The 57,552-nt window shown below is 70.3% G+C and carries 52 protein-coding genes and 1 riboswitch (1 of these 53 only partly in view); of the genes, 40 read left to right on the top strand and 12 right to left on the bottom strand.

The window, feature by feature from the left end; translation table 11 throughout:
• Nucleotides 1–478, bottom strand: the 5' portion of a protein-coding gene (bldD, locus tag ABZS64_RS31340) for a transcriptional regulator BldD (protein WP_266489365.1). Its footprint begins 23 nt before the window's first position; the window shows 478 of its 501 coding nt (coding positions 1–478); its start codon is at nt 476–478; its stop codon lies beyond the left edge, outside the window.
• Between the two features lie 222 nt (nt 479–700).
• Between bldD and pyrR the strand changes: the two genes are divergently transcribed.
• The 14 genes from pyrR to ABZS64_RS31270 all read left to right on the top strand — a co-directional run bounded on the left by pyrR (nt 701) and on the right by ABZS64_RS31270 (nt 17,180).
• A complete protein-coding gene (pyrR, locus tag ABZS64_RS31335) occupies nt 701–1,279 on the top strand; it encodes a bifunctional pyr operon transcriptional regulator/uracil phosphoribosyltransferase PyrR (RefSeq protein WP_355837048.1) in 579 nt (192 codons plus the stop codon).
• A gap of 118 nt (nt 1,280–1,397) precedes the next feature.
• Nucleotides 1,398–2,384, top strand: a complete 987-nt coding sequence (locus tag ABZS64_RS31330; RefSeq protein WP_355837046.1) for an aspartate carbamoyltransferase catalytic subunit — start codon at nt 1,398–1,400, stop codon at nt 2,382–2,384.
• Nucleotides 2,385–2,386: 2 nt separating this feature from the next.
• Entirely contained in the window at nt 2,387–3,673 is a 1,287-nt protein-coding gene (locus ABZS64_RS31325) for a dihydroorotase (protein ID WP_355837044.1), read from the top strand.
• Nucleotides 3,670–4,236: a hypothetical protein gene (locus ABZS64_RS31320; protein WP_355837042.1), complete on the top strand. Its 567-nt coding sequence runs from the start codon at nt 3,670–3,672 to the stop codon at nt 4,234–4,236. Before ABZS64_RS31325 ends, ABZS64_RS31320 begins: the two co-directional genes overlap by 4 nt.
• Nucleotides 4,233–5,369, top strand: coding sequence for a glutamine-hydrolyzing carbamoyl-phosphate synthase small subunit (gene carA / locus ABZS64_RS31315; RefSeq protein ID WP_355837040.1), 1,137 nt, complete (start codon nt 4,233–4,235; stop codon nt 5,367–5,369). The genes ABZS64_RS31320 and carA overlap by 4 nt, the downstream gene beginning before the upstream one ends.
• Nucleotides 5,362–8,670: a carbamoyl-phosphate synthase large subunit gene (gene carB, locus ABZS64_RS31310; RefSeq protein WP_355837039.1), complete on the top strand. Its 3,309-nt coding sequence runs from the start codon at nt 5,362–5,364 to the stop codon at nt 8,668–8,670. The genes carA and carB overlap by 8 nt, the downstream gene beginning before the upstream one ends.
• 63 nt (nt 8,671–8,733) lie before the next feature.
• The gene (locus ABZS64_RS31305) at nt 8,734–9,843 is read left to right on the top strand and encodes a quinone-dependent dihydroorotate dehydrogenase (protein ID WP_355837037.1); all 1,110 of its coding nucleotides are present in this window, start codon (nt 8,734–8,736) and stop codon (nt 9,841–9,843) included.
• On the top strand, nt 9,840–10,691 hold the full coding sequence (gene pyrF, locus ABZS64_RS31300) for an orotidine-5'-phosphate decarboxylase (RefSeq protein ID WP_355837036.1): 852 nt from the start codon (nt 9,840–9,842) through the stop codon (nt 10,689–10,691). The genes ABZS64_RS31305 and pyrF overlap by 4 nt, the downstream gene beginning before the upstream one ends.
• 278 nt (nt 10,692–10,969) lie before the next feature.
• Complete coding sequence (locus ABZS64_RS31295; RefSeq protein WP_307664661.1) at nt 10,970–11,293, top strand: integration host factor; 324 nt, start codon at nt 10,970–10,972, stop codon at nt 11,291–11,293.
• A gap of 38 nt (nt 11,294–11,331) precedes the next feature.
• The gene (gene gmk / locus ABZS64_RS31290) at nt 11,332–11,895 is read left to right on the top strand and encodes a guanylate kinase (protein ID WP_355837034.1); all 564 of its coding nucleotides are present in this window, start codon (nt 11,332–11,334) and stop codon (nt 11,893–11,895) included.
• A gap of 42 nt (nt 11,896–11,937) precedes the next feature.
• Nucleotides 11,938–12,210: a DNA-directed RNA polymerase subunit omega gene (gene rpoZ, locus ABZS64_RS31285; protein ID WP_005319902.1), complete on the top strand. Its 273-nt coding sequence runs from the start codon at nt 11,938–11,940 to the stop codon at nt 12,208–12,210.
• Nucleotides 12,211–12,300: 90 nt separating this feature from the next.
• A complete protein-coding gene (gene coaBC, locus ABZS64_RS31280; protein ID WP_355837032.1) occupies nt 12,301–13,503 on the top strand; it encodes a bifunctional phosphopantothenoylcysteine decarboxylase/phosphopantothenate--cysteine ligase CoaBC in 1,203 nt (400 codons plus the stop codon).
• A 242-nt stretch (nt 13,504–13,745) separates the two neighbouring features.
• Nucleotides 13,746–14,954 (top strand): methionine adenosyltransferase, encoded by a 1,209-nt coding sequence (gene metK / locus ABZS64_RS31275; protein WP_355837030.1) that lies wholly within the window; start codon nt 13,746–13,748, stop codon nt 14,952–14,954.
• Between the two features lie 81 nt (nt 14,955–15,035).
• Nucleotides 15,036–17,180, top strand: coding sequence for a primosomal protein N' (locus ABZS64_RS31270; RefSeq protein ID WP_355837028.1), 2,145 nt, complete (start codon nt 15,036–15,038; stop codon nt 17,178–17,180).
• A gap of 254 nt (nt 17,181–17,434) precedes the next feature.
• Here the strand turns inward: ABZS64_RS31270 and ABZS64_RS31265 are convergent, their stop codons facing one another.
• The gene (locus ABZS64_RS31265; RefSeq protein WP_355837026.1) at nt 17,435–17,971 is read right to left on the bottom strand and encodes a hypothetical protein; all 537 of its coding nucleotides are present in this window, start codon (nt 17,969–17,971) and stop codon (nt 17,435–17,437) included.
• A gap of 276 nt (nt 17,972–18,247) precedes the next feature.
• On the opposite strand from ABZS64_RS31265, the gene fmt reads away from it, so the two are divergent.
• Together fmt and ABZS64_RS31255 are read left to right on the top strand one after the other, a co-directional pair.
• Nucleotides 18,248–19,192, top strand: a complete 945-nt coding sequence (gene fmt / locus ABZS64_RS31260) for a methionyl-tRNA formyltransferase (RefSeq protein ID WP_355837024.1) — start codon at nt 18,248–18,250, stop codon at nt 19,190–19,192.
• Nucleotides 19,193–19,224: 32 nt separating this feature from the next.
• Nucleotides 19,225–20,658: a transcription antitermination factor NusB gene (locus tag ABZS64_RS31255; RefSeq protein ID WP_355837022.1), complete on the top strand. Its 1,434-nt coding sequence runs from the start codon at nt 19,225–19,227 to the stop codon at nt 20,656–20,658.
• Between the two features lie 12 nt (nt 20,659–20,670).
• Here the strand turns inward: ABZS64_RS31255 and ABZS64_RS31250 are convergent, their stop codons facing one another.
• Together ABZS64_RS31250 and ABZS64_RS31245 are read right to left on the bottom strand one after the other, a co-directional pair.
• Complete coding sequence (locus tag ABZS64_RS31250; RefSeq protein WP_355837020.1) at nt 20,671–21,798, bottom strand: CapA family protein; 1,128 nt, start codon at nt 21,796–21,798, stop codon at nt 20,671–20,673.
• A 104-nt stretch (nt 21,799–21,902) separates the two neighbouring features.
• The gene (locus tag ABZS64_RS31245; RefSeq protein ID WP_355837018.1) at nt 21,903–24,104 is read right to left on the bottom strand and encodes an MMPL family transporter; all 2,202 of its coding nucleotides are present in this window, start codon (nt 24,102–24,104) and stop codon (nt 21,903–21,905) included.
• 157 nt (nt 24,105–24,261) lie between these two features.
• Here ABZS64_RS31245 and rpe point away from each other — a divergent pair, with 157 nt between their 5' ends.
• The 4 genes from rpe (at nt 24,262) to ABZS64_RS31225 (ending at nt 28,682) form a co-directional block, all read left to right on the top strand.
• Nucleotides 24,262–24,948 carry a ribulose-phosphate 3-epimerase gene (gene rpe, locus ABZS64_RS31240; protein ID WP_355837016.1) on the top strand — a complete coding sequence of 229 codons (687 nt, stop codon included), beginning with the start codon at nt 24,262–24,264 and terminating at the stop codon, nt 24,946–24,948.
• A 75-nt stretch (nt 24,949–25,023) separates the two neighbouring features.
• Entirely contained in the window at nt 25,024–26,058 is a 1,035-nt protein-coding gene (locus ABZS64_RS31235; protein ID WP_355837014.1) for a sugar-binding domain-containing protein, read from the top strand.
• A 164-nt stretch (nt 26,059–26,222) separates the two neighbouring features.
• Nucleotides 26,223–27,665 (top strand): GuaB1 family IMP dehydrogenase-related protein, encoded by a 1,443-nt coding sequence (locus tag ABZS64_RS31230; RefSeq protein WP_355837012.1) that lies wholly within the window; start codon nt 26,223–26,225, stop codon nt 27,663–27,665.
• A 201-nt stretch (nt 27,666–27,866) separates the two neighbouring features.
• The gene (locus tag ABZS64_RS31225; protein ID WP_355837010.1) at nt 27,867–28,682 is read left to right on the top strand and encodes an RNA polymerase sigma factor SigF; all 816 of its coding nucleotides are present in this window, start codon (nt 27,867–27,869) and stop codon (nt 28,680–28,682) included.
• Between the two features lie 104 nt (nt 28,683–28,786).
• Here ABZS64_RS31225 and ABZS64_RS31220 read toward each other — a convergent pair whose 3' ends face one another.
• Together ABZS64_RS31220 and ABZS64_RS31215 are read right to left on the bottom strand one after the other, a co-directional pair.
• Entirely contained in the window at nt 28,787–29,170 is a 384-nt protein-coding gene (locus ABZS64_RS31220) for an ATP-binding protein (protein WP_355837008.1), read from the bottom strand.
• Between the two features lie 46 nt (nt 29,171–29,216).
• Nucleotides 29,217–30,260, bottom strand: coding sequence for a GDSL-type esterase/lipase family protein (locus ABZS64_RS31215; protein ID WP_355837006.1), 1,044 nt, complete (start codon nt 30,258–30,260; stop codon nt 29,217–29,219).
• A gap of 119 nt (nt 30,261–30,379) precedes the next feature.
• Between ABZS64_RS31215 and ABZS64_RS31210 the strand changes: the two genes are divergently transcribed.
• From ABZS64_RS31210 to ABZS64_RS31190, 5 genes are all read left to right on the top strand, one after another.
• The gene (locus tag ABZS64_RS31210; RefSeq protein ID WP_355837004.1) at nt 30,380–32,644 is read left to right on the top strand and encodes an ATP-binding protein; all 2,265 of its coding nucleotides are present in this window, start codon (nt 30,380–30,382) and stop codon (nt 32,642–32,644) included.
• On the top strand, nt 32,637–33,059 hold the full coding sequence (locus ABZS64_RS31205; protein WP_355837002.1) for a roadblock/LC7 domain-containing protein: 423 nt from the start codon (nt 32,637–32,639) through the stop codon (nt 33,057–33,059). Before ABZS64_RS31210 ends, ABZS64_RS31205 begins: the two co-directional genes overlap by 8 nt.
• 3 nt (nt 33,060–33,062) lie before the next feature.
• Nucleotides 33,063–33,431, top strand: a complete 369-nt coding sequence (locus ABZS64_RS31200; RefSeq protein ID WP_355837000.1) for a DUF742 domain-containing protein — start codon at nt 33,063–33,065, stop codon at nt 33,429–33,431.
• 245 nt (nt 33,432–33,676) lie between these two features.
• Complete coding sequence (locus ABZS64_RS31195) at nt 33,677–35,143, top strand: amino acid permease (RefSeq protein WP_355836998.1); 1,467 nt, start codon at nt 33,677–33,679, stop codon at nt 35,141–35,143.
• 10 nt (nt 35,144–35,153) lie between these two features.
• Nucleotides 35,154–35,609 (top strand): Lrp/AsnC family transcriptional regulator, encoded by a 456-nt coding sequence (locus ABZS64_RS31190; protein ID WP_355836996.1) that lies wholly within the window; start codon nt 35,154–35,156, stop codon nt 35,607–35,609.
• Between the two features lie 17 nt (nt 35,610–35,626).
• Here the strand turns inward: ABZS64_RS31190 and ABZS64_RS31185 are convergent, their stop codons facing one another.
• A complete protein-coding gene (locus ABZS64_RS31185) occupies nt 35,627–36,181 on the bottom strand; it encodes a Repetin (protein ID WP_355836994.1) in 555 nt (184 codons plus the stop codon).
• Nucleotides 36,182–36,470: 289 nt separating this feature from the next.
• Here ABZS64_RS31185 and ABZS64_RS31180 point away from each other — a divergent pair, with 289 nt between their 5' ends.
• Nucleotides 36,471–37,268: a carbon-nitrogen hydrolase family protein gene (locus ABZS64_RS31180; RefSeq protein ID WP_355836993.1), complete on the top strand. Its 798-nt coding sequence runs from the start codon at nt 36,471–36,473 to the stop codon at nt 37,266–37,268.
• Between the two features lie 47 nt (nt 37,269–37,315).
• The gene (locus ABZS64_RS31175) at nt 37,316–39,013 is read left to right on the top strand and encodes an NAD(P)/FAD-dependent oxidoreductase (RefSeq protein WP_355836991.1); all 1,698 of its coding nucleotides are present in this window, start codon (nt 37,316–37,318) and stop codon (nt 39,011–39,013) included.
• Between the two features lie 56 nt (nt 39,014–39,069).
• On the opposite strand, the gene ABZS64_RS31170 is transcribed toward ABZS64_RS31175, so the two are convergent.
• The 3 genes from ABZS64_RS31170 to ABZS64_RS31160 form a co-directional block, all read right to left on the bottom strand.
• Complete coding sequence (locus ABZS64_RS31170) at nt 39,070–39,999, bottom strand: LLM class F420-dependent oxidoreductase (RefSeq protein ID WP_355836989.1); 930 nt, start codon at nt 39,997–39,999, stop codon at nt 39,070–39,072.
• Between the two features lie 48 nt (nt 40,000–40,047).
• Nucleotides 40,048–40,752, bottom strand: coding sequence for a DUF5995 family protein (locus ABZS64_RS31165; RefSeq protein WP_355836986.1), 705 nt, complete (start codon nt 40,750–40,752; stop codon nt 40,048–40,050).
• A gap of 68 nt (nt 40,753–40,820) precedes the next feature.
• Nucleotides 40,821–42,197, bottom strand: a complete 1,377-nt coding sequence (locus ABZS64_RS31160) for a solute carrier family 23 protein (protein ID WP_355836984.1) — start codon at nt 42,195–42,197, stop codon at nt 40,821–40,823.
• A gap of 171 nt (nt 42,198–42,368) precedes the next feature.
• Between ABZS64_RS31160 and ABZS64_RS31155 the strand changes: the two genes are divergently transcribed.
• Together ABZS64_RS31155 and ABZS64_RS31150 are read left to right on the top strand one after the other, a co-directional pair.
• Entirely contained in the window at nt 42,369–43,655 is a 1,287-nt protein-coding gene (locus ABZS64_RS31155; protein ID WP_355836982.1) for an alginate lyase family protein, read from the top strand.
• 138 nt (nt 43,656–43,793) lie between these two features.
• Nucleotides 43,794–45,077: an alginate lyase family protein gene (locus ABZS64_RS31150; protein ID WP_355836980.1), complete on the top strand. Its 1,284-nt coding sequence runs from the start codon at nt 43,794–43,796 to the stop codon at nt 45,075–45,077.
• 38 nt (nt 45,078–45,115) lie between these two features.
• On the opposite strand, the gene ABZS64_RS31145 is transcribed toward ABZS64_RS31150, so the two are convergent.
• On the bottom strand, nt 45,116–46,327 hold the full coding sequence (locus ABZS64_RS31145; RefSeq protein WP_355836978.1) for an MFS transporter: 1,212 nt from the start codon (nt 46,325–46,327) through the stop codon (nt 45,116–45,118).
• Between the two features lie 89 nt (nt 46,328–46,416).
• On the opposite strand from ABZS64_RS31145, the gene ABZS64_RS31140 reads away from it, so the two are divergent.
• Nucleotides 46,417–47,586, top strand: a complete 1,170-nt coding sequence (locus tag ABZS64_RS31140) for an ROK family transcriptional regulator (protein WP_355836976.1) — start codon at nt 46,417–46,419, stop codon at nt 47,584–47,586.
• Nucleotides 47,587–47,612: 26 nt separating this feature from the next.
• Here ABZS64_RS31140 and ABZS64_RS31135 read toward each other — a convergent pair whose 3' ends face one another.
• Complete coding sequence (locus tag ABZS64_RS31135) at nt 47,613–48,374, bottom strand: SDR family oxidoreductase (protein ID WP_355836974.1); 762 nt, start codon at nt 48,372–48,374, stop codon at nt 47,613–47,615.
• A 237-nt stretch (nt 48,375–48,611) separates the two neighbouring features.
• Nucleotides 48,612–48,742, top strand: a riboswitch (FMN riboswitch).
• Between the two features lie 154 nt (nt 48,743–48,896).
• On the opposite strand from ABZS64_RS31135, the gene ribD reads away from it, so the two are divergent.
• The 10 genes from ribD (at nt 48,897) to ABZS64_RS31085 (ending at nt 57,395) form a co-directional block, all read left to right on the top strand.
• Nucleotides 48,897–49,970 (top strand): bifunctional diaminohydroxyphosphoribosylaminopyrimidine deaminase/5-amino-6-(5-phosphoribosylamino)uracil reductase RibD, encoded by a 1,074-nt coding sequence (ribD, locus tag ABZS64_RS31130; RefSeq protein ID WP_355836972.1) that lies wholly within the window; start codon nt 48,897–48,899, stop codon nt 49,968–49,970.
• A 2-nt stretch (nt 49,971–49,972) separates the two neighbouring features.
• The gene (locus ABZS64_RS31125) at nt 49,973–50,581 is read left to right on the top strand and encodes a riboflavin synthase (RefSeq protein WP_355836970.1); all 609 of its coding nucleotides are present in this window, start codon (nt 49,973–49,975) and stop codon (nt 50,579–50,581) included.
• Nucleotides 50,578–51,231 carry a nicotinamide mononucleotide transporter family protein gene (locus ABZS64_RS31120; protein WP_355836968.1) on the top strand — a complete coding sequence of 218 codons (654 nt, stop codon included), beginning with the start codon at nt 50,578–50,580 and terminating at the stop codon, nt 51,229–51,231. Before ABZS64_RS31125 ends, ABZS64_RS31120 begins: the two co-directional genes overlap by 4 nt.
• On the top strand, nt 51,228–52,517 hold the full coding sequence (locus ABZS64_RS31115) for a bifunctional 3,4-dihydroxy-2-butanone-4-phosphate synthase/GTP cyclohydrolase II (RefSeq protein WP_355836966.1): 1,290 nt from the start codon (nt 51,228–51,230) through the stop codon (nt 52,515–52,517). The genes ABZS64_RS31120 and ABZS64_RS31115 overlap by 4 nt, the downstream gene beginning before the upstream one ends.
• A 41-nt stretch (nt 52,518–52,558) precedes the next feature.
• Complete coding sequence (ribH, locus tag ABZS64_RS31110) at nt 52,559–53,044, top strand: 6,7-dimethyl-8-ribityllumazine synthase (protein WP_355836964.1); 486 nt, start codon at nt 52,559–52,561, stop codon at nt 53,042–53,044.
• A gap of 34 nt (nt 53,045–53,078) precedes the next feature.
• A complete protein-coding gene (locus ABZS64_RS31105; protein WP_173311201.1) occupies nt 53,079–53,351 on the top strand; it encodes a phosphoribosyl-ATP diphosphatase in 273 nt (90 codons plus the stop codon).
• 44 nt (nt 53,352–53,395) lie between these two features.
• Nucleotides 53,396–54,244: an ATP phosphoribosyltransferase gene (gene hisG, locus ABZS64_RS31100; RefSeq protein ID WP_355836961.1), complete on the top strand. Its 849-nt coding sequence runs from the start codon at nt 53,396–53,398 to the stop codon at nt 54,242–54,244.
• 3 nt (nt 54,245–54,247) lie between these two features.
• Complete coding sequence (locus ABZS64_RS31095; protein ID WP_355836959.1) at nt 54,248–54,718, top strand: PH domain-containing protein; 471 nt, start codon at nt 54,248–54,250, stop codon at nt 54,716–54,718.
• 257 nt (nt 54,719–54,975) lie between these two features.
• Nucleotides 54,976–56,316, top strand: coding sequence for a hemolysin family protein (locus ABZS64_RS31090; protein WP_355836957.1), 1,341 nt, complete (start codon nt 54,976–54,978; stop codon nt 56,314–56,316).
• Nucleotides 56,313–57,395 (top strand): hemolysin family protein, encoded by a 1,083-nt coding sequence (locus ABZS64_RS31085; RefSeq protein WP_355836955.1) that lies wholly within the window; start codon nt 56,313–56,315, stop codon nt 57,393–57,395. Before ABZS64_RS31090 ends, ABZS64_RS31085 begins: the two co-directional genes overlap by 4 nt.
• The last annotated feature ends 157 nt before the right edge of the window (nt 57,396–57,552 follow it).

Raw genomic sequence — 57,552 nt, 5'->3', positions numbered from 1 at the left:
CGCGCCGCGCGTCCGCGTCGAGCACGCCCCAGCTGATGAGCTGCTCGGTCAGGACCGACGGTGACTGGTCATAGATCACGGCCAGGGTGCGCAGGTCGTCCTGACGGATCGACAGCACCTTGCCGTTGTAGTCGCCGCGCTGGGACTGGATCGTGGCGGCGTAGCGCTGCAGCGGGCCGGCCTTCTCCTGCGGCACGTGGGCCAGCCGCTCCAGGTCAAGGACAAGCTTCGGCGGCGGCTCGGCGGCCCCGCCCGGCGTGGTGCCGGGAAGCAGCTCCTGCACCGGGACGCCGTAGAAGTCCGCAAGCTCGGCAAGACGCTGTACGGTCACGGCACGGTCGCCGCGCTCGTACGAACCGACCACTACGGCCTTCCAGCGGCCCTGGGACTTCTCTTCCACGCCGTGGAGGGAAAGTCCCTGCTGGGTGCGGATGGCGCGGAGCTTGGCCCCGAGCTGTTTTGCGTATTCGCTGGACATATAGCTCCCCGGACGCTGTGACAACGTGCGGCTCCGCCGCGCGGCTGGTAACTCACTGTGAGGTTACGCAGCGTTACTTGGATGCGTCAAGCCGAAATGGTCCACACCGGTCTTCAGCAGGGCCGGGACCCGCAGCCCGGCAAGGCCCTGGTACCGTGGGTGGCGCAATTCCGACGTCCTTTAACGTCCGTCCCGTGAGGCGGAGAAGGAGGTCCGTTTCATATGGACACGCAAGGCAGTTCCGATGCCGCACGCCCCGTTCTCGAGGCCCCCGACATCGCGCGGGTACTGACCCGCATCGCCCACGAGATCGTCGAACGCGCCAAGGGCGCCGACGACGTGGTGCTTCTCGGCATTCCGACCCGCGGTGTGTACCTCGCCCGCCGGCTGGCCGACAAGCTCGAAGAGATCACCGGCCGCAAGATCCCGGTCGGCTCGCTCGACATCACCATGTACCGCGACGACCTGCGTCTGCGGCCCGCCCGCACGCTGGCCCGCACCGACATCCCCGGTGACGGCGTCGACGGCAGGCTGGTCGTCCTGGTCGACGACGTGCTCTTCTCCGGCCGCACCATCCGCGCAGCGCTCGACGCGCTCGGCGACATCGGCCGCCCCCGCGCGGTACAGCTCGCGGTCCTCGTCGACCGCGGCCACCGCGAACTCCCGATCCGAGCCGACTACGTCGGCAAGAACCTCCCCACGTCGCTGCGGGAGACGGTCAAGGTCCAGCTCGCCGAGGAGGACGGTCGCGACACCGTGCTCCTCGGTGTGCACGAGACCGCCCCGGCCGGCGAGCAGTAGCGCCCTCTCCGTACGCCCACCAGTCCCGTACGGACGTGCCACCTGCGCGCCCGCATGCCGCTGTGCTTGTCCGGGCCACCCCCGGACCCACGACCTTCAGACAACGGAGCACACCCAGATGAAGCGCCACCTCATCTCGGCCGCCGACCTCACCCGCGACGACGCCGTGCTGATCCTCGACACCGCCGAGGAGATGGCCCGGGTAGCCGACAGGCCGATCAAGAAGCTGCCGACCCTGCGCGGCCGCACCGTCGTCAACCTCTTCTTCGAGGACTCGACCCGGACCCGGATCTCCTTCGAGGCCGCCGCCAAGCGGCTCTCCGCCGATGTCATCAACTTCTCCGCCAAAGGGTCCTCGGTCTCCAAGGGCGAGTCGCTCAAGGACACCGCGCTGACCCTGGAGGCGATGGGCGCGGACGCCGTCGTCATCCGGCACGGCGCCTCCGGAGCCCCGTACCGCCTCGCCACCTCCGGCTGGATCGACGGCGCCGTCGTCAACGCCGGTGACGGCACCCACGAGCACCCCACGCAGGCGCTGCTCGACGCCTTCACCATGCGCCGCCGCCTGGTCGGCGCCGACGCCGGAACAGGGCGTGGCCTGGACGGGCGCCGGATCACGATCGTCGGCGACGTCCTGCACAGCCGGGTGGCCCGCTCCAACGTCCTGCTGCTCAACACTCTCGGCGCCGAGGTCACCCTGGTCGCCCCGCCGACCCTGGTCCCGATCGGCGTCGAGAACTGGCCGTGCGAGGTGTCGTACGACCTCGACGAGGTGCTGCCGAAGTCCGACGCGGTGATGATGCTGCGTGTGCAGCGCGAGCGGATGAACGCCGCCTTCTTCCCCACTGAGCGCGAGTACTCGCGCCGCTACGGCCTGGACGGCGACCGCATGGCGCGGATGCCGGAGCACGCCATCGTCATGCACCCCGGCCCGATGAACCGCGGCATGGAGATCACCGCCGAGGTCGCCGACTCCGACCGCTGCACGGCCGTCGAGCAGGTCGCCAACGGCGTCTCGACCCGTATGGCCGTCCTGTATCTGCTTCTGGGCGGCAACGAGCCCGCCGTCAGCCCCACCCACTCCCGCACCGAGGAGACCAAGTAACCATGAGCAAGATCCTTATTCGCGGCGCGAAGGTGCTGGGCGGCGAGGCACAGGACGTCCTGATCGACGGCGAGACCATCGCGGCCGTCGGCACCGGGCTCGAAGCCGCTGACGCGACGGTCGTCGAGGCCGAGGGCAAGATCCTGCTGCCCGGTCTCGTCGACCTGCACACCCATCTGCGCGAGCCCGGCCGCGAGGACTCGGAGACCGTCCTGACCGGCACCAAGGCGGCTGCCGTCGGCGGCTTCACCGCCGTCCACGCCATGGCAAACACCTTCCCGGTCGCCGACACGGCCGGTGTGGTCGAGCAGGTCTGGCGGCTCGGCAAGGAGTCGGGCTACTGCGACGTGCAGCCCATCGGCGCCGTCACGGTCGGCCTCGAGGGCAAGAAGCTCGCCGAACTCGGCGCCATGCACGACTCCGCCGCGGGCGTGAAGGTCTTCTCCGACGACGGCAAGTGCGTCGACGACGCGGTGATCATGCGCCGCGCCCTGGAGTACGTGAAGGCCTTCGACGGCGTCGTCGCCCAGCACGCCCAGGAGCCCCGCCTCACCGAGGGCGCCCAGATGAACGAGGGCGTCGTCTCCGCCGAGCTCGGCCTCGGCGGCTGGCCCGCCGTCGCCGAGGAGTCGATCATCGCCCGCGATGTCCTCCTCGCCGCCCACGTCGGCTCGCGCGTCCACATCTGCCACCTCTCCACCGCGGGCTCGGTCGAGATCGTCCGCTGGGCCAAGTCCAAGGGCTGGAACGTCACCGCCGAGGTCACCCCGCACCACCTGCTCCTCACCGACGAGCTGGTGCGCACGTACAACCCCGTCTACAAGGTGAACCCGCCGCTGCGCACCGAGGCCGACGTCCTGGCCCTGCGCGAGGCCCTCGCCGACGGCACCATCGACTGCGTCGCCACCGACCACGCCCCGCACCCGCACGAGGACAAGGACTGCGAGTGGGCCGCCGCCGCCATGGGCATGGTGGGCCTGGAAACCGCCCTGTCGGTCGTCCAGCAGACGATGGTCGACACCGGCCTGATCGACTGGGCGGGCGTCGCCGACCGGATGTCCTTCCGCCCGGCCGCCATCGGCCGCCTGGATGGCCACGGCCGCCCCGTCTCGGCTGGTGAGCCCGCGAACCTCACGCTCGTCGATCCGACATACCGTGGACCCGTGGACCCCGCGGGCTTCGCCTCTCGCAGCCGCAACACCCCCTACGAGGGCCGTGAGCTGCCGGGTCGCGTGACCCACACATTCCTGCGGGGCCGTGCCACGGTCGTCGACGGGAAGCTCGCGTGACAACTCTCATCATCCTGGCCGCCGACGAGAAGTCGGCGGAGGTGACCAACTGGGCCGGACGCATCGGCTGGGTGGTCGGACTGCTGCTCTTCATCGCGTTCGTCTACTGGCTGATGCGCCAGGGGTGGAAGTGGCGTGGCAGCCTCCAGTCCGACCTGCCCGAGCTGCCCACCGCGCCCGAGGCGCCGGGCGAGGCGACACTGAGCATGAGCGGCCGCTACCACGGCTCCACGACCGCAGGGCAGTGGCTGGACCGGATCGTGGCCCACGGCCTGGGCACCCGCAGCCGCGTCGAGCTCACGCTCACCGACGCGGGCCTGGACGTCGTACGCCCCGGGGCGCAGGACTTCTTCGTCCCCAGGGCAGCACTGCGCGAGGCCAGGCTCGACAAGGGCATCGCGGGCAAGGTCCTCACCGAGGGCGGACTGCTGATCGTCACCTGGGCGCACGGCGACAAGCTGATCGACTCCGGCTTCCGCTCCGACCATGCGGCCGAGCACGCCGCGTGGGTCGAGGCGATCAACAACCTGAACCAGAACAGCACGACGGAAGGCGCACGATGACGACCTCCACCTGGGGAGCCGCCAAGGTTCCCGCCGTACTCGTCCTGGAGGACGGCCGCACCTTCCGCGGCCGTGCCTACGGGGCCGTGGGGGAGACCTTCGGCGAGGCGGTGTTCAACACCGGCATGACCGGTTACCAGGAGACGCTCACAGACCCCTCCTACCACCGCCAGGTCGTCGTGATGACCGCCCCGCACGTCGGCAACACCGGCGTCAACGACGAGGACGACGAGTCCCAGCAGATCTGGGTCGCCGGCTATGTCGTACGCGACCCCGCGCGCGTGCACTCCAACTGGCGCTCCCGGCGCTCCCTCGACGAGCAGCTCGTCGCCCAGGGCGTCGTCGGCATCAGCGACATCGACACCCGTGCGCTCACCCGCCATCTGCGCGAGCGCGGCGCGATGCGCGTCGGCATCTTCTCCGGCGCGGCGGTCATGGATGACGCCACGCTGCTCGCCAAGGTGCAGTCCAGCCCGCAGATGAAGGGCGCGAACCTCTCCGCCGAGGTCGCCACCACCCAGGCGTACGTCGTTCCCGCGATCGGCACCAAGAAGTTCACCGTCGCCGCCATCGACCTCGGCATCAAGGGCATGACCCCGCACCGGATGGCCGAGCGCGGCATCGAGGTGCACGTCCTGCCCGCCACCGCCACGGTCGAGCAGGTGTACGCGGTCAACCCCGACGGCGTCTTCCTCTCCAACGGCCCTGGCGACCCGGCCACCGCCGATCTGACCGTCGTCAAGGCGGTCCTGGAGCGCAAGACCCCACTCTTCGGCATCTGTTTCGGCAACCAGCTGCTCGGCCGCTCGCTCGGCTTCGGCACGTACAAGCTGAAGTACGGCCACCGCGGCATCAACCAGCCCGTGCAGGACCGCTCGACCGGCAAGGTCGAGGTCACCGCGCACAACCACGGATTCGCCGTCGACGCACCGCTCGACAAGGTTTCCGACACCCCCTACGGCCGCGCCGAGGTCTCCCACGTCTGCCTCAACGACAACGTGGTCGAGGGCCTCCAACTGCTCGACCAGCCGGCCTTCAGCGTCCAGTACCACCCCGAGGCGGCCGCGGGCCCGCACGACGCCGCGTACCTCTTCGACCGCTTCGTATCCCTGATGGAGGGCCAGCGTGCCTAAGCGCTCCGATATCCAGTCCGTCCTGGTCATCGGCTCCGGCCCGATCGTCATCGGTCAGGCCGCCGAGTTCGACTACTCCGGCACCCAGGCCTGCCGTGTCCTCAAGTCCGAGGGCCTGCGGGTCATCCTGGTGAACTCCAACCCGGCGACGATCATGACCGACCCGGAGATCGCCGACGCCACGTACGTCGAGCCGATCACCCCCGAGTTCGTCGAGAAGATCATCGCCAAGGAGCGCCCCGACGCGCTGCTGCCCACCCTCGGCGGCCAGACCGCGCTCAACACCGCGATCTCCATGCACGAGCAGGGTGTGCTCGAGAAGTACGGCGTCGAGCTCATCGGCGCCAATGTCGAGGCGATCAACAAGGGCGAGGACCGCGACCTGTTCAAGGGTGTCGTCGAGGCCGTCAAGGCCAAGATCGGCCACGGCGAGTCCGCACGCTCGGTCATCTGCCACTCCATGGACGACGTCCTCAAGGGCGTCGACGAGCTCGGCGGCTACCCGGTCGTCGTCCGCCCCTCCTTCACCATGGGCGGTGCCGGATCCGGCTTCGCCCACAACGAGGACGAGCTGCGCCGGATCGCCGGACAGGGCCTCACGCTCTCGCCGACCACCGAGGTGCTCCTCGAGGAGTCCATCCTCGGCTGGAAGGAGTACGAGCTGGAGCTGATGCGCGACAAGCACGACAATGTCGTGGTCGTCTGCTCCATCGAGAACTTCGACCCCATGGGCGTGCACACCGGCGATTCGATCACCGTCGCCCCCGCGATGACGCTGACCGACCGCGAGTACCAGCGGCTGCGCGACGTCGGCATCGCGATCATCCGCGAGGTCGGCGTGGACACCGGCGGCTGCAACATCCAGTTCGCCGTCAACCCCGACGACGGCCGGATCATCGTCATCGAGATGAACCCGCGCGTCTCGCGGTCCTCCGCGCTCGCGTCGAAGGCCACCGGCTTCCCGATCGCCAAGATCGCCGCCCGGCTCGCCGTCGGCTACACCCTCGACGAGATCCCCAACGACATCACCGAGAAGACCCCGGCGTCCTTCGAGCCCACGCTCGACTACGTCGTGGTCAAGGTGCCGCGGTTCGCCTTCGAGAAGTTCCCCTCCGCCGACGCCACCCTCACCACCACCATGAAGTCGGTGGGCGAGGCCATGGCGATCGGCCGGAACTTCACCGAGGCGCTGCAAAAGGCGCTGCGCTCGCTGGAGAAGAAGGGCTCGCAGTTCTCCTTCACCGGAGAGCCCGGCGACAAGCCGGAGCTGCTGCTGACCGCCAAGGTCCCCACCGACGGCCGGATCAACACCGTCATGCAGGCCATCCGCGCGGGCGCCACGCCCGAAGAGGTCTTCGATGCGACCAAGATCGACCCGTGGTTCGTGGACCAGCTCTTCCTGATCAAGGAGCACGCGGACGAGCTCGCCGCCGCCGAGAAGCTCTACCCCGAGCTGCTCGCGGACGCCAAGCGCCACGGCTTCTCCGACGCCCAGATCGCCGAGATCCGCGGGCTGCGCGAGGACGTCGTACGCGAGGTCCGGCACGCGCTGGGCATCCGCCCGGTCTACAAGACGGTCGACACCTGCGCCGCCGAATTCGCCGCCAAGACCCCGTACTTCTACTCCTCCTACGACGAGGAGAGCGAGGTCGCGCCGCGCGAGAAGCCCGCCGTGATCATCCTCGGCTCGGGCCCGAACCGCATCGGCCAGGGCATCGAGTTCGACTACTCCTGTGTCCACGCCTCCTTCGCGCTCAGCGACGCGGGCTACGAGACCGTGATGGTCAACTGCAACCCCGAGACCGTCTCCACCGACTACGACACCTCCGACCGGCTCTACTTCGAGCCGCTCACGCTGGAGGACGTCCTGGAGATCGTCCACGCCGAGTCGCTGGCGGGACCGATCGCCGGAGTGGTCGTACAGCTCGGCGGCCAGACCCCGCTGGGTCTCGCACAGGCGCTCAAGGACAACGGCGTGCCGGTCGTGGGCACCCCGCCCGAGGCCATCCACGCCGCCGAGGACCGCGGCGCGTTCGGCCAGGTGCTCGCCGACGCCGGTCTCCCGGCCCCCAAGCACGGCACCGCGACCACCTTCGCCGGGGCCAAGGCGATCGCCGACGAGATCGGCTACCCGGTCCTCGTACGCCCGTCGTACGTGCTCGGCGGACGCGGCATGGAGATCGTGTACGACGAGTCGCGCCTCGAGAAGTACATCGCCGAGTCCACCGAGATCAGCCCCACCCGGCCTGTCCTGGTCGACCGCTTCCTCGACGACGCGATCGAGATCGACGTCGACGCGCTCTACGACGGCACGGAGCTCTACCTCGGCGGCGTCATGGAGCACATCGAGGAGGCCGGTATCCACTCCGGCGACTCGGCCTGCGCGCTGCCCCCGATCACGCTCGGCGGCTTCGACATCAAGCGGCTGCGGGCCTCGACCGAGGCCATCGCGAGGGGCGTCGGCGTCCGCGGACTGATCAACATCCAGTTCGCGATGGCGGGCGACATCCTCTACGTCCTCGAAGCCAACCCGCGTGCCTCGCGGACCGTCCCCTTCACCTCGAAGGCGACCGCGGTGCCGCTGGCCAAGGCCGCAGCCCGTATCTCGCTGGGGGCGACCATCGCCGAGCTGCGCGCCGAGGGCCTGCTCCCGGCGAACGGCGACGGCGGCACGCTCCCGATGGACGCGCCGATCTCCGTCAAGGAGGCCGTGATGCCGTGGTCGCGCTTCCGCGACATCCACGGGCGCGGCGTCGACACCGTCCTCGGCCCGGAGATGCGCTCCACGGGCGAGGTCATGGGCATCGACTCGGTCTTCGGGACGGCGTACGCCAAGTCGCAGGCGGGTGCGTACGGACCGCTGCCGACCAAGGGCCGCGCGTTCATCTCGGTCGCCAACCGCGACAAGCGCTCGATGATCTTCCCGGCGCGTGAGCTGGTCGCCCACGGCTTCGAGCTGCTCGCCACCTCCGGCACGGCCGAGGTGCTCAAGCGCAACGGCATCAACGCCACCATCGTGCGCAAGCAGAGCGAGGGCCAGGGCCCGAACGGCGAGCGGACCATCGTCCAGCTCATCCACGACGGAGACATCGACCTCATCGTCAACACCCCGTACGGAACGGGTGGCCGTCTCGACGGCTACGAGATCCGTACGGCGGCTGTGGCGCGCTCCGTGCCGTGCCTGACGACGGTCCAGGCCCTCGCCGCCGCCGTCCAGGGCATCGACGCGCTCAACCGCGGTGATGTGGGCGTCCGTTCACTCCAGGAACACGCGGAACACCTGACCGCGGCCCGCGACTAGCAAACGGCGAGGGGGACACCGGAAACGGTGTCCCCCTCTTCATGAGGACACCTGGACACCACCATGTACAAGCTCTTCTTCAACCTCGTCTTCAAGCGCATGGATCCGGAGCAGGCCCACTACCTGGCCTTCCGCTGGATCCGCCTCGCGGTCCGCACCCCCGTCCTGCGTACGTTCGTCGCCGCGGCTCTCGCGCCGCGCTACAAGGAGCTGCGTACCGAGGCATTCGGCCTGCGTATGCACGGCCCCTTCGGCCTCGCCGCCGGCTTCGACAAGAACGCCGTCGCCATCGACGGCATGTCGATGCTCGGCTTCGACCACATCGAGATCGGCACGGTCACGGGCGAGGCGCAGCCCGGCAACCCGAAGAAGCGCCTCTTCCGCCTCGTACCGGACCGCGCGCTGATCAACCGCATGGGCTTCAACAACGAGGGCTCGGCGGCGGTCGCGGAGCGCCTCCACGCGCGCGTGCCGGTCTTCAAGACCGTCGTCGGCGTCAACATCGGCAAGACGAAGGCCGTCCCGGAGGCCGAGGCCGCCGCCGACTACGTGATGTCGACCGAGCGGCTGGCCGAGCACGCCGACTACCTCGTCGTGAACGTCTCCTCGCCGAACACCCCCGGCCTGCGCAACCTCCAGGCCACCGAGTCGCTGCGCCCGCTGCTGACCGCGGTTCGCGAGGCCGCCGACCGCACGGTCACCGACCGCCGCGTCCCGCTCCTGGTCAAGATCGCCCCCGACCTCGCGGACGAGGACGTCGACGCGGTCGCCGACCTCGCCCTCGAACTGGGCCTGGACGGCATCATCGCCACCAACACGACCATCGCCCGCGAGGGTCTCGGCCTGAAGTCCGACCCGGCGCTGGTGAAGGAGACCGGCGGACTGTCCGGCGCGCCGGTCAAGGAACGCTCCCTGGAGGTCCTGAGCCGCCTCTACGCGCGCGTGGGCGACCGGATCACCCTGGTGGGCGTCGGCGGCATCGAGAACGCCGAGGACGCCTGGCAGCGCATCCTGGCGGGCGCCACGCTCGTCCAGGGCTACAGCGCCTTCATCTACGAGGGCCCCTTCTACGCCCGCGCGATCCACAAGGGCCTGGCCGCCCGCCTGGCAGCCAGCCCGTACGCCACCCTCGCCGACGCGGTCGGCGCCGAGACGCGAAAGGCCACCGCATGAGTCCCCTGGAGACCACTGCGCCCTTCGGCGCGCGCCTGCGCCACGCCATGGACACCCGCGGCCCGCTCTGCGTCGGGATCGACCCGCACGCGTCGCTGCTGACCGCCTGGGGCCTGGGTGACGACATCGCGGGCCTGGAGCGCTTCACGCGTACGACGGTGGAGGCGCTGGCCGACCGGGTCGCCGTCCTGAAGCCGCAGTCGGCGTTCTTCGAGCGCTTCGGCTCGCGCGGCATTGCCGTACTGGAGAAGGCGGTCGAGGAGGCGCGGGCCGCGGGCGCGCTGGTGATCATGGACGCCAAGCGGGGCGACATCGGCTCGACGATGGCCGCGTACGCCGCGACCTACCTCGACAAGGACTCGCCGCTGTTCTCGGACGCGGTGACGGTTTCTCCGTATCTGGGCTTCGGCTCGCTGCGTCCGGCGCTGGACGCGGCCGCGGTCTCGGGTGCGGGCGTCTTCGTGCTGGCTCTCACCTCGAATCCGGAGGGCGCGGAGGTGCAGCGCTCCACGGCCGCGGACGGGCGGTCGCTGGCGCAGGTGATGCTCGACCACATGGCGGTGGAGAACGCCGGCGCCGAACCGATGGGGTCGGTCGGCGCGGTCGTCGGCGCGACGCTGGGCGACGCGGGCGTGAATCTCGACATCAACGGGCCGCTTCTGGCACCCGGTATCGGCGCGCAGGGCGCGACCCCCGCGGACCTTCCCGGAGTCTTCGGCCCGGCGGTCGGAAACGTCGTACCGAGTGTCAGCCGGGGCGTTCTGCGCCACGGTCCGGACGTGGCGGCGCTGAGGGAGTCGGCGACGCGCTTCGCGGACGAGGTACGAGCGGCGGTCTCGGGCGTTTAGCCCCTTGTCGGGGGCCTCGAACACCTCCGCGAAAATTGCTGCATCGACCACGTTGACGAAATCTTGGCCCAAAACTTGGTCGATATGTCGCAAATGTCCTGGTCGGTCGATGCTGACCAGGACTTTTCGTCTGTTCTCGCTGACTGGAGCGGCCTTGGCCGCTAGTCTCCGTCGAAGAGCGAACGTGCACTTCGTTGCTCGTTGCTCGCCCTGGTGAGGCGCGCCTAGGTTCCTCACCGGTCCGTATCCGACAGTTCGACATCCGAGGTGACGTAGGCGTGGCTCTTCCGCCCCTTACCCCTGAACAGCGCGCAGCCGCGCTCGAAAAGGCCGCCGCGGCTCGCCGGGAGCGGGCCGAGGTCAAGAATCGACTCAAGCACTCCGGCGCCTCGCTCCACGAGGTCATCAAGCAGGGTCAGGAGAACGACGTCATCGGCAAGATGAAGGTCTCCGCTCTCCTTGAGTCCCTGCCGGGCGTGGGCAAGGTCCGCGCCAAGCAGCTCATGGAGCGGCTCGGCATCTCCGAGAGCCGTCGTGTGCGGGGTCTCGGCTCCAACCAGATCGCCTCTCTTGAGCGCGAGTTCGGCGGCGGCGCCGCCTGACGTTCTCGGGCACTCCCGGGAACCTGGATAATCGCTGCATGGCAGCAGAGGTACGTCCGCGGCTGACCGTGCTCTCCGGCCCCTCCGGGGTCGGCAAGAGCACGGTCGTCGCCCATATGCGCAAGGTCCACCCCGAGGTATGGCTCTCGGTGTCGGCCACCACAAGAAAGCCGCGCCCCGGCGAACGTCACGGCGTTCAGTATTTCTTCGTCACCGACGAGGAATTCGACAAGCTGATCGCCAATGGCGAGCTGCTGGAATGGGCCGAGTTCGCGGGCAATCGCTACGGCACGCCGCGCCGTGCGGTGCTCGACCGCCTGGAGGCGGGCGAGCCGGTGCTGCTGGAGATCGATCTCCAGGGCGCGCGGCAGGTCAAGGAATCCATGCCGGATTCGCAGCTTGTCTTCCTGGCCCCGCCGAGCTGGGAAGAGCTGGTCCGTCGGCTCACCGGCCGCGGAACCGAGTCCCCCGAGGTCATCGAGCGTCGGCTTGCGGTCGCGAAGGTAGAGCTGGCCGCCGAGTCGGAGTTCGATGTCACCCTGGTCAATACCTCCGTCGAGGACGTGGCGCGTGAGCTGCTAGCCTTGATGGCAGTTGTTTGATCTTTGTCCGATCATTTTGCAAGTTCTTCGGAAGGCTAGAGAGTGTCCTCTTCCATCACTGCGCCCGAGGGCATCATCAACCCGCCGATCGACGAGCTGCTCGAGGCCACCGACTCGAAGTACAGCCTTGTGATCTACGCGGCCAAGCGCGCGCGCCAGATCAACGCGTACTACTCGCAGCTCGGCGAGGGTCTCCTCGAGTACGTCGGTCCGCTGGTGGACACCCACGTCCACGAGAAGCCGCTCTCGATCGCCCTGCGTGAGATCAACGCGGGTCTGCTGACCTCGGAGGCCATTGAGGGCCCGGCTCAGTAGCGTTTTACGCTCTTCACCACAGGCCCGGCGGCGCGTCCGCCGGGCCTGTGGTGTGTGATTGGGGTACGCATCCGAGTGCGGGGAGACGCAGTGGACAAGCCGAAGGTCGTTCTGGGGGTCAGCGGAGGCATCGCCGCGTACAAGGCGTGCGAGCTGCTGCGGAGGCTGACGGAGTCGGGTCACGACGTACGCGTGGTGCCGACCGGGTCTGCGCTGAACTTCGTCGGCGCAGCGACCTGGTCCGCGCTCTCCGGCCACCCCGTGTCGACCGAGGTCTGGTCCGACGTCCACGAGGTTCCGCACGTACGGATCGGGCAGGGCGCCGATCTGGTCGTCGTCGCCCCGGCCACCGCCGACATGCTCGCCAAGGCGGCGCACGGCCTCGCCGACGACCTGCTCACCAATACGCTCCTCACGGCGCGCTGTCCCGTGATCTTCGCGCCCGCCATGCACACCGAGATGTGGGAGCACCCCGCAACCCAGGAAAACGTTGAGACGCTGCGCCGCCGGGGAGCCGTGGTCATCGAGCCCGCGGTCGGCCGGCTCACCGGCGTCGACACCGGCAAGGGACGGCTGCCCGAACCTGGCGAGATCTTCGAGGTCTGCCGCAGGGTGCTCGCCCGCGGCGTGGCGGCGCCGGACCTGGCGGGCCGCCATGTGGTCGTCAGCGCGGGCGGCACGCGCGAGCCGCTGGACCCGGTGCGCTACCTGGGGAACCGATCGTCGGGCAAGCAGGGGTACGCCCTCGCCCGCACCGCCGCGGCCCGTGGCGCGCGCGTCACGCTCATCGAGGCCAACACCGGCATCGCGGACCCGGCGGGCGTCGACGTCGTCCATGTGGGAACGGCGGTCCAGCTGCGCGAGGCCGTGCTGAAGGCCGCGTCGGACGCCGACGCCGTGGTGATGGCCGCGGCCGTGGCGGACTTCCGCCCCGCCGCGTACGCCGCGGGCAAGATCAAGAAGAAGGACGGCCAGGAGCCCGCGCCCATCGGGCTGGTCCGCAACCCCGACATCCTCGCCGAGATCTCCGCCGAACGGGCCCGTTCCGGCCAGGTGATCGTCGGCTTCGCCGCCGAGACGGACGACGTTCTCAGCAACGGCCGCGAGAAGCTGCGCCGCAAAGGCTGCGATCTGCTCGTGGTGAACGAGGTGGGGGAGCGCAAGACCTTCGGCTCCGAGGAGAACGAGGCCGTCGTCCTCGCGGCGGACGGCGGCGAGACGCCGGTCCCGTACGGGCCCAAGGAGTCCCTGGCGGACACCGTGTGGGACCTGGTCGTGCCGCGGCTTGGGTGAATTCTTGGGTTCGCCTCAGCGGCCGGATGAAACTGGGTGAAATCTGGCATATCGACCCCTGATTGGGGTCTATCGTTCTAGAGTCCTGCGCCCGAGCACAGGTCAAAGAGCTCCCACGGAGCGAGACGGGTGGACCGGTGGCGGAGGGCGCCAGATAAACTGGTCATGGAACGTCGCGGGGCGCAGCCCCCGGCCGGTCCGCCAATGATCAGCCAGCAGCCGCTGCAACCCCAGGGAGCATTGTGTCCCGTCGTCTGTTCACCTCGGAGTCCGTGACCGAGGGTCACCCCGACAAGATCGCTGACCAAATCAGCGACACGATTCTCGACGCCCTTCTGCGGGAGGACCCGACCTCCCGGGTCGCCGTGGAGACCTTGATCACCACGGGTCTGGTGCATGTCGCCGGCGAGGTGACCACCAAGGCGTACGCCGACATCCCCACGCTGGTGCGCAACAAGATCCTCGAGATCGGCTACGACTCCTCGAAGAAGGGCTTCGACGGCGCGTCCTGCGGCGTCTCGGTCTCCATCGGTGCGCAGTCGCCGGACATCGCGCAGGGCGTCGACACCGCGTACGAGAAGCGGGTCGAGGGCGACGAGGACGAGCTCGACAAGCAGGGCGCCGGCGACCAGGGCCTGATGTTCGGCTACGCCTGCGACGAGACCCCCGAGCTGATGCCGCTGCCGATCCACCTGGCGCACCGGCTCTCCCGCCGGCTGTCCGAGGTCCGCAAGAACGGGACCATCCCGTACCTGCGCCCCGACGGCAAGACCCAGGTCACCATCGAGTACGACGGCGACAAGGCCGTGCGCCTGGACACCGTGGTCGTCTCCTCGCAGCACGCGTCCGACATCGACCTGGACTCGCTGCTCGCGCCCGACATCCGTGAGTTCGTCGTCGAGCACGTGCTCAAGCAGCTCATCGACGACGGCATCAAGCTGGACACCGACGGCTACCGGCTGCTGGTCAACCCGACCGGCCGCTTCGAGATCGGCGGCCCGATGGGCGACGCCGGCCTGACCGGCCGCAAGATCATCATCGACACCTACGGCGGCATGGCCCGCCACGGCGGCGGTGCCTTCTCCGGCAAGGACCCGTCGAAGGTGGACCGCTCGGCGGCGTACGCGATGCGCTGGGTCGCGAAGAACGTCGTGGCCGCCGGCCTCGCCGCCCGCTGCGAGGTCCAGGTCGCGTACGCGATCGGCAAGGCCGAGCCGGTCGGCCTCTTCGTCGAGACCTTCGGCACGGCGTCGGTCGACGTCGACAAGATCGAGCAGGCCATCGCGGAGGTCTTCGACCTGCGCCCGGCGGCGATCATCCGCGACCTCGACCTGCTGCGCCCGATCTACGCGCAGACGGCGGCGTACGGCCACTTCGGCCGCGAGCTGCCGGACTTCACATGGGAGCGCACGGACCGCGTGGACGCGCTGCGCAAGGCCGCGGGTCTGTAAGCACGGCACGCTCACGGCGGCCCCGGACCGACAAGGTCCGGGGCCGTTCGGCTGTCAGTGGCATCTGGTAGGAATTTGGCTGTGAGCAGCGACAACAAGCAGCCCGAAGAGCCCGCCGCCGACGGGCCCGAGCAGCTTGCGCTCATTCGGGAGACGGTGCGCAAGGCCAAGGTGCCCAAGGCCAAACCGCGGACCTGGCGGGGGGCCGCGCTGGCCAAGGAGCTGCCCGTGGCGCGGGTGATGGTCAACAAGGGCGTGCTGCATCTCGATCAGTACTTCGACTACGCCGTGCCCGAGGAGTTGGACGCGGACGCGCAGCCGGGGGTGCGGGTGCGCGTGCGCTTCGGGGCCGGGGAGCATCGGGTTCGGGCGGGGCGGCGCGAAGGGGGCGGGCTGATCGACGGGTTTCTCATCGAGCGGCGTGCCGAGACGGACTATGCGGGAGCGCTCGCAGCGCTCGCCTATGTTGTCTCGCCCGAGCCGGTGCTCAGCCCGGAGACGCTTGCCCTCGCGCGTGCGGTCGCCGATCGGTATGCGGGGAGCCTGGCGGATGTGCTGCAGCTCGCCGTTCCGCCGAGGAACGGACGGGCCGAGGCGAAGCCATCCCCGGAGCCGCTGCCGCCGCCCGTGGCACCGGAGGCCGGGAGCTGGGGGAGGTACGGCCGGGGGGCGGCGTTCCTGGAGGCGCTTGCGAGTGGGGGCGCGCCGCGAGCCGTGTGGACCGCGTTGCCCGGGCCGCAGTGGCCGGACGAGCTGGCGCGGGCCGTCGCGGCGACACTCGCCTCGGGGCGGGGCGCGCTGGTCGTCGTGCCCGACGGGCGGCGGGCCGCGCGGGTGGATGCCGCGCTCACAGCCCTGCTCGGGGAGGGTCGGCATGCGCTGCTGACCGCCGAATCCGGGCCCGAGAAGCGGTACCGGCAGTGGCTCGCCGTGCGACGGGGGTCGGTGCGGGCCGTCGTCGGGACCCGGGCCGCGATGTTCGCCCCCGTACAGAATCTCGGCCTTGTCGCGATCTGGGACGACGGCGACTCCAGCCACAGCGACGAGAACGCACCGTTCCCGCATGTGCGTGAAGTGCTCGAACTGCGGGCCAAGCACGACACGTGCGGCTTCCTGCTGGGCAGTACGAGCTGCACGGTCGAGGCGGCGCAGCTGGTGGAGAGCGGCTGGGCGCTGCCGCTGATCGCCGACCGCGAGCGGGTGCGCAAGGCCGCGCCCCTGGTGCGTACGGTCGGGGACGGCGAGCTGGCTCGCGACGGGGCCGCGCGGGCGGCACGGCTGCCCAGTCTGGCCTGGCAGACCGTGCGAGACGGACTCAAGAGCGGTCCGGTGCTGGTCCAGGTGCCCAGGCGCGGCTATGTGCCCAGGCTCGCCTGCGAGCGGTGCCGTACGCCCGCCCGGTGCCGGCACTGCTCGGGCCCGCTGGAGGCGCCGGACGAGCGGGATCTGAAGTGCGGCTGGTGCGGGCGCGGTGCGCCCGACTGGCACTGCGTCGAGTGCGGCAGTAATCGACTGCGCGCCCAGATCGTGGGTGCTCGGCGTACGGCCGAGGAGCTGGGCCGGGCCTTCCCGGCCGTTCAGGTCCGCACGTCGGGGCGGGACCATGTGCTGGACACCGTGCCCGGACGGCCCGCGCTGGTGGTGAGCACGCCCGGCGCGGAGCCCGTGGCCGAGGGCGGGTACGCGGCGGCGCTGCTGCTGGACGGCTGGGCGATGCTGGGGCGGCCCGATCTGCGCGCGGGCGAGGACGCGCTGCGGCGCTGGATGGACGCCGCCGCGCTGGTACGCGGTCAGGGCGAGGGCGGCACCGTGGTGGTCGTCGCCGAGCCGACGCTGCGTCCTGTGCAGGCGCTCGTGCGCTGGGACCCGGTCGGGCACGCACAGCGCGAGCTGGCCGAGCGGGCAGAGCTCGGGTTCCCGCCGGTGTCGCGGATGGCGGCGGTCTCGGGCCGGGCGGAGGCGGTCGCCGCGTTTGTGGCGAGTGCCGAACTACCGGGTGACACAGAGGTGCTGGGCCCGGTTCCGCTGCGGATCACGGACCCGGGCAGGCCCCGAAGACCGGGTGATCCCCCGGTGGGCGAGGCATGGGAGCGGGTGCTGCTGAGGGTGCGGCCGGGCAGTGGAGCGGCGCTGGCCGCCGCGCTGAAGTCGGCGCAGGCCGCCCGGATGGCCCGAGGGGGCACCGAGCAGGTCCGGATCAGGGTCGACCCGCCGGACATCGGCTGAGGGGCGCGTCGGCGGACCGCGAACGCCGCGGGTGCGGCCGGCGGGTGCGGCCGACGCGGGCCGTAGCCGCGGGGTGCGCCCCGAGCGACCGCCTGCGGGACCGCTCACGCGTCCGCCTGCGCGTCCTCGTGCGGGGCCGCCCAGGCGTCCTCCCACACCTCCACCTACGGGTCCGCCCTCGCGACCGCCTGCGGGAGTCTCGTACAGCAAACGGCTGCCCCCACCCGTCAGGGCAGGGGCAGCCGGGCGGAAGGTCAGCCGTTGCGCGGGCCGGGGAAGGCGCTCGGGCGGGCCTCCTCGCGGAGGGATTGGCTGCTGGCCGTCGGCTGCGGCGGCATCGCGCGGGCGGCGGGGACGCCCGGCAGGCTCGGGCCCACCGGCAGTGTGCGGGTCGTCGCCGTGTCCGCGCCGTGGTCCACATCCGCGGTGCCCGCCTGCTGGGCGGCCCGCCGCGCGCCGTAACGGCGGTGGACCGCCTGCTTGGTGACCCCGAGAGCCGAGCCCACCGCGTCCCACGAGAAACCCAGCGAACGGTCGAAGTCCACCGCCGCGGTCACCAGTGTCTCGACGCTGTCCCGCAGCTCCTGCGCCAGACGGACGGTCGGGGCCGGGGCCCTGCCGTAGACGACGAAGCCCGTGGAGGGGCCTGAGCGGCGCGGGCGGTAGACATTGCCCAGCTGGGCGGTCAGCGTGCGCAATGCGTCCACCTGACGGCGGACCCGCTCGATGTCCCGCACCAACAGGTGCAGACTTGCCCTGGCTTGGGCGTCGTGGGTTGCGTGGTCGGCCATTGACAAGCCTCTCGAACCGGCGTTGAAAAAGGGGCCGGGCCGCATCCGGGGCGGCCCGCTTCGGTCAATCTCTCTTGACCAACGCTCTACCCGGCGATGTGGTCACGGTGCGGGGGCGTATGCGCATATGCGCGGGGCGCACGGCCGTCCGTACGCCCCCTGCCGCCCGGCCCCATAGACTGGTGTGCTGCTCGTCACCGCACGCAGCGCACCGAATCGCGCCGCACGCAGCAGCAGCTGTCCGCACGTACCAGCCTGAGAGGCAGTCAGCCACCGATGAAGCTCGTCTTCGCAGGCACCCCCGAGGTCGCCGTACCGTCCCTGGACGCCCTGATCGCCTCCGACCGGCATGAAGTGGCCGCCGTCGTCACCCGGCCCGACGCACCCGCCGGGCGCGGCCGCCATCTGGTGGCCAGCCCGGTCGCGCAGCGTGCCGAGGAGGCCGGGATCGAGGTGCTGAAGCCGGCCAGCCCGCGTGACGAGGCGTTCCTGGAGCGGCTGCGCGAGATCGCGCCGGACTGCTGCCCGGTCGTCGCCTACGGCGCGTTGCTGCCCAAGGCTGCCCTCGATGTGCCCGCACGTGGCTGGGTCAATCTGCACTTCTCGCTGCTGCCCGCCTGGCGCGGTGCCGCACCCGTCCAGCACGCGATCCTCGCCGGGGACGAGATGACGGGCGCGTCGACCTTCCTGATCGAGGAGGGTCTCGACTCCGGGCCGGTCTACGGCGTGATCACCGAGCATGTACGGTCCACCGACACCAGCGGCGACCTGCTCACCCGGCTCGCCTTCGCCGGTGCAGGCCTGCTCGCCGCGACCATGGACGGCATCGAGGACGGCACGCTCAAGGCCGTGCCGCAGCCTGCCGAGGGCATCACGCTCGCGCCGAAGATCACCGTCGAGGACGCCCATGTGGACTGGAAGGCCCCGGCGCTCCGCGTCGACCGCCTCGTCCGCGGCTGCACCCCCGCGCCCGGCGCGTGGACGGTCTTCCGCGGCGAGCGGCTCAAGCTGATCCAGGTGGCGCTGGTGCCCGACCGTACGGACCTCGCGCCCGGCGAGCTCTCGGCAGGCAAGAACAATGTGTACGTCGGTACCGGATCGCACGCCGTCGAGCTGCTCTGGGTCCAGCCGCAGGGCAAGAAGCCGATGCGTGCGGCCGACTGGGCGCGGGGGGTGCGCATTGCCCCGGGCGAGCGAGTGGGCGCCGCGGACGTAGGCTGAGAGCGTTCGACCCTTTCAATCGCGGAGCACCTTTGAACGAGCAGGCACATCGCCGTCCCCCGAAGCCGTACCGCCGCCCCAAGAAGGATCCCGTGCGGATCCTCGCCTATGAGGCGCTCAGGGCCGTCGACGAGAGGGACGCGTACGCCAACCTCGTCCTGCCGCCCCTGCTGAAGAAGGCCCGCGAGAAAGACGACTTCGACGGGCGTGACGCGGCGCTCGCCACCGAGCTGGTGTACGGGACGCTGCGCCGCCAGGGCACGTACGACGCGATCATCTCGGCGTGCATCGACCGGCCGCTGCGCGAGGTCGACCCGCCGGTGCTCGACGTGCTGGCGCTCGGCGCGCACCAGCTGCTCGGGACCCGGATCCCCACGCACGCGGCGGTCTCGGCGAGCGTGGAGTTGGCACGGGTGGTTCTCGGCGACGGGCGGGCGAAGTTCGTCAACGCCGTTCTGCGCAAGATCTCGCAGGACGACCTGGACACCTGGCTGGAGCGGGTCGCGCCGCCGTACGACGATGACGCCGAGGACCATCTGGCCGTGGTGCACTCGCATCCGCGGTGGGTCGTCTCCGCGCTGTGGGACTCGCTGGGCGGCGGGCGCGCCGGGATCGAGGACCTGCTGGAGGCCGACAACGAGCGGCCCGAGGTGACTCTCGTCGCCAGGCCCGGACGCTCCACGACCGACGAACTGCTCGATGTGCTGGGCGAGGAGTCCGGGCAGCCGGGGCGCTGGTCGCCGTACGCCGTGCGGCTCGCCGAGGGCGGCGAACCCGGCGCCATCGAGGCCGTACGGGAGGGCCGGGCCGGGGTCCAGGACGAGGGCAGTCAGCTCGTCGCGATCGCCCTGGCCGACGCGCCGCTGGAAGGACCTGACGAGCGCTGGCTCGACGGCTGCGCAGGCCCCGGCGGCAAGGCCGCACTGCTGGCCGCGCTCGCCGCGCAACGGGGCGCGTCGCTGCTTGCATCCGAGAAGCAGCCGCACCGTGCCCGGCTGGTCGAGCGTGCGCTGGCCGGCAACCCGGGCCCCTACCAGGTCATCGCTGCCGACGGCACGCGCCCGCCGTGGCGTGAGGGCTCCTTCGACCGCGTACTCGTCGACGTCCCCTGCACCGGGCTCGGCGCACTGCGTCGCCGCCCCGAGGCCCGCTGGCGTCGCCGCCCCGAGGACCTGGAGGGCTTCGCGCCGCTCCAACGCGCCCTGCTGCGCGAGGCGTTGAAGGCGGTACGGGTCGGGGGAGTGGTCGGGTACGCGACCTGCTCGCCGCATCTCGCCGAGACCAGGGTGGTCGTGGATGACGTGCTCAAGGGCCGCGGCGGTGAGGCCGCGGAGGCAGAGCTGCTGGACGCCAGGCCCCTGATGCCGGGTGTTCCCGCGCTGGGCGAAGGGCCCGATGTGCAGCTGTGGCCGCATCTGCACGGCACGGACGCGATGTACCTCGCGCTGCTGCGTCGTACGGCCTGAGACGAGGGCGCGTCACATCGCCCCACCCCGGGCCGGACGGACCGTGATGGTCCCGTCCGGCCCGGATTCGATGCGTGAGCTGAAGCCGCGGCTGATCCGGTCGAGGAGGCCCAGAAGCCACCGGGTGTCTTCGTCCGAGGCGTGCTCCAGCCGCATCCGCCGGGACTGCAGCGGTGTGATGCGTACGTCGAGGAGCTTGCCGGTCCCCGGCGCCAGCGAGACGAGGTACAGCAGCCGCAGGTCGTCGCGGTACTGCTTGTAGCTGCCGATCCCCTCGTAGTCGTCGATCAGGTCGCCGCAGCCGTAGGCGATGAGCTTTCCGCCGTACACCTCAAGCGGCCTGGCATGGTGCGAGGAGTGCCCGTGCACGACATCCACGCCGCCGTCGACGAGCGCGTGGGCGAAGCGGATCTGGTCGCGCGAGACGTCGTAGCCCCAGTTGGAACCCCAGTGGATCGAGGCGACCGTGATGTCGCCCGGTCGTTTGGACTGCCGTACCCGCGTGGCCAGTTGGGCCGCGGCGGTGAGCGACGGTCCGGACACGAAGTCGACCCCGCTCCGGTCTTCCGTGGCGGCCCAGTTCCGCGGGATGCCGCTGGATGCCATTCCGAAGGAGAAGACCAGGAACCTGATGTCGCCGCCGACGGGGACGATCGCGGGACGGCGGGCCTCGACGGCGTTCCGGCCCGCCCCTGCCGTCTGCAGCCCGGCGCCGAGCAGGGCGTCGAGTGTCTCTTCCAGCCCGCGGCGGCCGTAGTCCAGGACATGGTTGTTGGCCAGTGCGCAGACGTCAGGACGGGCGGCGGCCAAGCAGGGCAGGTTGGCGGGGTGCATCCGGTAGCGGACCTCTTTGCCGGGTGCGATCTCGTCGCTCTGCGTGACGCTGGTCTCCAGATTGAGGATCCGTGCGTCGGGTGCGGCCTCGTCGAGCACCCGCAGGGCATCGCCCCAGGGCCAGGCGAAGCCGGCAGGCCGGGGAATCGGGCCGTTCGCCGCCTCCGCCAGTTCGACATAGGCGCGGGCGTCCTTCAGCCAGGTCTCCTGCAGCACTGGATTACCGGGGTGCGGAAGGATCTGGTCGACACCACGGCCGAGCATGACGTCGCCGCCGAGGAACAGCGTGGCCGGTTCACCGCGCATGCCCTCAGGCTAGGACCTCCGACCCGGTTCGCGTCGGGCCGGACCCCGGCAGACGCCCTCGGCACGCGCCCCGGCGGCGTCCGCGTTGACAGCCCGGCAACGGCTCAGTCGTCGGTCGAGGGCCCGCTCGGCGCGGAACCTCCGCCCGACGCACCACTGCCGGCCACCACGCGCTCCGGCACCCGCGGCTCGTCCTCGCGGGCCTGCCGGTGTGGCCACCACACCTTCGGCCCCACGTCCAGGAACAGACCTGTGACCAGCACGGACCGTACGACGAGGGTGTCCAGCAGCACGCCGAGCGCCACCGCGAAGCCGATCTCCGCGAAGGCGACCATCGGCAGCGTGCCCAGCGCGGCGAAGGTGCCCGCGAGGACCAGGCCCGCCGAGGTGATGACCGCGCCCGTCGTCGCCAGGCCGGTCAGCACACCCTGTCTGGTGCCCTGACGGCGCGCTTCCTCGCGGATACGGGTGGTCAGGAAGATGTTGTAGTCGATGCCCAGGGCCACCAGGAAGACGAAGACGAACAGCGGGAAGTCCGTCGCCTCACCGGCGTAGTCGAAGATGTACAGGAACGCCAGCGCGCTCAGGCCCAGCGCCGCCGCGAAGGACAGGACCACCGTCCCGATCAGCAGCAGCGGGGCGATCAGGGCGCGCAGCAGCAACATGAGCACCAGCAGCACCACGACCAGAACCAGCGGAATGATCAGGTAGTTGTCGTGCGTGGTGGCGTTCTCCGCGTCCAGCAGGGCTGCCGTGCCGCCGCCCACCTGGGCATCGGCGTCCGGGACAGCGTGCACCGCGTCCCGTACTCGGTCGACCGTGACCTTGGCCGCCTGGCTGTCGGCGGGATTCGTCATGGTCGCCTCGAACAGCACGCGGCCGTCGTTCAGCGGTTTTGTGCCGGGCGGGATTGTGATCGACCGGGGGACCACGCCGGGCGTCGTGGCGACGGTCGCGCCGACCTGGCGGGCCTGTGGCGCATTGCTGATGATCACCAGTGGGTCGCCGCTGCCCGCGGGGAAGTACGTGGCCTGGACCGTCTGCCCGACAATCGAATCCGGTTTGCCGGTGAAGGCGTCGGCGTTGCTGATGCCCTCGGCCCGCAGCTGGGTCAGGCCCAGGGCGAACGCCGCGAGAATGACGGCGGTGATGCCCCACGTCGCCCGCGGGCGGCCGGCGATACGCCGTCCCGTACGGGCCCAGAAGCCCCGCTCGGTGGGCTCGGGCGAGCCCAAGTGCGGGATCGCGGGCCAGAAGATCCAGCGGCCGAAGATCACCAGCAGGGCGGGGAAGAGCGTCAGCATGGACACCATGGCGACCGCGACACCGATCGCGGCGACCGGGCCGAGACCGCTGGTGGAATTCATCTCGGCGAACAGCAGGACCAGCATGCCGAGCACCACGGTCGCGCCGCTGGCCAGCACCGCGGGCCCGGCGCGGTGCATCGCCAGAGCCATCGCCTCGTGCCGGTCCTCGTGACGGCGCAGCTCCTCGCGGTAGCGGGCGACCAGCAACAGGGCATAGTCCGTCCCCGCGCCGAAGACGAGGACGGTCAGGATGCCTGCGCTCTGCCCGTTGACGGTCAGATCGGCATGCGTGGCCAGGAGATAGATCAGCGCCTGCGCAGCGGAGAGCGCGACGATCACCGAGATCACCGGGACCAGCAGCAGCGTCGGACTGCGGAAGGTGATCAGCAGCATGACGATCACGACGCCGAGCGCCGCGAACAGCAGGGTCGAGTCGATGCCCTCGAAGGCCTTGGAGAAGTCGGCGGCCGTGCCACCGGGGCCGGTGATGTGCACGCTCAGTCCGGCGCTGCTCTTGCCCGTCTCGTCGCGGATGGAGTCGACGGCGGGCGCGATCCGGTCCCAGCCCTTCTCGTCCATGGTGATCGGTACGTAGACCTGGGCGGCCCGCGGGTCGACCGGCCGGTCCAGGATCGGTCCGCGGACCTCGTTGCCGCGTACGCCGTGGTCCCGCAGCTGCCTGATCGCCGCGATGTCCTCGTTGATGGTCTGCCGGTCGGCCGGGGTCAGGCCGCTGTCGCGCGCGTAGATGACGACAGCCGGGATGACCTCGGGCCTGAACCCGTTGGATTCCTGGAGCACTTGGGTGGATTCGGCACTGCCGGGCAGCCAGGACGCGGCGTCGTTGTCCTGGGCGTCGCCGAGCTTCGACGCCAGGGGGAAGGCGAGCACCATCACGGCCAGCCAGAGCACCACGACGACCCATTTGCTGCGCCGACCGCAGACAAAGTGGGCGACACCCTTCTTGGGCCGCTCTTGTCCCTTGTGCGCGTCCGGCATGACGCCCCCAATTGCCCCTCGTGGCGGGCCATATCGCCCTGAGCAGTGGGCCGAATCGCCAGGATTGCACGGAGTGTGCTGATCCCGGGAGCCTTTGGTCCGTACCGGGAGTCGTACCGAGGAGGGGAAGAGGCCCGGAACATGGCAGGCTTGGCCCATGGCCGTACAGATCAGCCCCAGTATCCTCTCCGCCGACTTCTCTCGCCTGGCGGAGGAGGCGAAGGCAGTCGAAGGCGCCGACTGGCTCCATGTCGATGTCATGGACAACCACTTCGTGCCCAACCTCACGCTGGGCGTGCCGGTCGTGGAATCTCTCAGCCGGGCTGCGGACACCCCGCTGGACTGCCATCTGATGATCGATGACCCCGATCGATGGGCTCCGCAGTACGTCGAAGCAGGGGCCGGATCCGTCACCTTCCATGTCGAGGCGGCGGCCGCGCCCGTACGCCTCGCACGGGAGATCAGGGCGAAGGGCGCCCGCGCCTCGATGGCGCTCAAGCCCGCCACGCCCATCGAGCCGTACGAGGACCTGCTCCCCGAGCTCGACATGCTGCTGATCATGACCGTGGAGCCGGGCTTCGGCGGCCAGGCATTCCTCGACATCATGCTGCCCAAGATCCGCCGTACCAGGGAGCTGATCTCCAAGCACGGCCTTGAGCTCTGGCTCCAGGTCGACGGTGGCGTATCGGACGCGACCATCGAACGGTGTGCCGAGGCCGGCGCTGATGTGTTCGTCGCCGGCTCGGCCGTCTACGGGGCCAAGGACCCGGCGCAGGCCGTGCGCTCGCTGCGTGCCAAGGCCGAGGAAGCCATCTCCTCGGCCGCATGGGCGTGCAACCACTGAGCCACAAGCAAGTGAACTCAACCCAACAGGGCTGATCAAGAACCAGCGGATCTGACAGGATGACGGATCCGGAGTGTGTACAGCAGTGAGGAGATCGCGGTGTCGACGGGCCGGTCAGCCATGCGGATGGGACCCGCGGAGCTGGTGCAGGCGGCGGCCATGGCCCGCCGCTTCTATCTCGAGGGCAAATCCAAGATCCAGATCGCTGAGGAGTTCGGCGTCAGCCGCTTCAAGGTCGCCCGGGTCCTGGAGACCGCACTCGAACGTGATCTCGTACGGATCGAGATCCGCGTCCCCGCAGAGCTGGACGCCGAGCGCTCCGACGCGCTCCGCGCCCGCTACGGACTGCGGCACGCGGTCGTCGTCGAATCCCCGGCGGAGGGCGAAGAGGAATCGCCCGACCCGGAGAACCTCGGCGAAGTCGCCGCCGACCTCCTCGGCGAGCTGGTGAACGAGGGCGATGTGCTGGGGCTGGCCTGGGGCCGCTCCACCATCCACATGGCCGCAGCGCTCGACCGGCTGCCGCCGTGCACGGTCGTGCAGCTCACGGGCGTGTACGACGCGGGGACCGCCGAGCGCGGCTCGGTCGAGGCCGTGCGCCGCGCCGCGCAGGTCTCCGGCGGCGAGGCCCACCCCATCTACGCCCCGATGCTGCTGCCGGACCCGGCAACCGCCGCGGCGCTGCGCAACCAGACCGGCATCGCCCGCGCCTTCGAGTACTTCGACAAGGTCACCGTCGCGGCCGTCTCCATCGGTTCGTGGGAGCCGGGTATCTCGACCGTGCACGACATGCTCACCGACGAGGAGCGCGCGCACTACGCCTCGCTCGGCGTCGCCGCCGAGATGTCCGCGCACCTCTTCGACGCCGAGGGCCGCCGGGTCGGCCGTGACCTGGGCGAACGCTGCATCACGGTCGAGGCCGACCGGCTCCGGCGTATCCCCGAGGTGGTCGCGATCGCGGGCGGCCAGCGCAAGGCGGAGGCGATCGCGGCCGTCCTGCGCTCCGGGCTCGTCACCAGCCTGGTGACGGACACGGCGGCCGCGGACCATCTGCTGTCGGCGCCCCCGGGACCGCGCCCCGCGCTGGACCGGGCGGACCCGGACGACTGACGCCCGTCGGGAAACTGTTTGGAGGATCTGCCGGGGACCATGCCCGTGAGCTGGAGTTTTCTCCCGGGCATGGCATTCGCACGGTCGTGGGAGAATGAAGTACGTGCGATTTCCCCGGCTGAAATGCCCGGGGGCCGACTCCGATCGACTGGGATGTTCTGCACGTGCGTTTCCTCAATGACCTGAAGCCGCCGTACGACCTGACGTACGACGACGTGTTCATGGTGCCGAGCCGCTCCGCCGTGGGCTCCCGACAGGGCGTCGACCTGTCCTCCCCCGACGGCTCCGGCACCACCATTCCGCTGGTCGTCGCGAACATGACCGCCATCGCGGGACGCCGGATGGCCGAGACGCTCGCCCGCCGCGGCGGCCTCGTCGTCATTCCCCAGGACATCCCGATCGACGTCGTCACCGACGTCATCTCCTGGGTCAAGACGCGCCATCTCGTTCTTGACACGCCGATCGTGCTCGCCCCCGGCCAGACCGTCGCCGACGCGCTGTCCCTGCTGCCGAAGCGCGCCCACGACGCGGGCGTCGTCGTCGACGCCGACCACCGGCCCGTCGGTGTCGTCACCGACGCGGACCTCTCCGGCGTCGACCGCTTCACGCAGCTGTCCGAGGTCATGTCCCGGGACCTGCTGCTGCTCGACGCGGACATCGACCCGCGCGACGCGTTCAACAAGCTCGACCACGCCAACCGCCGGTACGCCCCCGCCGTGGACAAGGACGGTCGGCTCGCCGGCATTCTCACCCGCAAGGGCGCGCTGCGCGCGACCCTCTACACCCCGGCCGTCGACGCCAGCGGCAAGCTGCGCATCGCCGCTGCCGTGGGCATCAACGGCGACTTCGCGGCCAAGGCCAAGCAGCTGCTCGACGCGGGCGTGGACACGCTCGTCATCGACACCGCGCACGGCCACCAGGAGTCGATGATCAACGCGATCAAGCAGGTGCGTGCGCTCGACCCGCACGTGCCGATCGTCGCGGGCAACATCGTCGCCGCCGAGGGTGTGCGCGACCTCATCGAGGCCGGCGCGGACATCATCAAGGTCGGTGTCGGCCCCGGCGCCATGTGCACCACCCGGATGATGACCGGTGTGGGCCGCCCGCAGTTCTCCGCGGTCCTCGAATGCGCCGCCGAGGCCAAGAAGTACGGCAAGCACGTCTGGGCCGACGGCGGTGTCCGCCACCCGCGTGATGTCGCGATGGCGCTGGCCGCGGGCGCGTCCAACGTCATGATCGGCTCCTGGTTCGCCGGGACCTACGAGTCGCCGGGCGACCTTCAGCAGTCCGCCGACGGACGCTTCTACAAGGAGTCGTTCGGCATGGCCTCGGCCCGCGCGGTGCAGAACCGCACGAGCGAGGAGTCGTCCTACGACCGTGCCCGCAAGGCGCTGTTCGAGGAGGGCATCTCCACCTCGCGCATGTTCCTCGACCCGACCCGTCCGGGCGTCGAGGACCTGATCGACTCGATCATCGCGGGCGTCCGCTCCTCGTGCACGTACGCCGGTGCGGGCTCGCTCGAGGAGTTCGCCGAGAAGGCGGTCGTCGGTGTGCAGAGCGCCGCCGGTTACGCCGAGGGCAAGCCGCTGCACGCCAGCTGGAACTAGCACGAATCACCCACGTCCGGTCATCGCGAACATCGCGGCGGCCGGACGTGGCATTTCCTCCAACTCCTCGTACTCACAGGCATGCGCGGCGCAGGTCGGGGTATACGCGCCCTGCACTGACCACGAGCAGGGGAGGACGAAGTGTCCACGGCGAGCACGGTCCCGACCGAACTCACACAGCCTGGAACACGGCGCCCGAACATGGCGGAGCTGGATCTTCCGTGTGTGCCGAAACCTGGGGACGTAGCTCCCAGCGACGCACGCGAGATATCGAAGCTCTTCTTCGTACGGCTGGCCTCGCTGGACGAGGGGACGCATGAGCACCAGTACGTACGGAACACGCTCATCGAACTGAATCTGGCGCTGGTCAGGTACGCGGCGGGCCGGTTCCGCAACCGGGCCGAGCAGATGGAGGACATCGTCCAGGTCGGCACGATCGGTCTGATCAAGGCGATCGACCGGTTCGAGCTGAGCCGCGAGGTGGAGTTCGCGACGTTCGCCGTCCCGTACATCGTCGGTGAGATCAAGCGGTTCTTCCGCGACACGAGCTGGGCCGTCCATGTACCGCGCAGGCTGCAGGAGTTGCGGATCGATCTCGCGAAGGCGACCGACGAACTCTCCCAGGAGCTGGACCGCGCGCCGAACACGGCCGAGCTCGCCGGGCACCTCGGGCTCGACGAGGAAGAGATCATCGAGGGTGTGGTCGCCAGCAACGGCTACACGGCGGGCTCGATCGACATGCCCATCGACGACGCCTCCGACCACGCACCGGTGCCGCTGTCCGACCGGCTGGGCGCGCCCGACGCCGATCTGGAGATCGCGGAGAACGTTCAGGCGCTCAAGCCGCTGATCGAGGAACTGGACGACCGGGACAAGCGGATCCTGCGGATGCGCTTCGGCGAGGAGATGACCCAGTCGGAGATCGGCGTGGAGCTCGGCGTCTCGCAGATGCATGTGTCCCGGCTGCTGACGCGCATCACCAAGCGGCTGCGTGAGGGCCTGCTCGTCGTGGAATGACGCGCCCCCTCAGGACCGCAGTTCCCCCCACGGGAGAAGCGGCGTCCCGGCCGTCCGGGACGCCGCTTTCCCGTGCGCGTCGGCGCTTGCGGGGGTGTGCCCGGTCAGTGCGCCTGGCGCAGCCAGGTCGCCTGGACGCGCTTTCCGTCCGGCAGCGGGCAGACCTCCACCTGCTCCGCGAGCTTCAGTACCATGTGCCAGCCGAAACCGCCGCCACCTGCGAAGTCCGGCTCGCGCGGCACGGGAGGCACCGGGCTGGAGTCGTCCATCTCCACCACCAGCGTGTCCTGTCCCGCGGTCAGGTGCAGCCGCCACCACCCGGTGGTGTGCCGTACCGCATTGGCGACGAGCTCGGAGACGACCAGCAGCACCGCGTCCAGGTCGGCCCAGGGGCAGTGCTGCAGCAGAAACTCCGCGGTGGCCCCCCGGGCCACCGCGCCGTCTCTGTGTGGCGAGTGATCAATCACCACATGCGGTTCTGCGTTCATCTCCGCTCGCATACCCCACTTGTCGCACTTCTATCAGCCGGTGCACTTAGGAAAGTTTCGTACGGAGTGCTGCGGCGACCGCGGCCGCCATCGCGGCATGTCCCGCGTCGTCGGGATGCACTCCGTCGGCCAGCTGTGAGGGGCCGATCAGATCCCGTCCCGGCAGAAGCGAGAGCTGCCCGTCGCCGGAGGTCTTCCGGGTGTCGAGGACGGCGTGCTCCATCGCCGTACGCAGCTCGGCGAGTGTCGCGCCCAGCCGGTTTGGACTCTGCTCGGCGGCGGGGCGCAGCACGGGGGAGAGGACCAGCAGCGGGGTGCGCGGATGGCCCTGGCGTACGACGGCGATGAACGCGCGCGTCGTCTCGTACAGCAGCGGGGCCGAACAGGGGACGCCGGTCCAGCAGTTGGTGCCGAAGGCGAGAGTGATCACATCGGCGGGGAGGTCTGACAGCTGCTCCGCGGTGGCCAGTTCGCCGCGGGCCGAGCCCGCGTAGCCGAGGTTGACGGTGTCCAGGCCGAGCATTCGCCCGGCGATCGCGGGCCAGGAGTGGGCGGGGCGGGTCGACCACCATCCCTCGGTGATGGAGTCGCCGTGGACGAGCCAGCGCGGCTGACGGGCGGCGGGTGCGACTGAACCGCCGACGGCGCGCAGACCGAGGATCACCGGGGACTGTCCCTCCGGCGGATGGATCGTGAACCGCCCCCGGACACCCGAGGGGAGGGGGACGGTGACCACCGCCTCCTCGGCCGGTTCGGCGATCGTCTCGGAGACACAGCCGCCGTCATGCCACAGCGCGAAGCAGTGGGCGATGTCGCGCAGGGCATCGGTCGGACCCGGTACGGAGGCGCGATAGCGGATCTCGACCGCGTCCGCGCCCTCGGCCGTGAACTCCAGCCGCACGCCGATCGGCAGCGCCGCGCGCTCCCCGGTGTCCCACGGCAGCCTGCCCAGATCCGCCGGGTTCGCGCGCACCGCGCGTCCCTCGTCCAGCCATGCCACACCGCGCAGAAAGGGGCGAGGATCGAGCCAGTTCACCCAGGACCTCCGGGGGTTGGGGGCGGTTACCTCGAGGAACATTGCGTTGTACATGTCCTGTCGCGTAGCTTGACTGCCCCTACCCGGGGGTAACTACCGCTGATCAGTTGTCCTATTGCTCTGGGGAGACCATGCGCCGGCGATTGCGCCGCCCCACGATCCGTGGACGGATCGTGACTCTGACGGTGATACCCGTCATCGCACTGATGGCGCTGTGGACTTTTGCCATGGTGTCGGTGACGGGGGACCTGCGGGCCCTGATCCGCGTACAGGGTGTGTACGAGCATTTCGGCACCCCCGTCGACACCGCAGTCGGCCAGATCCAGATCGAACGCCGTATCTCCGCCGAGTATCTGGGCGCCGGAGGCAAGAACACTGCGGCCGCCGTCGCCGCCCTCACAAAGCAGCAGCGCTCGACCGACCGGGCCGTGCGCGCCATGCGCGAGGCCATCGGTGACCCGGATCGGCGCGGGGACCTGTCCGACCGTCAGCGGCAGTCCCTCGACACGATGGCCGAGTCCGTCGACGGGCTCGAGGACCTGCGGGAGAAGGTGATGGCCCGGACGATCTCGTGGGACGGCGCCGTCGGGGCGTACACAGCCATGGTCGAGCCGACCTTCGATGTGCAGTCCACGCTGACCGCCCTGCAGGCTGGTCAGCTCGCCCGGGAGGGCCAGGTCGTCATCGAACTCGTGCGCGTACGCGAGTTCGTGTCCCGTGAGGACGCGCTCGTGGCCGGCGCCCGCGCCTCGGGCAGTCTCACCGACCAGCAGTACGACACGCTCACCGCCACCATCGAGGACCGGCGGGTCTTCCACCGTACGTACGTCCCCGATCTCCCGGACGACTCCCGGCAGTTGTTCACGGACTTCGAGAAGAGCGCGGAGTACATGGCGCTGACCGCGGGCGAGGACGCTCTGCTGCGGGCGGGCGCCTCACGTGCGGGCAAAGCCATGGCCGCCGAGTCGTGGCGGACCACGACGGACCGCGCGGTCAAGCGGTACATGCTGCTGTGCACCGACTCGGCGCTCAACACCGCGGACCGCGGGCGGGCCTTCGCGTATCGAGAGATGGTCAAGGCAGCCGTCGTCGGTGTGGTGGGACTGGTCGCGGTCGGCCTGTCGATCCGGTTCTCGATGGTCAGCGGGCGGCGCATCTCGCGCCGTCTGGAGGACCTGCGCGACGCGGCCGATGTGCTGGCCACCCGTCAGCTGCCCGACGTGATGGAGCGGCTCGGCGCGGGCGAGGAGGTGGACGCGGCCGCGGCCGCCCCGCCGCTGGACTTCGGCGACGACCACCGGGGGCTGGACGAGATCGGTCAGGTCGGACAGGCGCTCAACACCGCCCGTCTGGCCGCCGTCGAGGCCGCCGTCAAGCAGGCGACGCTGCGCCGCGGAGTCTTCGCCGTCCTGCTCAATATCGCCCGCCGCAACCAGGCGCTCGTCCACCGTCAGTCGAAGCTGGTCGACACGCTGGAGCGGCGCACCAGCGATCCGGACACGCTGGAGGACCTGTTCCGGATCGACCATCTGACGACCCGGATGCGACGCCATGCGGAGGGGCTCATCATCCTCTCCGGCGCAACGCCGGGACGCCGCTGGCGCCGGCCCGTGCCGGTGGCCGACATCGTGTCGGCGGCGGCCGGTGAGATCGAGGACTACACCCGGGTCGTGGTGCCGCCGATGCCTGCGGTCGGAATCAGCGCTGAGGCCGTGGCCGACGTGGTGCACCTGCTCGCCGAACTCGTCGAGAACGCCGCTGTGTTCTCCCCTCCGCACACCCAGGTCACCATGCGGACCGGAGAGGCGCGCAACGGCTTCGTCCTCGAGATCGACGACCGTGGTCTCGGCATGGACGTCGACGAACTGGAGCAGGCACACCGGACACTGGCGCGGCCCGGCGACTTCGACCCGGCGCAGGACGAGCGTCTCGGACTGTATGTCGTCGGCCGGCTCGCCGAGCGGCACGGGATCGGGGTGACTCTCACCAGGTCGCCGTACGGCGGCACGACGGCCGTGGTGCTGCTGCCGCACTCGATCCTTGCGCCCGTCGAGCAGCCGCCGGTCGCCGAACCCGAGGAGAAGCCCCGGCCGGTGCGGGCCCTGCCCACCCCGCGAGCCCTTGAGGCCGTGCCTCCGGTGCACGACCGTGCCCCGGAGGAACCCGCCCCGGCGCCGCCCGCCAAGGCCGGGCCGCCGCTGGGCGGGCTCCCCACCCGGGTCCGCCAGGCCTCGCTCGCCGCCCCGCTGCGCGATAAGCCCCCGACACCCGCCGCTGCCCCCGAACGCGAGGTGTCCCCGGAAGAGATGCGCTCGATCTTCGGAGCTTTCCAGGCCGGTCTCGACCGCGGCCGCAAGGGCGATAGCGTCGGCCCCGCGTCGCCGGGTGCCGCACCGCGCCCCCGTACGACAGATGAAGGGACGGACGACGATGGCTGAGACAAGCCCCGGCGACCAGTCGGGCCTCGGCTGGCTGCTGGACGATCTGCTGGCCAGGACCGACCACGTCCGTCAGGCGGTGCTGCTGACGGCCGACGGTCTGGTCAGCAGCGCGTCCCGCGGCATGGTCAGGCGGGACATCGAGCATCTCTCCGCCGTCTGTGCGGGTTTCCACAGTCTTGCCAAGGAAGCGGGGGACCGCTTCGAGGCCGGAAGCGTGCGCCAGACGATGGTCATGCTCGACAACGCCTTCCTCTTCATCACCCCGGCCGGCGACGGCAGCAGGCTCGCGGTGCTCTCCGACATCGAGACCGATGTCGGACAGCTCGCCCATGAGATGGCGCTGCTGGTCAGGCGGGTGGGCCGCCACATGGCCGTCCCCACGCGCTCGGCCGCCGAGGCCACCGACACCTAAACCGTGAGCGACCACTGGTACGAGGACGAGACCGGTCCCCTGGTGCGGCCGTACACCGTCACCCAGGGCCGGACCCGTCCCGCCGCCGAGCACAGCATCGATCTGATGTCCCAGGTCACGGCCATCGACCTTGACAGTCCCGAGCCGCCGCTCGACCATGCCCGCAGTTCGCTGCTCGATCTCGTACGCCGCAAGCCGCGCCCTGTCGCGGAGATCGCCGCCGACGCGGATCTGCCCCTGACCGTCGTACGCGTCCTGCTCGTCGATCTGGTCGAAGCCGGACTCGTCCGGGTCTCGGCACCGGTCACGCACGAGGGTCTCGACGACCCCGAGCTGCTGCGCGAAATCGTCGACCGCCTTCGGGAGCTGTGAGGCTTCCGTTCAACGGTGCGCAATGTTTCCCCGTGCCTTCCGTCATCGCGCAATGATCGTTCGCAGATGCGCAACAACCCTGCATTACGGGCATGAGCGCCAGCCTCGTAGGCTCACTCCCCGTACCAGGAGTGGCGGTGACCGCCTGCTCGGCGGTTCCCTCCCCTCATGCGCGGGCTTCTCCGCCATGCCCGCGGGCCGCCGGTCACCCCGCTGCCGACCCGCAGCCATGAAGGAGCCCCGCAGTGCTTGACCACGGCGAAGCCCCACCCGCGACCGAGCCTTCCACCGCCCGCGGCCAGGGCCTCGGCGCCCGGCTGATGCGGCGCAAGCCCGTCGAGCAACTGGTCGCCGAGGGCGGCCAGGGCGAGGGTGGCTCGCTGCGCCGCTCGCTCACCATGTGGCAGCTGACCATGATCAGCATCGGTGCGACGCTCGGCACCGGCATCTTCGTCGTGCTCGGCGAGGCCACACCGCTGGCCGGCCCGGCCGTCGCGATCTCGTTCGTCATCGCCGGTCTGACCGCGCTGTTCTCGGCGCTCTCCTACGCCGAGCTGGCCGGATCCATCCCGGTCTCCGGCTCCTCGTACTCGTACTCGTACGCCACCATGGGCGAGATCGTCGCCTGGATCTGTGGCTGGTGTCTGATCCTTGAGTACGGGGTCTCCGTCGCCGCGGTGGCCGTCGGCTGGGGCGAATACCTCAACGAGCTGCTCGACGGCACGATCGGGGTGACCATCCCCGACGCGATCTCCGCACCGCTGGGCGAGGGCGGCCTGATCAACCTCCCGGCGCTCGTCGTCGTGCTGCTCGCCATGTCCTTCCTGATGGGCGGCGCAAAGGAGAGCGCACGGGTCAACACGATCATGGTCGGCGTGAAGATCGTGACCCTGCTGCTCTTCATCGGCATCGGCTTCATGGGCATCAAGGCCGGCAACTACACCCCGCTCGCCCCGCTCGGCGTGACCGGCATCAGCGCCGCCGCGGCCAGCCTCTTCTTCTCGTACATCGGCTTCGACGCGGCCTCCACCGCCGGTGAAGAGGCCAAGAACCCCAAGCGGGATCTGCCGCGCGCGATCATGCTGTCGCTGCTGATCGTCACCGTGCTGTACTGCCTGGTCGCACTCGTCGCCGTCGGCGCCATGCCGTGGCAGGACTTCGAGGGCACCGAGGCAGCCCTGGCGCAGATCATGAAGGACGTCACGGGCCAGAGCGTCTGGGGTGTGGTGCTCGCCGCGGGCGCGGTCGTCGCCATCGCCTCCGTGGTCTTCGCGGTGCTCTACGGCCAGACCCGCATCCTGTTCGCAATGTCGCGCGACGGCCTGGTCCCGAAGCTGTTCGCCAAGGTGAACCCGCGTACCGGCGCCCCGCGCGCCAACACCGTCATCGTCTCGCTCTTCTGCGGTGCCCTTGCGGCCTTCATCCCGCTGGGCGAACTGGCCAACGCCACCAGCATCGGCACGCTCTTCGCCTTTGCGCTGGTCAACGTCGCCGTGGTGATCCTGCGTTACAAGCGCCCCGACATGAACCGCACGTTCACGGTGATGCTCTTCCCGGTCACCCCGATCCTCGGCTTCGTCTTCTGCGGCTACCTGATGTACACGATGCCGGGCACCACCTGGATGGTCTTCGGTGGCTGGATGATCGTCGGCCTCGTGTTCTACTTCGGATACGGCATGCGCCGCTCCCGACTGGCCACGGCAGAGAAGTGATCCACCCGCAGTGCGACTGAACGAACTCGACGAACGCATCGTCCACGCCCTCGCCGAGGACGCCCGCCGCTCCTACGCGGACATCGGCTCCGAGGTCGGTCTCTCCGCGCCCGCCGTCAAGCGGCGGGTGGACCGGCTGCGCGCCGAAGGAGCCATCACCGGGTTCACCGTCCGGGTGGACCCGGCGGCGCTCGGCTGGGCGACCGAGGGCTTCGTCGAGATCTACTGCCGCCACAACACCTCGCCCGAGGACATCCGTCGCGGCATGGCGCGCTACCCAGAGGTCGTGTCCGCCTCCACCGTCACCGGTGAGGCGGACGCGATCGTCCAGGTCTTCGCATCCGACATGCGCCACTTCGAGCGGGTGCTCGAGCGGATTGCGGGCGAGCCGTTCGTGGAGCGCACCAAGTCGGTCCTGGTGCTCTCCCCGCTGGTGCGGCGCTTCTCGTCGGGCGCGCCCGCCTAGGGCCTGTCGTTCGGCCGTCAGAACTTCGGGTTCCAGGGCACGACCTTGAAGTCGCCCGTCCCGGCCTTGACCTTTTCGAACGGCGCCGAGCCCACGCACTTGGGCAGGTCCGGGGTCTCCACGGGACTGCCCGTGGACGCCCAGCTGTAGCCGAGACGGTCCTTGCCGCCCAGGTCGTGGACCGTGATGCCGACCCGCTTGCCCGTCGCGCCCTCCAGGTCGGACTTGGTGATGACACCGCTCACCACGGCCACCTTGCCGCCGGTCAGCAGGCAGTCGACCCTGGCCTCGGCGAAGGCGCCCTTGCCGTGCAGATAGTGGCTGAAGCGGAAGGTGCCGGTCGCCTTCATCGGGTCGTCGTTGTCCTTCGCCGCAAGATGCGCGTCGAAGGTGAAGGTGATGTCGTCGCCGAGCGAGCGGTACAGCTTCGCGGAGCCGGACAGCGCGGCAGCCTCGCGGACGCCGCCGTCGCCGTCCCCCGAGGCGACGGCGGAGCCCGCGGCCGAGGCAGTGATCAGCAGCGCCGCCCCGATGGCGGCGATCTTCGTACGACGGTGAGCGACGCGGCTCATGACAGGCCCTTTCGGCAGGTGATCCAACGCCCACCACTCTTCCGGCGACGGCTCCCCGGCACATCGGGCCAGGGGCTGCACCGGTGTTCCGCCGCCCGGCGGGGGAGAGGCCCGTTCACCTCCGACCGTGGTCTGATCCCGGCGGCACGCAACGAATCACCGCCACGGGCGGGCATCGCGCAATGGATCGACCATCGACGCGCAACGGTCGCGCCTTGTCCGGGCGGGAGTCCGGACCGTACCGTTTTAACGTCTTCTTCACCCCGCATACATCGCCCCGAGGTTGCTCATGCCCCCGCTGCGCACCGCCCTCCTCCAGAGCTCCGGCCGACCGGGCTCGGTCGCCGAGAACCTCAAGGTGCTCGACGAGGCCGCCGGCCGCGCCGCGACGGCCGGCGCCGGACTGCTGATCTGCCCCGAGATGTTTCTGACCGGGTACGCGATCGGCGACGATGTGCCGCTGCTGGCCGAGCCCGCCGACGGCCCCGGCGCGCGGTCCGTCGCGGAGATCGCCGAACGCCACGGCATCGCGGTGATGTACGGATACCCGGAGCGGGACGGCGAGGGGATCTTCAACTCCGCGCAGCTGATCGGCCCCGACGGCACGAGCCTCGCGAACTACCGCAAGACCCATCTCTTCGGCTGCTTCGAGCGGCAGTGGTTCACCCCGGGCGAGCAGCCGGTCGTCCAGGCCGAGCTCGGCGGGATCCGGATCGGCATGCTCATCTGCTACGACGTGGAATTCCCGGAGAACGTCCGGGCGCACGCGCTCGCCGGAACCGAGCTGCTTCTTGTGCCCACCGCACAGATGCACCCCTTCCAGTTCGTCGCCGAGTCCGTCATCCCGGTGCGGGCCTTCGAGAGCCAGATGTACATCGCCTACGTCAACAGGACAGGCCCGGAAGGGGAGTTCGAATTCGTCGGCCTCAGCTGCCTGGCGAGCCCCGACGGCACGACCCGGGTCCGCGCCGGACGCGGCGAGGAGCTGGTCGTCGGCGAGGTGGACCCCGCACTGCTGAGCGCCTCGCGCGAGGCCAATCCCTACCTGCGCGACCGGCGCCCCGGCCTGTACGCGTCCCTGATCTGACCCTCCCCGCTCGCCGCACACGCTTTCCCGCAAGGAGTCCGTACCCCATGACGTCCACGGTGCCCACCACTGCTGTCCAGCACTCCGACGAGCAGCCGCCGATCACCATGTTCGGTCCGGACTTTCCGTACGCGTACGACGACTTCCTCGCGCACCCGGCGGGCCTGGGCCAGATACCGGCGACCGAGCACGGCACCGAGGTCGCGGTCATCGGCGGTGGCCTCTCCGGCATCGTCGCCGCGTACGAGCTGATGAAGATGGGCCTCAAGCCGGTCGTCTACGAGGCGGACAAGATCGGCGGCCGGCTGCGCACGGTCGGCTTCGAGGGAACCGGCACGGACGAGCTCAGCGCCGAGATGGGCGCCATGCGCTTCCCGCCCTCCTCCACCGCGCTGCAGCACTACATCGACCTGGTCGGTCTGACCACACAGCCCTTCCCCAACCCCCTTGCCCCCAGCACCCCGTCGACCGTCGTCGACCTCAAGGGGGAGTCGCACTACGCCGAGACCATCGACGATCTCCCGCAGGTCTACCGCGATGTGATGGACGCCTGGAACGCCTGTCTCGAAGAGGGCGCCGACTTCTCCGACATGAACCGTGCCATGCGCGAGCGTGATGTCCCGCGTATCCGCGAGATCTGGGCGAAGCTGGTCGAGAAGCTCGACAACCAGACCTTCTACGGCTTCCTCTGCGAGTCCGAGGCCTTCAAGTCCTTCCGGCACCGCGAGATCTTCGGCCAGGTCGGCTTCGGTACCGGCGGCTGGGACACCGACTTCCCCAACTCCATCCTGGAGATCCTTCGCGTCGTCTACTCCGAGGCCGACGACCACCACCGCGGCATCGTCGAAGGCAGCCAGCAGCTGCCGCTGCGGATCTGGGAGCGCGAGCCCGCCAAGATCACGTACTGGGCGCCCGGCACCTCGCTGTCCTCCCTGCACGACGGCGAGCCGAAGCCGGCCGTGACCCGGCTGAACCGCACCGCGGGCAACCGGATCACCGTCACCGACGCCTCCGGCGACATCCGTACGTACAAGGCCGCCATCTTCACCGCGCAGTCCTGGATGCTGCTCTCCAAGATCGCCTGCGACGACTCGCTCTTCCCCATCGACCACTGGACGGCGATGGAGCGCACCCACTACATGGAGTCGTCCAAGCTCTTCGTCCCGGTCGACCGGCCGTTCTGGCTGGACAAGGACGAGGTGACGGGCCGTGACGTCATGTCGATGACGCTCACCGACCGGATGACCCGCGGCACCTATCTCCTCGACAACGGGCCCGACAAGCCGGCCGTCATCTGCCTCTCGTACACCTGGTGCGACGACAGCCTCAAGTGGCTGCCGCTGTCCGCGAACGAGCGGATGGAGGTCATGCTCAAGTCGCTCGGCGAGATCTACCCGAACGTCGACATCCGCAGCCACATCATCGGCAACCCGGTCACCGTGTCCTGGGAGAACGAGCCGTACTTCATGGGCGCGTTCAAGGCGAACCTGCCCGGTCACTACCGCTACCAGCGCCGTCTGTTCACGCACTTCATGCAGGACCGGCTGCCCGAGGACAAGCGCGGCATCTTCCTCGCGGGCGACGACATCTCCTGGACGGCGGGCTGGGCCGAGGGCGCCGTGCAGACCGCGCTCAACGCTGTGTGGGGCGTGATGCACCAGCTCGGCGGCATGACCGACCCGAGCAACCCGGGCCCCGGCGACGCGTACGACGAGATCGCTCCGGTCGAACTGCCGGAGGACTAGGGCCTGCCGTCCGGGGCCGGCCGCGATCCGGCCGGCCCCGGACGGTGTTCAACTGCTCAGGCGCCGCACGCCCGCACGCCCGCGTACACCGCGGCCGCCACATCGGTCAGCTCCTCGGCGTCCCGGGTGTGGCCCTGAAGGTCGATCATGATCTCGTCCACGCCGACCGCGGCGTGTGCCACCAGGTCCTCGACGATCTGGTCGACGCTGCCCTGGAACGGCCGGCGGGCCTGGCCCTCGAACGGCTTCTCGCTGTACTCCCCGTTGGCGCGCACGCACACCGCGATCGGGCGCTCGCGGCCACGCTCGGCCGCCAGGTCCTTGAGCTTCCGCCAGTCGGCGGCCAGCTGCTCGGCCCCCATCGCCGCCGGCAGCCAGCCGTCCGCCCGGTCCACAAGACGACGTGATGCGCGCGGGGCCATCGCCGCCAGATAGACCGGAATCGGACGGGCGGGCTTGGGGCCGACGACGGCGGAGGTGATGGTGGTCAACTCGCCCTCGTACGCGACGGGGTCGGGCCCCCAGACCGCCTGACACACGTCGAGGACCTCGTCGAGCACCGCACCGCGCTTCTCGAAAGCGGCGGGTGCCGCGGCGGCGTACTCGTCCAGGGACCAGCCCGTGCCGAAGCCGGCGAGCAGCCTGCCCCCGCTGGCCGCGTCGAGCGTGGCGAGGGAGCGTGCGAGCTGGAAGGGGATGTGCAGCGGCGCCACGAGGACGCTGGTGCCGAGTCGTGCCCGCTCGGTGGCCGCCGCCGCCAGCGTCAGGGTCACCAGCGGATCGGCGACCGCCCGGTACTGGTCGGGCCACGCGAGGCCCGGGATGCCGTAGAGGCCCTGCGTGGCGGGCTCGGGGAACAGGACGCGCTCGAAGACCCACAGGCTTTCGTAGCCGGTCTCCTCGGCGGCCCGCGCCACCGCGGGGACGTCACGGCCGATGTCGTACTGCCTCATCTGGGGGAGACCGAGCCCGAGACGTATCGCCATGCGTGTGCTCCTTCGCAAGATCGATGGTGACACGGTGGAGTCGGGTGGTCAGCGCCAGGGCGTGAGCAGACAGCGCCCCACAAGACCGACACCCGTGTCCAGTCGCTCGGTGAACTCCTCGGCCAGGCCCGGGAGTTCCCGTACTCCCCACAGCAGTCGCGCCGCCGACCAGGCGCCCTCGCGGGCCCGGTCCAGGCTCCAGGCGCCGACCAGGTGGGTGAGCGGATCGGCGATTTCCAGCAGATCGGGCCCCGGCATCAGATCCTCGCGGATGCGCTCTTCGAGGAGGGTGAGGATGTCGCCGACGCGGTCGAACTCGCCCTCCAGATCTGCCGGTTCGCAGTCGAGCGCGCGGCATGCGTCCACCACCGCGAGCGCCAGATCGTGCCCGATGTGCGCGTTGATGCCCGCGAGTGCGAACTGCAGCGGGCGTACGCCGGGATGGCGCCGGTACTGGAACAGCGGCCGCCAGCAGGCCGGCGGGCGGTGCCCCGTGGCCACCGCGTCGACGGCGGTGAGATAGCGGCGGGCGAACAGGACGTCCAGCGTGACGGCGGCCCGCCGGTCGGGGAAGCCGCCGTCGTCGATGCGCCGGTCGATCTCCTCCGTGACGGCCAGATAGACCCGGTTGAAGACGGCGACCCCGTCCGCGGCCGGCCAGTCGGCGCGCAGTGCGTGCATCCGTTCCACGACGGAGTCGACCGGGGACGGGCGGTGTCCGGCCCGGGCCGCGAAGTGTTCCATCTGCGCCATGCACGCAGCGTCCCAGCCGGCGGCCCGATGGCACGGTGACGGGCCGGGGCTTCCCCAGAACGGAGGACCTATGACTCGGAGTCGTACGCCGAAGTGCCCGAGTCCAGCAGCGGCTCCTGCTGCTTGAGATGTGCCGGGGCGAAGGCGCGCAGCACGTGGTAGCCGGTGATGACGACGATCGTGCCGAGCGCGATACCGCTGAGCTCGAAGTTGTCGGTGATCTTCAGGCTGACGCCGCCGACGCCGATGATGATGCCCGCGGCGGCCGGCACCAGATTCAGCGGATTGCGCAGATCCACCCGGCCGTTGATCCAGATCTGCGCGCCCAGCAGGCCGATCATTCCGTAGAGGATCACGGTGATGCCGCCGAGCACCCCGCCGGGGATCGCGGCGACGACCGCGCCGAACTTCGGGCAGAGACCGAAGAGCAGGGCGAAGCCCGCCGCGGCCCAGTAGGCGGCGGTGGAGTAGACGCGGGTTGCGGCCATGACGCCGATGTTCTCGGAGTACGTGGTGTTGGGCGGGCCACCGACGGCGGTGGAGAGCATCGAGGCCGCGCCGTCGGCCGCGATGGCGGTGCCCAGTTTGTCGTCGAGCGGCTCGCCGGTCATCTCGCCGACGGCCTTGACGTGTCCCGCGTTCTCGGCGATCAGGGCGATGACGACGGGCAGGGCGACCAGGATCGCCGACCACTCGAAGCTCGGGGCGTGGAAGGACGGAAGTCCGATCCAGTCGGCCTTGCCGACGCCGGACAGGTCGAGCCGCCAGTGGTCGACGGCCTCGGCCCCGCCGACCGCGGAGTGGATCTTGCCGAAGACGCGGTCGAGTGTCCAGGAGAGCACGTATCCGAAGACCAGGCCGAGGAAGATCGCGATACGCGAGAGGAAGCCGCGCAGACACACGACGGCAAAGCCGGTGAAGAACATCACCAGCAGTGCAGTCCACTGGTCCTGCGGCCAGTACGTGGACGCGGTCACCGGCGCGAGGTTGAAGCCGATGAGCATGACGACGGCGCCGGTCACGATCGGCGGCATCGCGGCATGGATGATCCGCGCGCCGAAGCGCTGCACGGCGAGGCCCGCGAGGAAGAGCGCGACTCCGGTGACGAAGACGGCGCCCGTGACGGTGGCGCTGTCGCCGCCGGTGGCCCGGATGGTCGCGGCGACGCCGACGAACGAGAGCGAACAGCCGAGATAGCTGGGCACCTTGCCCCGGGTGGCGAGCAGGAAGATCGCCGTCGCGATGCCGGACATCATGATCGCGAGGTTGGGGTCGAGGCCCATCAGGACCGGCGCCACGAAGGACGCGCCGAACATGGCCACCACATGCTGGGCGCCGAGCCCTGCCGTACGGGGCCACGAGAGCCGCTCGTCGGGGCGTACGACGGCGCCGGGAGCGGGAGTCCGCCCGTCGCCGTGCAGGGTCCAGCGCACGCCGAGGTTCACGGGCCGCTCCACTTCCACAGTCGTTCGATGATCGGCGCAATCGTAGTGCGCCCTCCGGGCGGGAGTCCCATCCGTGAATCGTGCGCGCGGCATTGTCACTCGTACCTGGCAGCCCTACGCTCGCACGGTCCCGTTCATGAATCTCGTTCACATATCTGATGGGAGCGTTCGATGACCGGAAGACCCCGACGGCGCCTGGGAGTTGTGCTCACCGCCGTCGCCGCCTGTGTCACCGTGCTCGTACCGATCGCGTCGTCCCAGGCCGCGGCCACGTCCGGCTCGCATCGCGTGCCGAAGACGGTGGTCATCGACGGCAAGCGGCTCACGGTGGCCAAGTCGCGGCTCGACCACGGCGATCCGGCCCTGCGCAAGGCGGCCAAGGCCCTTGTCGTACGTGCCGACGGCTGGCTCGGACAGGGGCCCTGGACGGTCGTGGACAAGCCCAAGCCCGCACCGGGCGGCGATGTCCACGACTATCTGAGCCAGGCGCCCTACTGGTGGCCCTCGCAGCCCAAGACGCCCGAGAATCCCTGGGGTTGCCCGTACGTCCAGCGCGACGGCGAGCGCAATCCCGAGGTCGACACCGGAACCGACCGCCCCGACATCGGCAAGGTCGTGAACTCGGTCACCACGCTGAGCCTGGCCTGGTACTACACGGGCAAGAAGCAGTACGCCGAGCATGCGTCGACGATCCTGCGGACCTGGTTCCTGGACCCGGCGACGCGGATGAACCCCAACCTGAACCACGGGCAGTTCATACCCTGCAAGTACGACGGCAGGGCGATCGGCATAATCGACTTCTCGCAGCAGTACACCAGCGTCCTGGACGCCATCGCGATCCTCGACAGCGGTGCGCCGGGCTGGACCAAGAGCGACCGGACCTCCATGCGGGCCTGGAACGCGTCCTTCCTGGACTGGCTGGTGAACTCGCCCTTCGGCAAGGACGAGTCGGCGGCCAAGAACAACCACGGCACGTTCCATGACATGCAGGTGGCCGCCCTGGCGCTCGCCACCGGCGACAAGGACCTCGCCCGCAAGGTCGTCCTCGACGCACGCGGCAAGCGGATCGATCCGCAGATAGCCGCGGACGGCAGCCAGCCGCAGGAGCTGGCGCGGACCCGCAGCTGGCACTACTCGACCTTCGACCTTGTCGCGTACACCCGGCTCGCCGACATCGGCAGGCAGGTGGGCGTGGACCTCTGGGCGTACCGGGGACCGCAGGGGCAGAGCCTGTTCAAGGCGGTCGACTATCTGCTGCCGGCGGCGACGGCGGCGGCTGCCTGGCCGCACCCCGAGCTGGAGTTCTACCGGTACGCGGCGAGCGACATAGTCCACGCGGCGGCGGACGGGGGCGACGCGAAGGCCAGGGCGGCGGTGCCGCGGCTGGAGACGCCGCCGGGGGGCGACCTGTGGGCGCTGCGGCCGTCGGCGGAACAACTGGACTCGATAGCGGGCTGATGTCAGCCCCTCCGGGTTGGTGTCCTCCATCGCGGGACGGGCTCACTTCCTGAGCCTCTCCTGCGATGGGGGAAACCTCCGGGCAGGCCCATCGGTGAATCCCATTCGGATATCTGATGGGGTGTTACGTTGAGTTTCATGATCGGAAGGCTCCGCAGGTGGCGGGCCGGTGCGCTGCTCGTCGTCACGGCGACGCTGGCCGCTGTGCTCGTTCCGTCCGCGTCCACCGCCGCCGAGCGGCACCGGATTCCCACGGCCCCCGAGACGGTTGTCCTCGACGGGGACCGGCTCCAGCAGGCCAGGATCCGCCTGGACAGTGGCGATCCCGCTCTGCGCACGGCGCTCGATGCGCTCGTCGTGCGCGCCGACGGCTGGCTGGGCCAGGGCCCCTGGACCGTCGTCGACAAGCCCGGGCCCGCCCCCGGCGGCGATCCGCACGACTATCTGAGCCAGGGGTACTACTGGTGGCCGTCGCAGCCCAAGACCCCCGAGAACCCGTGGGGTTGCCCGTACGTCCATCGCGACGGCGTTCGCAACTCCGAGGTCACCGGCACCGACTACCCCGACCGCGCGAAGGTCCTCGACTCCGCGTACACCCTCAGCCTCGCCTGGTACTACACCGGCAAGGCGAAGTACGCCGAGCACGCCGCGAAGATCCTGCGCACCTGGTTCACCGACCCTGCGACCCGGATGAACCCGAATCTGAACCACGCTCAGTTCGTCCCGTGCACGTACGAGGGCCAGGCCCTCGGCATCATCGACTTCTCTCATGCCTTCACCGGCATCCTCGACGCCACCGCCATCCTGGACACGGGCGCGCCCGGCTGGACCCAGCAGGACCGGGCCGGAATGCACGGCTGGTACCAGGGCTTCCTGGACTGGCTGGTGAACAGCCCGTTCGGCAAGCAGGAGGCCAGGGCCGTGAACAACCACGGCACCTTCTACGACATGCAGGTCGCCGCTCTGGCGCTCGCCACCGGCGACAAGGCCCTCGCCCGCACGATCGTGCGCGACGCGCGTACCAAGCGGATCGGCGCGCAGATCGCGGCGGACGGCCGCCAGCCCGGCGAGGTCGCCCGCACCCGCAGCTGGCACTACGCGACGTTCAACCTTGTCGCCCTCACCCGGCTCGCCGACATCGGCAAGCAGGTCGACGTCGACCTCTGGGCGTACGAAGGACCGGGCGGGGCAAGCCTGTTCAAGGCCGTCGACTATCTGCTGCCCGCCGCGACCCGGACGGCTGCCTGGCCGCACGCCGAGCTCGAGTTCCACCGGTACGCGGCGAGCGATGTCGTGCACGCCGCTGCCGACGCCGGTGACCGCAAGGCCATGGCGGCGGTCCCGCACCTGGAGGCCCCGCCGGGCGGCGACCTCTGGGCGCTGCGGCCTTCGGCGGAACAGCTCGACCTGATCGCGGGCTGAGCGGCGCACTCCTGACCTGCGGGGCTCCGCCCGGCCTTTCAGGACCGCCGCTCGGTCACCGGGTCCGCGACGCCGGACTTCGCGCTCTCCCGGCCGGAGGACCGCAACACCCCCGCACCCAGGATCAGGCCGAAGGCGAGTGCCGTCACCAGGCCGAACGAGACCACCAGGCTCGTCGCGTCCGCCACCGCACCGATCGCCGACGGTGCGATCAGCCCCGAGGTGTACGTGATCGTGGCGACGCCGGCGATGGCTTGGCTGGGGTTCGGTCCGCTGCGACCCGCCGCCGCGAAGGTCAGCGGTACGACGACGGCGACCCCGAACCCGATGAACGCGAAGCCGGTCATCGCCACGGCCGGATGCGGCGCCACGACCACAAGGAGACCGCCCGCCGTCGCCAGCACACCGCCCGCCCGCACCGTCCGCACAGGACCGAAGCGGTCCACGATCCGGTCGCCCGCCAGCCGCGCCACCGCCATGGTCAGCGCGAACGCGGTGGTGGACGCGGCCGCGAGACCGGCCGACGTGTCCATCACATCCCGCAGGTACACCGCCGACCAGTCAAGACTCGCGCCCTCCGCGAACACCGCGCAGAACCCGACAGCCCCGATGACCAGCGCCGACTTGGGCGGCAGCGCGAACCGGGGCGGCGGCGCCTCGTCGGGCGCGCTGCGCAGATCCAGTACGCCCTGACAGGCCACGAGCCCGAGCGCGGTGAGCGTCACGGCGGCGAGGGCGTGGTGCAGCCGGGCGTCGCTGCCCAGATGTGCAGCGAGCGTGCCGCCCGCCGAGCCGATCAGGGCGCCCGCGCTCCACATGCCGTGCAGTCCGGACATGATCGACCGGTCGAGCCGGTTCTCGATCTCGACGCCGAGGGCGTTCATCGCCACGTCCGACATCCCCGCCGACGCCCCGAACACGAAGAGTGCCCCGCAGAGCGCGAGCAGGTTCGGGGCGAAGGACGGCAGGGTCAGCGAGAGGGTCCACAGGGCGATCAGTCCGCGCAGGGCGTTGCGCGCGCCGAAGCGGTGGCTGACCGCTCCTGCCAGCGGCATCGCCACGGAGGCGCCGAGCGCGGGGAAGGCGAGCGCGAGACCGAGCTGCCCGGCACTGACCGAGGCATGGTCCTGGATCCAGGGGATCCGGGTGGCGAAACTGCCGGTGACCGCGCCGTGCACACAGAAGACGGCGGCGACGGCATATCGCGCCCGCCTCAACTGCTGCCGACCGAAGACCACTTCGTTCGCCATGCCCTGCCCCTCCCCATTGACGTGGTGCGTAAACTATCAGGAACCCTGCCTGATAAATAGTGGCGGCAGGGATCTGGAAGGATTCCGGCATGCCCGCATCACCGAGCACCGCCCGGGCCATCAACGACCGGCACGCACTGCAACTGCTGCAGCAGGAAGGCCCGTTGACGGCAGGCCAGCTGAAGGCCAAGACCGGACTCTCCAGGCCCACCGTCGCCGACCTGGTGGAACGCCTGCAGGGCTCCGGCCTGATCCAGGTCGTCGGTGAGGCGGGCGCGGATCGCCGCGGCCCCAATGCCAGGGTGTACGGAATCGTCGCCGACCGCGCGCACCTGGCCGCTCTCGACGTACGTACCCAGAGCGTGAGCGTCGTCGTGGCCGATCTGCTCGGGGTCACGCTCGCCGAGGCATCGCTCCCGATCGGCAGCGACACCGGCACCGAGCCCGCGGTCGAGCAGGCGGCCGCGCTGCTGGAGCGCACCGCCCGGGAGGCGGGCGCGGCCCGGCTCCACAGCGTCGGCATCGGCGCCCCCGGCCTGATCGACCCGGTCACCGGCGAACTGCGCGACACCTCCGGCCTGCCCGCCTGGCACCGCCGCCTGGTCGCCGCCCTCCAGGAACGGCTGCCCGCCCGGGTCATCGTCGAGAACGAGACCAACCTCGCGGCCGTCGCGGAACAGCGCCTCGGCGCGGCCCGCGACCGCGACACCTTTGTCTTCCTGTGGCTCGGACACGGTGTCGGGGCTGCCCTCTTCCTGGACGGCCGGCTTCGCCGGGGTGCGTCCGGCGGAGCGGGCGAGATCGGCTTCCTGCCGGTGCCTGGCACGGCGGGCATACCCTCCGCGGTCGACTGCGGAGGCGGCTTCCACTCGCTGGCCGGGTCCGCCGCGATCTGCGAGCTCGCCGCCGGGCACGGCGTCGAGGCGGAGCGGCGCGGAGAGCCCCCGGCGGCGGCGCTGGTTCAGGCGGCCGTGGCGGCCGGGCGGGGCGGTTTCCTCGAGGACCTCGCCCACCGGCTGTCCCTCGGCGTGGCCGCCGTCGCCGCCCTACTCGACCCGGGCTGTGTGGTCCTCGGCGGCGAGGTCGGCCACGCGGGCGGCGCGGAGCTGGCGGCCAGGGTCGAGTCACGGCTGGCGGAACTGTCCCCGCTGCGTACGGAGGTACGCGCCGGAGAGCTGGGCGGAACCGCGGTCCTGAGAGGCGCGCTGATCACGGCGCGCGAGGCGGCACAGGACGAGCTCTTCACCCCACGGGGCTGAACCCTGTCCGAACGCGAGCCGTTCCCTCAGCCCAGTCGCCGAGTCAGGAACTGCTCGAACGTGACCTTCCCGACGGCCCGTTCGGGCGTCAGATGCGCACCGGCGCGGAAGCCCGCGTACGCCTTCCCGGCCAGCCGCACCGGCACGATCGGGCGGCGCTTCCCCGTCGCGCTGAGGTAGGCGCGCGCCAGATCCGCGAGCGGGCGGACCTCCGGGCCGCCCATGTCCTCGACCCGCCCCGCGGGCGCGCCGACGGCCAACTCGGCCAGCCGGTAGGCGACTTCAGCCGTGTCGATGGGCTGCGTGCTCACCCCCGAGGGCAGCGGCAGCACCGGCAGCCGGGCCGCGCCCGCCACCAGCCGGAACACCAGATCGTGGAACTGGGTCGTCCGCAGCACCGTCCAGCCGAGCCCCGAGTCCCGGGGACTCTTGGCCCCGGCCTCCTCGATCATCCGCTCGACCTTGTGCTTGACGCGGTAATAGCCGAGCGGCACGCGGTCCACGCCGACGATCGAGATGTACACGAGATGGGGCACGGCGGCCCTGCGCGCGGCTGCGAGCAGGTGGGCGGCCGCCTTGTCGTCACCGCCGCGCGGGGCGGTCGCGCAGTGGACGATCGCGTCCACGCCGTCGATCGCCGCGTCCAGTCCCGTACCGTCGCGCAGATCGACTGCGTACGGCTTTGCATGGCGGCTGAGTACACGGACTTCGTGTCCGTGCTCGCGCAGCCGGTCGCACACCAGGCTGCCCAGCGTTCCCGTGCCGCCCGTCACCAGGATCGACTTCATGGGCTCAGCGTGCCAGACGCGCACGGAAGCCGAAGCCCGACGGCGGCAAGGGCCGGTTCTCCGCCGCCGGGCGGTCGACACCCCAGCGTCCGCGGAGGTGTCGAGAGATTAAAAGGACTAGACCAGAGAAATCAATAGGCCCGAACCAGCCGACTGCACAGGCCTTTGTGAGCCAGTCCACAGTTGGTCACTCGTACAGCCCAGGCGTGGCATGGCACACTGGCCCTGTATCAGCAGCAGCGCACTCCGGGGTCGGTGTAATTCCGAACCGGCGGTTACAGTCCGCGACCCGTCCGCATCCAGCGGCCGGTTGACCAGGTGAAATTCCTGGACCGACGGTGAAAGTCCGGATGGGAGGCAGTGCGCGGCGGGCGACCTTTCCGGTACGCCGACCGTAGTGGCTGATCGCCGTTCCGCGGCGGTCGGTGTGCTCGGCCCAGGCGACTGCCGTGAATCGTTGTTCCGCTCTCTGTCGTCATCGACAGGCCCCGGAGTCCGTGCCCGAAGAGGCAGGAGGACCCGGTGGCCACCGCAGCCGACGTGGACGCGATGCGCCGAGCGATCAGGCTCGCCGCCCGCGGACTCGGCTCCACCAGCCCCAACCCGGTCGTCGGGTGCGTCATCCTCGACGCCTCCGGACAGCCTGTGGGCGCGGGCTACCACCAGCGCGCCGGCGGCCCGCACGCCGAGGTCCACGCCCTGCGCGAAGCGGGCGAGCGCGCCCGCGGCGGCACCGCCTACGTCACCCTCGAACCCTGCAACCACACCGGCCGCACCGGCCCCTGCGCCCAGGCGCTGATCGAGGCCGGGATCAGCCGGGTCGTGTACGCGGTCGGCGACCCCAACCCGCAGGCCACCGGCGGCGGCGACACCCTGCGGGCAGCCGGGATCAAGGCCGAGTCGGGCCTGCTCGCCGACGAGGCCGAAGAAGGCAACATCGCCTGGCTCACCTCCGTACGCCTCGGCCGCCCCTACGTCCTGTGGAAGTACGCGGCCACACTCGACGGCCGTATCGCGGCGCAGGACCGAAGCAGCCGCTGGATCACCTCGCCCGAGTCGCGTGCCGACGTGCACCGGCTGCGCGCCGAGGCCGACGCGGTGGTCGTCGGGTCGGGGACCGCCCGCGCCGACGACCCGCATCTCGCGGTGCGCGGCATCGAAGGCGCCGTCCAGCCGCTGCGGGTGGTCGTCGACACCGATGCCACCGCCGTCCGGCCCGGCGCCCGTGTCCTCGACGACGCCGCGCCCACGCTGATCGCGGTGGCCGAGGACGCCGAGACGGAACTGCCCGATGTCGTACGGCTGCCCCGCGCGGCCCAAGGCCTGTCCGTGACGGCCCTGTTGGAAGCCCTCCACCAGCGTGGCATCCGCTCCGTACTCCTCGAAGGCGGTCCGACTCTCGCCGGAGCCTTCGTCGCCGCCGGCGTGATCGACAAGGTCGTCGGCTATCTCGCCCCCGTACTTCTCGGCGCGGGCCCCGCCGCCCTCGCCGACGCCGGAATCACCACGATCACCGAGGCGTTGCGCCTCGACGTGACCGAGGCCGTCCGTATCGGCCCAGACCTTCGCATCACTGCCACTCCAAAGGAGCGCTGAGCGTGTTCACCGGAATCGTTGAAGAAATGGGTGAGGTCACCGCCGTCGAGAACCTCGGCGACTCCTCCCGCTTCCGACTGCGCGGCCCCGTCGTCACCGAAGGCGCCAAGCACGGCGACTCCATCGCCGTCAACGGCGTCTGCCTCACCGTCGTCGACTTCGGCGACGGCGAGTTCACCGCCGATGTGATGGCCGAGACGCTCAATCGCTCCAGCCTCGGCGCGCTCCAGGAAGGCTCCAGGGTCAATCTGGAGCGGCCCATGGCCGTCGGTGGCAGGCTCGGCGGGCACATCGTGCAGGGCCATGTCGACGGCACCGGCACCATCGTCGAGCGGAAGCCCTCCGAGAACTGGGAGATCGTGAAGATCTCCCTCCCCGCCGACCTCACCCGCTATGTCGTCGAGAAGGGCTCGATCACCGTCGACGGCGTCAGCCTCACGGTCGTCGACGCAGGACCCGACTACTTCACCATCAGCCTCATCCCCACGACCCTCGCGCTGACCACGCTCGGCATCAAGCAGCCCGGCGACCCGGTCAACCTCGAGGTCGACGTCATCGCCAAGTACGTCGAGCGGCTGCTCGGCGCGGACGCCAAGGAGAGCGCGAAGTGAGCGCCGTCGACTGGCTGGGCAGCGAGGCCTTCACGGCCTTCGGCCAGCACATCAAGTGGTCCGACATGATCGGCAACATCGTTGGCCTGATCGCCCTCGCGCTCGGCTGGCGGCGCTCGATATGGACCTGGCCCGCGCAGTTCGCCTCCGGCCTCATCCTGCTCGTGGCGTTCGCCTCCGCGCATCTGACCGGCAGCGCGGGCAAGCAGGTCGTGGTCATGGTCGTCGCGGCCTGGGGCTGGTGGCAGTGGACCCGAGGCCGGCAGCAGGCCCAGGACGGCTCGATCGCCGTCCGCTTCGCCACCTGGCGCGAGCGCGGAGTACTCGCCGCCGCCGCGGCGGTCGGCACCCTGGCCGTCGCCGGTCTCTTCACCCTGTACCCGTCGCTGTCCTGGGACCCGTGGCCCGACGCGTACATCTTCGTCGGCACCCTGGTCGCCATGTACGCCCAGGCCCGCGGCATGGTCGAGTTCTGGTTCGCGTGGCTGCTCGTCGACCTCGTCGGCGTGCCGCTCAACTTCGCCAACGGCTTTGCCTTCTCCGGATTCGTCTACGTGATCTACGGCGCGCTCGTCCTGTGGGGCATGCGCGACTGGTGGCTGCGCTCCCGTACGAGCGCCAAGCCCTCCCTGGAAGGAGCGGCAGCATGACTGCTCAGCCCACCTGGTACTCCGCCGACAACGTCGAGGACTTCGCCCTCGACCCGGTCGAGCAGGCCATCCGCGACATAGCGGCGGGACGGCCCGTCGTGGTCGTCGACGACGAAGACCGCGAGAACGAGGGCGACCTCGTCATCGCGGCCGAGAAGGCCACACCCGAAATCGTCGCCTTCATGATGAGCGAGTGCCGCGGCCTGATCTGCGCCCCCATGGAGGGCGAGGAACTGGAGCGGCTCGACCTGCCGCAGATGGTCGAGCACAACACCGAGTCGATGCGGACGGCCTTCACCGTCTCCGTCGACGCGGGCCCGGCCTTCGGCGTCACCACCGGAATCTCCGCGGCCGACCGCACCACCACCCTCCGGCTGCTGGCCGGCGGCAAGGCCGAGGCATCCGACTTCGTACGCCCCGGACATGTCTTCCCGCTGCGTGCCAAGCCCGGCGGCGTGCTCGTGCGCAACGGCCACACCGAGGCCGCCGTCGATCTCGCCCGGCTCGCGGGCCTGCGCCCGGCCGGCGCGATCGTGGAGATCGCGGGCGAGGACGGGGTGATGCTGCGGCTGCCCGAGCTGATCCCGTTCGCCCGCAAGCACGGCCTGACGATCATCTCCATCGAGGACCTGATCGCCTACCGCCGCTCCTCCGAGCCGACCGTCAAGCGCGAGGCCGAGGTCAATCTGCCCACGTCCTTCGGGCAGTTCACCGCCTACGGCTACCGCTCCACCGTCGACGGCATCGAACACGTCGCACTCGTCCATGGCGAGATCGGCGACGGCGAGGACGTCCTGGTCCGGGTCCACTCCGAGTGCCTGACCGGCGACATCTTCCACTCGCTGCGCTGCGACTGCGGCCCCCAGCTCCAGGCCTCCATGGAGCACATCACCGAGACCGGCCGGGGCGTCGTCGTCTATCTGCGCGGCCACGAGGGCCGTGGCATCGGCCTGCTGTCCAAGCTGCGTGCCTACGAACTCCAGGAGCGCGGCCGGGACACCCTCGACGCCAATCTTGAACTCGGCCTGCCCGCCGACGCCCGCGACTACGCGGCGGGCGCGCAGATCCTTGACGACCTGGGCGTACGCAGCCTGCGGCTGATGACCAACAACCCCGACAAGATCACCGCGCTCGTCCAGCACGGCCTCACGGTCCACGGCCGCGAGCCGATGCCCGTCCAGGCGGGCGAGCACAATCTCCGGTATCTGCGCACCAAGCGGGACCGGATGGGACACGACCTGCCCTGGCTCGACGGCTCCACCGCGTCCGCCTGCGGCAACCAGTAAGTCAGCACGACCAGCACGTCGGAAAGTCTCAAGGGAGAAACATGAGTGGCAAGGGTGCACCCGAACTGTCCGTCCGCAACTGCGGGGACCTGCGGGTGGCGGTGATCGCGGCCCAGTGGCACGAGAAGGTCATGGACGGCCTCGTGAACGGCGCCCTGCGCGCACTGCACGAACTGGGCATCGACGAGCCGACGCTGCTGCGTGTCCCCGGCAGCTTCGAGCTTCCGGTGGTCGCGAAGGTGCTCGCGGGCCGCGGTTACGACGCGATCGTCGCGCTCGGCGTCGTCATCCGCGGCGGCACCCCGCACTTCGAGTACGTGTGCCAGGGCGTCACCCAGGGCCTCACCCAGGTCTCCATCGACACGGGCGTCCCTGTCGGCTTCGGCGTGCTGACCTGCGACACCGAGGAGCAGGCGCTCGACCGGGCCGGTCTTGAGGGATCGAACGAGGACAAGGGCCACGAGGCGGTCACCGCCGCACTCGCCACCGCGACCATCCTGCGTTCAGTATCTGAACCCTGGCGCTGAGGAGAAGGCCCTTCCGCGTAGGGTGGGCACCATCATGGCCAACAAAACCTTCGAAGAGCTCTTCGCCGAGCTCCAGCTCAAGGCCGCCAACGGCGACCCCACCACCTCCCGCACCGCCGAGCTGGTGGACAAGGGCGTGCATGCCATCGGCAAGAAGGTCGTCGAGGAGGCCGCCGAAGTGTGGATGGCCGCCGAGTACGAGGGCAAGGAAGCCGCTGCCGAGGAGATCTCCCAGCTGCTGTATCACGTCCAGGTGATGATGGTCGCCCGCGGGATCTCGCTTGACGACGTCTACGCCCACCTCTGAGCACCGCCCCCATTACGTACGTACGAACAAAGGAAGCCCGACTCATGCTGCGCATCGCCGTCCCCAACAAGGGTTCACTGTCCGGACCTGCGTCGGCGATGCTCCATGAGGCCGGCTACCAGCAGCGCAAGGAGTCCAAGGAGCTCGTTCTCGTCGACCCCGAGAACGACGTCGAGTTCTTCTATCTGCGCCCCCGCGACATCGCGATCTACGTCAGCTCCGGCAAGCTCGACATCGGCATCACCGGCCGCGATCTGCTGCTGGACTCGGGGGCCAACGCCGAGGAGATCCTCCAGCTCGGCTTCGCCCGCTCCACCTTCCGCTACGCCACCAAGCCCGGCACGGCCAAGGGAGTCGGCGACTTCGGCGGAATGACGATCGCCACCTCCTACGAGGGCATCGTCGCCAAGCACCTGGCCGACGAGGGCATCGACGCCTCCGTCGTCCACCTCGACGGCGCCGTCGAGACGGCGATCCAGCTCGGCGTCGCGCAGATCATCGCGGACGTCGTCGAAACCGGCACCAGCCTGCGCAACGCCGGTCTCGAAGTGATCGGCGAGCCGATCATGAAGTCCGAGGCCGTCGTCATCCGCCGCACCGGCGCCGAGACGGACGACCCCAAGGTGCACCAGTTCCTGCGCCGCCTCCAGGGCGTCCTGGTCGCCCGCAGCTACGTGATGATGGACTACGACTGCCGCGCCGAGCACCTGGAGCAGGCCGTCGCGCTCACCCCGGGCCTCGAGTCCCCGACCATCTCCCCGCTGCACAACGAGGGCTGGGTCGCGGTCCGCGCCATGGTCCCCGCCAAGGAGGCGCAGCGGATCATGGACGACCTGTACGAGCTCGGCGCGCGGGCGATCCTCACCACCGCCATCCACGCCTGCAGGCTCTGAGAGATGCCGGAGACCATGTCCACCGACGCGCCCCAAGTCCCCGCGCTTCCGGTCACGTTCAGGCCGACCCGCACCCGGGTCGTCCTGCTGACCGTGGGCGCGGCGATGTTCGCCGTCATCACCGCGGTCGCGCTGCTGCTCGAAAAGCTCAGCGCGGGGGAGCGGAGCAGCTTCATCCTCACCGCGCTGCTCTTCTTCGGCGTACTGGCCCTGCTGAGCAGGCCCAAGGTCGTCGCCGACGAGGACGGTGTCACCGTCGTCAACCTCACCCGTACGCGCCGGCTCGAGTGGGCGGAGATCCTGCGGGTGAATCTGCGGCCCGGCGATCCCTGGGTCTTCCTCGACCTCAGCGACGGCACCAGCCTGCCGGTGCTCGGCATCCAGCCGGGCATCGCCAAGGAGCACGCCATCCGTGACGCCCGCGCGCTGCGGGCTCTCGCGGAGAGCCGCGGCACCCGCCCGGACGAGAACTGAACCGACGGGGACTGAACCGACGGGGACTGGACCGACGGGGACTGAGACAAGGACCACGGCGGACTGAGCGGCGATGCCCCTGCCGCCTGTGCCCCTTGCTTGTCTACTCTGGTGACGGTGGCGCCGAGTGCGCCCCGTCCCGCACCACGCGGCCGGCAGCGGCCCGCGGGACACCTGCGACCCGAGGAGTGACTCCCTCCAGCAATGGACGGATCGTCCGGTAGTACCTGCGCCGCCCCCTCCCAGGAGGCGGCGGCATGATCATCCCCCTGTTGCTGCTCGCCGCAGCATTCCTCCTGATCCTCGCCAATGGCTTCTTCGTGGCGGCCGAGTTCGGCCTCGTCACCGTGGAGCGGCCCGACGCCGAGCGCGCGGCCGCCGAGGGCGACCGCCGTGCCCGCCGCGTCGTGAAGGCGCTGCGGGAGCTGTCGTTCCAGCTCTCCGGCACCCAGCTCGGCATCACCATCACCTCGCTGGTCGTCGGCATGCTCGCCGAACCCGCGACGGCCCAGCTCCTTCACGGGCCGCTGACCGCGACCGGGCTGCCCGAAGGGGCCGTCTCCGGTATCGCGGTGGTGATCGGGATGCTGCTCGCCTCCGCCGTCCAGATGGTGATCGGTGAGCTCGTTCCCAAGAACTGGGCGGTCTCCAGGCCGTTGCAGGTCGCGCGGTTCGTCGCCGGACCGCAGCATCTCTTCTCGACCGCCTTCCGGCCCGTGATCACACTGCTCAACACCGTCGCCAACCGCCTTGTACGGCTGCTCGGCGTCGAACCGGCCGAGGAGCTGGCGTCCGCCCGCACCCCCGGCGAGCTGGTCTCGCTGGCGCGCCACTCGGCGCAGGCCGGAGCGCTGGAGCAGGACACCGCCGATCTGTTCGTACGGACCCTGTCCCTCGGGCATCTCACCGCGCAGCACGTGATGACCCCGCGGGTGAAGATGAGCGCCCTCCAGTCCGACGCCACCGCGGCGGACGTCCTCAACCTCACCCGGGCGACCGGCCTTTCGCGCTTTCCCGTCTACCGGGAGCGCATCGACGAGATCGTCGGGATGGTGCATCTCAAGGACGCCCTCTCGGTGCCCGTCGGCGAGCGGCTGCGTACACGGGTGGACCGGGTGGCCGTTCCGCCGCTGCTCGTGCCCGAGACGCTGCCCGTGCAGCAGCTCCTGGAGCGGCTGCGCAGCGAACAGCCCATAGCCGTGGTGGTCGACGAGTACGGCGGCACCGCCGGAGTCGTCACCCTGGAGGACATCATCGAGGAGCTCGTCGGCGAGGTACGCGACGAGCACGACGCCGAGGCCGACGCCCGGCCCGAACTCGCCCCGGTCGCGCCGGAGGACGGCCAGCCCGCCTGGGAGGCCGACGGCAGTTGCCGCGTCCTCACCCTGCGCCGGATAGGCCTCGATGTGCCGGACGGCCCGTACGAGACCGTGGCCGGCCTCGTCGCCGATCTGCTGGGGCGCATCCCCGCCCCCGGTGACCGGGCTGAACTGCCCGGCTGGCGGCTCTCCGTGCGCCAGGTGGACCGCTATCGCGCCGAGCGGGTACGCCTGGTGCGCTCCGTCGACGTACCGGCCCTGACGGAGGCCGCGCGATGAGCGTCCTCCAACTGCTGTTCGCACTGCTGCTGGTGCTGGCGAACGGGTTCTTCGTCGGAGCCGAGTTCGCCCTCGTCTCCGTACGCCGCAGCCAGATCGAGCCGCGTGCCGCCGAGGGCTCGTCCCGGGCCCGGCAGGTGCTGCACGGCCTTGAGAACCTGCCGCAGATGATGGCGGCCGCCCAGTTCGGCATCACCATCTGCTCGCTCACCCTCGGTGCGGTGGCCGAGCCGACCGTGGCCCATCTGCTGGAGCCTGTCTTCCACGCGGCACATCTGCCCGACGGGCTGGTCGATCCGCTGGGCTATGTCATCGCCCTGGCCGTGGTCGTCTTCCTCCACCTCGTCATCGGCGAGATGGTCCCGAAGAACCTCGCGATGGCCGCCCCCGAGAAGACCGCGATCTGGCTCGGCCCCGGCCTGGTCGGCTTCGCCCGGCTGTGCCGGCCCGTCACGGTCGGCCTCGGCGCCTGTGCCCGGCTGGTGCTGCGGGCCTTCCGCGTGGAGCCCAAGGACGAGGTGGAGGCGGTCTTCACCAGCGAGCAGCTCAACCGTCTCGTCGAGGACTCGGGCCAGGCGGGGCTGCTCGCACCCGCCGAGCAGGAGCGTCTCGAGGACGCGCTGGAGCTGGGCAGCCGCCCGGTGACGGATGTGCTGATTCCCCGCTCGACCCTGGTGACGGTCCCGCCGTCGGTGACCCCCCGGCAGATCGAGGAGCTGACGGTACGCACCGGCTACTCCCGTTTCCCGGTGTGCGCCGAGGGCTCCGGCCCGTACATGGGCTACCTCCACGTCAAGGACGTACTCGACCTGGAGGACGGCGAACGGGCCGTGCCCCAGCACATCTGGCGCCCCATGGCGACCCTGCGGGCCGAGCTCCCCCTGGACGACGCCCTCACCGTGATGCGCCGCGCGGCGACCCACCTCGCCCAGGTCGCCGACGCCTCCGGCCGGGTCCTGGGCCTGGTCGCTCTGGAGGACGTCCTCGAGATGCTGGTGGGCGAGGTCCGCGATCCGTCCCACCGGGTCACCGTGCCCCGGACACCCCAGCCGTCCCTGGACACCGCCCTGGTGGGCTGAGTTCCCGGGGCGTTGTCAGCCCAGCGGGGGATCCTGCGGGCCGCGGTCCACCGGACCGCGGCGGGGCGTCCAGGTGCGGCAGGGATGCCGCCTCCAGCTTCCGTATCACCGCGGCGTACGCGGACACGGTGGCGGCCGTGATGCTGCAGCTGGAGAA

Origin of the sequence: Streptomyces sp. NPDC005408, from assembly GCF_040606445.1 — a bacterium.
GTDB lineage: Bacteria > Actinomycetota > Actinomycetes > Streptomycetales > Streptomycetaceae > Streptomyces.
The sequence above is the reverse complement of the archived record's forward strand: the minus strand, read 5'-3'. Positions and strand labels throughout refer to the sequence as shown.

Coding starts and splice junctions, on each gene's coding strand:
- ABZS64_RS31225 (WP_355837010.1), top strand. CDS start 27,867: ATGGCGGAGCTGGATCTTCCGTGTGTGCCGAAACCTGGGGACGTAGCT.
- ABZS64_RS31165 (WP_355836986.1), bottom strand. CDS start 40,752: ATGGCGCAGATGGAACACTTCGCGGCCCGGGCCGGACACCGCCCGTCC.
- ABZS64_RS31115 (WP_355836966.1), top strand. CDS start 51,228: ATGACTGCTCAGCCCACCTGGTACTCCGCCGACAACGTCGAGGACTTC.
- ABZS64_RS31245 (WP_355837018.1), bottom strand. CDS start 24,104: ATGCCGGACGCGCACAAGGGACAAGAGCGGCCCAAGAAGGGTGTCGCC.
- ABZS64_RS31155 (WP_355836982.1), top strand. CDS start 42,369: ATGACCGGAAGACCCCGACGGCGCCTGGGAGTTGTGCTCACCGCCGTC.
- ABZS64_RS31185 (WP_355836994.1), bottom strand. CDS start 36,181: ATGAGCCGCGTCGCTCACCGTCGTACGAAGATCGCCGCCATCGGGGCG.
- ABZS64_RS31105 (WP_173311201.1), top strand. CDS start 53,079: ATGGCCAACAAAACCTTCGAAGAGCTCTTCGCCGAGCTCCAGCTCAAG.
- ABZS64_RS31250 (WP_355837020.1), bottom strand. CDS start 21,798: ATGCGCGGTGAACCGGCCACGCTGTTCCTCGGCGGCGACGTCATGCTC.
- ABZS64_RS31330 (WP_355837046.1), top strand. CDS start 1,398: ATGAAGCGCCACCTCATCTCGGCCGCCGACCTCACCCGCGACGACGCC.
- ABZS64_RS31205 (WP_355837002.1), top strand. CDS start 32,637: ATGGCTGAGACAAGCCCCGGCGACCAGTCGGGCCTCGGCTGGCTGCTG.
- ABZS64_RS31170 (WP_355836989.1), bottom strand. CDS start 39,999: ATGGCGATACGTCTCGGGCTCGGTCTCCCCCAGATGAGGCAGTACGAC.
- ABZS64_RS31140 (WP_355836976.1), top strand. CDS start 46,417: ATGCCCGCATCACCGAGCACCGCCCGGGCCATCAACGACCGGCACGCA.
- ABZS64_RS31095 (WP_355836959.1), top strand. CDS start 54,248: ATGCCGGAGACCATGTCCACCGACGCGCCCCAAGTCCCCGCGCTTCCG.
- ABZS64_RS31150 (WP_355836980.1), top strand. CDS start 43,794: ATGATCGGAAGGCTCCGCAGGTGGCGGGCCGGTGCGCTGCTCGTCGTC.
- carA (WP_355837040.1), top strand. CDS start 4,233: ATGACGACCTCCACCTGGGGAGCCGCCAAGGTTCCCGCCGTACTCGTC.
- rpe (WP_355837016.1), top strand. CDS start 24,262: ATGGCCGTACAGATCAGCCCCAGTATCCTCTCCGCCGACTTCTCTCGC.
- ABZS64_RS31090 (WP_355836957.1), top strand. CDS start 54,976: ATGATCATCCCCCTGTTGCTGCTCGCCGCAGCATTCCTCCTGATCCTC.
- ABZS64_RS31180 (WP_355836993.1), top strand. CDS start 36,471: ATGCCCCCGCTGCGCACCGCCCTCCTCCAGAGCTCCGGCCGACCGGGC.
- ABZS64_RS31220 (WP_355837008.1), bottom strand. CDS start 29,170: ATGAACGCAGAACCGCATGTGGTGATTGATCACTCGCCACACAGAGAC.
- ABZS64_RS31135 (WP_355836974.1), bottom strand. CDS start 48,374: ATGAAGTCGATCCTGGTGACGGGCGGCACGGGAACGCTGGGCAGCCTG.
- pyrR (WP_355837048.1), top strand. CDS start 701: ATGGACACGCAAGGCAGTTCCGATGCCGCACGCCCCGTTCTCGAGGCC.
- ribH (WP_355836964.1), top strand. CDS start 52,559: ATGAGTGGCAAGGGTGCACCCGAACTGTCCGTCCGCAACTGCGGGGAC.
- ABZS64_RS31325 (WP_355837044.1), top strand. CDS start 2,387: ATGAGCAAGATCCTTATTCGCGGCGCGAAGGTGCTGGGCGGCGAGGCA.
- fmt (WP_355837024.1), top strand. CDS start 18,248: ATGAAGCTCGTCTTCGCAGGCACCCCCGAGGTCGCCGTACCGTCCCTG.
- ABZS64_RS31305 (WP_355837037.1), top strand. CDS start 8,734: ATGTACAAGCTCTTCTTCAACCTCGTCTTCAAGCGCATGGATCCGGAG.
- ABZS64_RS31265 (WP_355837026.1), bottom strand. CDS start 17,971: ATGGCCGACCACGCAACCCACGACGCCCAAGCCAGGGCAAGTCTGCAC.
- pyrF (WP_355837036.1), top strand. CDS start 9,840: ATGAGTCCCCTGGAGACCACTGCGCCCTTCGGCGCGCGCCTGCGCCAC.
- ABZS64_RS31215 (WP_355837006.1), bottom strand. CDS start 30,260: ATGTACAACGCAATGTTCCTCGAGGTAACCGCCCCCAACCCCCGGAGG.
- ABZS64_RS31085 (WP_355836955.1), top strand. CDS start 56,313: ATGAGCGTCCTCCAACTGCTGTTCGCACTGCTGCTGGTGCTGGCGAAC.
- ABZS64_RS31145 (WP_355836978.1), bottom strand. CDS start 46,327: ATGGCGAACGAAGTGGTCTTCGGTCGGCAGCAGTTGAGGCGGGCGCGA.
- gmk (WP_355837034.1), top strand. CDS start 11,332: ATGGCAGCAGAGGTACGTCCGCGGCTGACCGTGCTCTCCGGCCCCTCC.
- ABZS64_RS31175 (WP_355836991.1), top strand. CDS start 37,316: ATGACGTCCACGGTGCCCACCACTGCTGTCCAGCACTCCGACGAGCAG.
- hisG (WP_355836961.1), top strand. CDS start 53,396: ATGCTGCGCATCGCCGTCCCCAACAAGGGTTCACTGTCCGGACCTGCG.